This window comes from Aquabacterium sp., from assembly GCF_034003525.1.
GTDB lineage: Bacteria > Pseudomonadota > Gammaproteobacteria > Burkholderiales > Burkholderiaceae_C > Aquabacterium.
In genome coordinates, this window is record NZ_JAVEYN010000002.1 from 112,101 (window position 1) to 165,979 (window position 53,879).

Below are 53,879 nucleotides of genomic sequence, written 5' to 3' on the forward strand. Positions count from 1 at the left end.
GATGGTGGACGCCAAGTTCGTCGAAGGCGGCACCGACATCCACTATCTCGAAAACTGGATGGCAGCGCGCAAGCGTTGAGGTCTGCACACGATGGCATTGTTTGAACTGACCCTGCTGGCCAAAGAGGCCGAAGTCGAAACCCTGAGCGATGCGCTCATGGAGATCGACGCCCTGTCGGTTTCGGTGGAAGACGCCGACGCCGACACCGAGCACGAAGAGGCCCTGTGGGGCGAACCCGGCATGCCGGTGGCCCGCGAGGCCTGGCAGCGCTCGACCCTGAAGTGCCTCTTCCCGAGCGAGGCCGAGGCCCTGGAGGCCGCCACCCTGATCCTGGCGCAGGACTGGGCCACGGACATCCACGTCCAGGGCATCCAGCCGGTGGACGAGCAGGACTGGGTGCGCCTGACGCAGTCCCAGTTCAAGCCCGTGCCCATCACCGACGACTTCTGGATCGTGCCGACCTGGCACGAGATCCCCCCTGAAGCGAAGACGGTGATGCGACTGGATCCGGGCCTGGCCTTCGGCACCGGCACCCACCCCACCACCCGCATGTGCCTGAAGTGGATCGCGCAAAACAGCGCGGCCTACCAGGGCCAGCGTGTGCTGGACTATGGCTGTGGCTCGGGCATCCTGGCCATCGGTGCGGCCTTGCACGGCTCCGGCATCGTCGACGCGGTCGACATCGACCCGGCTGCGGTGGAGTCGACCGTGGCCAATGCCGAAGCCAACCTGGCGCACCTCAAGGGCGCCGACGGCAGCCTGCCCATCGTGGCCGGCCTGCCCGATGTGGTGGGCGAGGCCCAGGCCACCTACCCGGTGGTGCTGGCCAACATCCTGGCCACGCCGCTGAAGATGCTGTCGCCGCTGCTGGCCGGTCATGTGGCGCCGGGAGGGTATCTGGTGCTCGCCGGCATCCTGGCGCGCCAGGAGCAAGAGCTCAAAGATGCCTACGCGGAAGTGGGCCTGCAGTTGCAGGTCGCCAACGCCGAAGAGGGGTGGATCCTCATGACGGCGCAAAAACCAGCCAAATCAATGGCATAAACGGGCCTTATGAGCCTGGCGACCCGATGCATCCACTGTGGCACGATCTTCAAGATCGTCGAAGACCAACTGAAGGTCTCTGAAGGCTGGGTGCGTTGTGGCCGCTGTCATGAGGTCTTCAATGCCCTGCCGACCCTGTTCGACATGGACAGCGAGGCCCCCCCGCCTCGCCGCACGCCGGCCCCGCCGCCTCCCGAACCGGAGGTGAGTGCGCCGCGCGCCGCGCCCCTTGCCCCGACGCCCGCGCCAACGCCGCCCACGTTCGGTCGCCTGACCGAAGACGAGTTGCCGCCCGAGCCGCCCCGGCCCGTGCACGCCACCACCGACTTCGAGCTCGACACCCGCGTGCCGGCGCAAGAGATGAGCTGGACGCGGCGTCAGCCTGAGCCGCCTGCCGAGCCGCCACTGGCCGCGCCCCCCCGTCCGGCCCCCTCCCCGCTGGCGCCCCCGCCCTTGCCCGAGGCCGAGCTGCCCAGCACCGACGAGGCCGATGCGCTCGATTCGCGCTACCTGATGCCCTCGGACCGCGATCGGCCGCCCCCACGGCGCCGCACCCGCGGGCCGGAGTTTGCTGACGCCGAGTTCCCCACCGACGCCTTGCTCGATGCCGAAGCGGATGCGCTCGGCCTGACGCCACAGCCCACCGCCGAAGCCAGCGAGACCCACGCCTCGCCACGCTTCGCGGCGCCCTCGGCCGAGCCGGCACCAATGCCGATGCCCGAGGTCCCACGCGCGGCGGCAACAGCTGACGCTTCCCCGCGTGCGACCCCCGCCAAAAAGCCGGCCAAGAAGCCCCCCGCAACCCCCACGCCCGAGTTCATCCGTCGTGCGCAGCGCCAGGCCTTCTGGCGCCAGCCCTCGGTGCGTGGCGTGCTCACGGGCCTGTCGCTGGCCTTGCTGCTCTCGCTAGGGGTGCAGGCCATGCACCAGTTCCGTGACACACTGGCCGCCCAGCACCCCAGCTGGCGTGACGCCCTGACCACATGGTGCGAGTGGGCGCATTGCACGCTGCAGCCACCCTTGCGCATCGACGACCTGCAGGTCGACAGCGCGACCTTGCTACGGGCCGACTCGGCCGGTCCCGACCGCTACCGCCTCACCGTGGTCGTGCGCAACCGCGCTGCCGTAGCCTTGGCCTGGCCGCACGTGGACCTGACACTGACCGACACCGCCGGTGCCGTGGTGGCCCGACGCAGCTTCTCACCCGCCGATGCCCAGTGGCTCGATGGCAGCGAGCCCGACGCACGCGCCCTGCCTCGCCCGGCCGCAGTGCCCCCCAAGCGCAGCACCACCCTGGTCTGGCAGCTGCGCACCCCGACCCTGCAGCCCGCCGGTTACACGGCCGAGCTGTTCTACCCCTGATTCCCTTATCCGAGACCCCTCCATGTCTGTCCTGATCTGCGGCTCCCTGGCCTTTGACACCATCACGACCTTTCCCGGCCGTTTCGCGCAGCAGATCCTGCCCGATCAGGTGCACATCCTGAACGTGTCCTTCCTCGTGCCGTCCATGCGCAAGGAGTTCGGGGGCTGCGCCGGCAACATCGCCTACAGCCTCAAGCAACTCGGCGGCGAGCCGCTGGTCATGGCGACGCTGGGCAAGGATGGCGTGCTCTACCGCAACCACCTGGAAAACCTCGGTATCAGCCTGCAGCACGTCCACACCGTGGAGAACGACTACACGGCCCAGGCCATCATCATCACAGACCAGGACAACAACCAGATCACGGCCTTTCACCCGGGCGCCATGGGCCAGGCCCACATCCAGCGCATCGAGGCCAATCCGGCGATCAAGCTGGCCATCGTCGCCCCGGATGGCCGCGATGCCATGATCGAGCACGCCGAGCAGTTGCAGGCCGCTGGCATCCCCTTCGTGTTCGATCCGGGCCAGGGTCTGCCGATGTTCAACGGTGAAGAATTGCTGCGCTTCGTCAAGCAGGCCAGCTGGGTGGCCGTCAACGACTACGAAGGCAAGATGCTGGCCGAGCGCACCGGCCAGAGCCTGGCCGACCTGTCGCGTGGCCACCTGCGTGGCCTGATCGAGACGCTGGGTGCCGAGGGCTGCAATGTGTACGTGCAGGGTGAAGTCACCCATGTGCCCGGCGTGAAGGCCGAGGCCGTGGTGGACCCGACCGGCTGTGGCGACGCCTTCCGAGGCGGTCTGCTGTTCGGCCTGTCGCAAGGCTGGGATCTGGTCAAGTCGGTGGCCCTGGCCAACCGCATCGGCGCCATCAAGATCGCCGTGGCCGGTCCGCAGAACTACACGCTCGACCGCACCGCCCTGGGTGTCTGAGCCCGAGCGCCGAACGTGCGTCGCACACGCGGGGCTCGCCCCCGCCGCTGGATGGCTGCGCTATGCCTGGCAGCGGTGGCTGCCTGGTCAGCCCATGCGGGCTGGTTTGAGGGCAGCCGCAAGGCCGCGTCGGGCGACGGCCTGAGCCTGGCCACCTGGAACCTAGAGTGGCTGATGACCCCGGCCACCCAGGCGGAACTGAGCGCGCGCTGCCAGCGCCAGCAACCGCGCAGCCATGAACGCGCCCTGCCCTGCACACCGGGCCGCACGCCGCCGCCCGGCCGTACCCAGGCCGACCTGGATGCGCTGGCCCGCACCGCACAAGCCCTGCACACCTCGCAGCGGGTGGATGTGGTGGCCCTGCAAGAAGTCGATGGACCGGACGCCGCACGTCAGGTGTTCCGCCAAGGCTGGAAGCTGGACTGTTTCGAGCGTCGCGCGCACCCTCAGAAAGTGGGTTTTGCCATCCGCGAGGGTGTGCCCTACCGCTGCAACGGCGAGCTGAGCGAGCTGGATGTGGACGGCGGCTCACGCGCTGGCGGCGATGTGACGCTCTACCCTGGCACCGCACGCGAAGTGCGCCTGCTCAATGTGCATTTGAAGAGCGGCTGTTTCCGGGGCGATCTGGACCGAGATTTCAGCCCCTGCCGTGGCCTGCAGCGCCAGGCCCCTGTGGTGGAAGCCTGGATCGACCAGCGCGTGCGCGAAGGCGCAGCCTTTGCCGTGCTGGGTGACTTCAACCGGCATCTGGAGTACGACGAACGCCGCGCTGCCGGTCCCGACGAGCGCGCGCCGCTCAACCTCTTGCCCGCCTGGAGCGATGACCAGCCCCGCGGTGCCGTGCTTCACCGCGCCACCGCCGGCCAGCCTTACCTGCCCTGCGATGCCGACGACCGGCACAGCCGCTACATCGACGACATCTTGCTCAGCGACAGCCTGATGGCCCGATATGACAGCAGGCGCGCCTCCTTGCGGATGACGCGCCTGCCGTATGACCCTCAGGACCGTGGGCGGCAACTCTCCGACCACTGTCCCTTGATCTGGTCAGCCCGCTGAGGCTGACCTGACAGCCTGATCAGGCCTTGCCTTGCGTGGCCACGGCCGCTGCGGCCTTGGCAGCGGCTTCGGCGTCGCCCAGGTAGTAGCGCTTGATGGGCTTGAGGTCGGCGTCCAGCTCGTACACCAGCGGGATGCCGTTGGGGATGTTCAGGCCCACGATGTCGTCATCGCTGATGTTGTCCAGGTACTTGACCAGGGCACGGATGGAGTTGCCGTGGGCCGCGATCACGACGCGCTTGCCAGCCTTGATGGTCGGGGCGATCTCTTCGTTCCAGTACGGCAGCACGCGGGCCACGGTGTCCTTGAGGCACTCGGTCAGCGGGATCTGATCGGGCTGCAGGCCGGCGTAACGCAGGTCCTGACGCTGGCCCATCGGGTCGTTGGCGTCCAGCGCGGGCGGCGGGGTGTCATAGCTGCGGCGCCACACCAGCACCTGCGCGTCGCCGTGCTTCTGGGCGGTCTCGGCCTTGTTCAGACCTTGCAGGCCACCGTAGTGGCGCTCGTTGAGGCGCCAGCTCTTGACCACCGGCAACCAGATGCGGTCCATCTCGTCGAGGCAGTAGTTCAGCGTGTGGATGGCGCGCTTGAGCACCGAGGTGTAGGCGATGTCGAACTCGTAGCCCTCGGCCTTGAGCAGCTGACCAGCCGACATGGCCTGCGACACGCCGGTGGGCGTCAGATCGACGTCGACCCAGCCAGTGAAGCGGTTTTCCAGGTTCCAGGTGGATTCGCCGTGGCGAATCAGGACGAGTTTGTACATGACGTGCGATCCCATCGAGGTGAAAGTGGGCCGGTGCAGAACAGCCGGGCAACCGGCGATTTTATAATCCCGCTCGACCCGTGGCTTCCTGCTCGCGGGCTTACAAGAGAGCACTTGCATGAATTCTTCGAGCTTCATCGCGGCCAACTGGTATTGGATCGTGGCTGCTGCCGCATCGGGCGGCATGCTGCTGTGGCAGCAAATCCAGGCCGGCGGCGCAGGCGGCGGCCTGACCCCGTCCCAGGCTGTCCAGCTCATCAACAAGCAAAAGGCCCAGGTGATCGACGTGTGCGAGCCGGCCGAGTTCGCCGCCGCCCACGTGACCGGCGCCAAGAACATCCCGCTGGGTCAGTTGGCCGAAGGCAAGGGTCTGCCGTCGAACAAGGCCATCCCGCTGGTGGTGGTGTGCGCCGCCGGCACGCGTTCGGCCCGTGCGGTCGCCCAGCTCAAGAAGATGGGCTACGAGAACGCCCAGTCGCTGTCGGGCGGCCTCAAGGCCTGGCGCGAAGCGCACCTGCCCACCGAAAAGGCCTGACCGGTCGGCCTGCGCCGTCAGGCTGCGACGGGCCGTACACCACGCGCCGATCTCCACACAGATCAGGCGGACTTGGGACCGCGGAGACAATGTCTGCGCTGTCCCATTTTATTTGCCCTTATTTTTCGCACGCCGCGAACCCCGACACCATGCAAGCCGTCAAGATGTACACCACCCAGGTCTGCCCGTACTGCCAGCGTGCCAAGATGCTGCTCAAGCAGCGTGGCGTCGAGGCCATCGAAGAGATCCGCATCGACCTGGACCCGGCGCAGCGCGAGCACATGATGGCCACCACCGGCCGCCGTACCGTGCCGCAGATCTTCATTGGCGAGACCCATGTGGGTGGCTGCGACGACCTGATTGCGCTGGACCAGCAAGGCGGCCTGCTGCCGCTGCTCAACGGCGCCTGACACGATGCCGGAGATCGCGCGCCACGCGGAATCCGCGGTGGCGTGCATATCCTTGACCGGGAGCAAACCGCAGGGCCTTCCCACCCGCCTGTTCGTGGGGCTCTGCGGCCGCTTGCCTGGCTGCCGTGCGATGGGCGACGCCGAGGCGTCATCGGGCTGGTTCATAATCCCCAGCGACTGATCACCCGCACCCTCACGTGCACACCAAGGATTTCTCATGAGCGACCAAGCCAACCAACCTTCGTTCAGCATTCAGCGCATCTATTTGAAGGATCTGTCGCTGGAGCTGCCGAACGCGCCCCAGATCCTGCTGGAACAAGGCCAGCCCCAGGTGGACGTGCAGCTGAACCTGCACGCCGAGCCGGTGCAGGAAGGCCTGTACGAAGTGTCGGTGACCGCCACCGTGACCACCAAGGTCAATGACAAGACCCTGTTCCTGGTCGAGGCCAAGCAAGCCGGCCTGTTCGAGATCCGCAACGTGCCGGAAGAGCAGATGCAGCCGATCATCGCCATCGCCTGCCCGCAAATCGTCTACCCCTACCTGCGCGCCACCGTGGCCGACGTGATCAACCGCACCGGCTTCCCGCCCGTGCACCTGACCGAAGTCAACTTCCAGGCCATGTACGAATCGCAGCTGCAGCAAGCCGCTGCCGCCGGCCACGCCTGAGCGGATGGGCACCCGGCTCGCCATTCTGGGAGCGGGCGCGTGGGGCACGGCGCTGGCCATCAGCGCCGCGCGGCACCACCGCGAGGTGCTGCTGTGGGCCCGCGACGCCGCGCAGGTCGCCGACATGCAGGCGACACGCTGCAACGCACGCTACCTGCCCGACGTACCCTTTCCTGAGGCGCTGCGCGTCACCCATGACCTGAACGAAGCCGTGGCGTACGCGCGCGGCCCCGAGGGCCTGGTCATCATCGGCACGCCGATGGCGGCACTGGCCAGCATGCTGCAAAGTCTGCCTGACGATGCAGCGGCCTTGTGGCTGTGCAAGGGCTTCGAAAAAGGCACGGGCCGCCTGGGTCACGAGATCGCCCATGCGCTGCGTCCGCACGCCCGCAACGGCGTGTTGTCGGGCCCGAGCTTTGCCCATGAGGTGGCGCTGAGCCAGCCGACCGCCCTGGTGGCGGCCAGCACCGACACCGCCTTGGCTGAGCAGGCCGTGGCCGCCTTCCACTGCGACAGCCTGCGTGTCTACACCTCGACCGACCCGATCGGTGTGGAGGTGGGCGGCGCCGTCAAGAACGTGCTCGCCATTGCCACCGGCATCGCCGATGGGCTGAATCTGGGTCTGAATGCCCGCGCCGCGCTGATCACGCGTGGCCTGGCCGAGATGACCCGCCTGGGCGTGGCCCTGGGCGCCCGCGCCGACACCTTCATGGGGCTGTCGGGCCTGGGCGATCTGGTGCTGACGGCCACCGGCAACCTGTCGCGCAATCGGACGGTGGGGCTGCAACTGGCTTCGGGCAAGAAGCTGCCTCAGATCCTGCAGGACCTGGGCCATGTGGCCGAAGGGGTCTACAGCGCCGCCACCGTGTGGCAGCGTGCGCAGAGCCTGGGGGTGTCCATGCCCATCACCGAAGCGGTGGTGGCCGTGCTGGACGACCGCCTCAGCCCGGCCCAGGCTGTGGGCGCCTTGATGGGCCGTGAGGCCAAGGCCGAAGGCAGCGCTTTCTAAGCGTCTGTCAGTGCAACGCGGGCCAGCTCAGACGCTGCCCGCGTAGCCGTTTTGCCGCCAGGCCTCGAACACGGCCACGGCCACCGCATTGCTCAGGTTCAGGCTGCGCTGCTCCGGACGCATCGGCAGGCGCACGCGTTGCGCCAATGGGAAGCCGTCGCGCAGCGTGGGATCGAGCCCACGCGTTTCACAGCCGAACACGAACCAGTCACCGGCTTGCCAGGCGACCTCGCCAAAGGGGCGGCTGCCCCGTGTGGTGAACGCGAACAAGCGGCTCGGGTCCGGTTGCATGGTGTCGATGAACGCCTGCCAGCTGGCGTGGCGGCGCACCGGCGCGTACTCGTGATAGTCGAGCCCGGCGCGGCGCAGCAGCTTGTCGTCCATCGAAAAACCCAGGGGCTCGATCAGGTGCAGCTCGCAGCCGGTGTTGGCCGCCAGGCGGATGACGTTGCCTGTGTTGGGCGGGATTTCGGGTTCGACGAGGACGATGCGGAACATGACCGCATTATCCCCGCACGTGCTGCGCGAAAGCGTCTGCCGGCATGGGGCGCCCAAAGAGGTAGCCCTGATAGCAACGGCAGCCGTGCCCGTGCAGGAAGTCGCGCTGCGCCTCGGTCTCGACCCCTTCTGCGATCACGGCCAGGCCCATGGCCTCGGCCAGGGCCACGATGGTGCGGGCGATGGAGGCGTCGTGCGGATCGGTCAGCACGTGACGCACGAAGGACTGGTCGATCTTGAGCTGGTCCAGCGGTAGGCGCTTGAGGTAGGCCAGCGAGGAGTAGCCGGTACCGAAGTCATCGAGCGAGAAGCCCACGCCATGGCCCTTCAAGGTGTCCATGCGTTCGATGACGGCCTCCATGTCATCGATCAGGACGCTCTCGGTCAGCTCCAGCTTGAGGCGTTGCGGGTTGGCGCCGGTGCGCGCCAGGATGCCCAGCACCAGGTCCACGAAGTCGGGCAGGCGAAACTGGCGCACGCTGACGTTGACCGACACGGTGAGGTGGGCCAGCGCGGGCTGGCGGGACCAGGCCACCAGTTGCCGGCAGGCGGTCTCGAGCACCCAGGCGCCCAGTGGCAGGATCAGGCCGGCATGCTCGGCCACCGGGATGAACTCGGCGGGCGAGACCATGCCGCGTTCCGGGTGCTGCCAGCGTACCAGGGCCTCGGCACCGAACACGTGGCCGGCGGCGTCCACCTGAGGCTGGTAGCAGAGCTGGAACTCGTCGCGCTGCAGGCCGCGGCGCATGTCGGCCTCCTGGGCCGAGCGGCGGCGCACGGCCGCCTCCATCTCGGGGTCGAAGAAGCGCAGGTTGTGGCGGCCTGCGGCCTTCGCCTCGGACATGGCCAGGTCGGCCTGGCGCATCAGCTCGTCCAGGCTCACGGGCGGCGGCGTGCCAAACAGGGTGACGCCGATGCTGCAGCTGATGTGGTACTCCTGTCCGGCCAGGTCACACGATTGGGACAGCAGGCTCAGGCAACGCGCTGCGAGCGAACGCGCTTGCGCCGCCGCCTCGTCCGGCACGCGGCTCAGGCCCTGCATGACCACGACGAACTCGTCGCCCCCCCAGCGGGCCAGCGTGTCTTGCTCGCCCAGGCAGGTCTGCAGGCGGGCACTCATGTGCTGTAGCAGCAGGTCGCCCATGTCATGGCCCAGGGTGTCGTTGAGCGTCTTGAAGTCGTCCAGATCGATCAGGAGCACGGCACCGGCCTGACCCTGGCGATGGCAGCCGGCAAGCACCTGCTGGAGCTGGTCTTGCAGCTGGCGCCGGTTGGGCAGGCCCGTGAGGGTGTCAAAGAAGGCGAGGTGCTCAATGCGGGCCTCCGCGGCCTTGTGCTCGGTGACATCGGTGAAGCTGCCCACGCACAAGGTGGGCTCCTGACCGCGGCCGCGCACCAGGGTGAGGCTCAGGCGCAGGTCGTACAGTTCGCCGTTGTGGCGCTGGCTGCGCACGTCGCCCAGCCAGTGGCCATGCTGGCGCAGTTGCTGCTGGATGTGGGCGGTGAGCGGCGCGGGGCAGTCGGGTGCGCGCAAGATGTCGCTGCGCTTGTCTTGCACCTCGTCGAAGGTGTAGCCGGTGATGTCGGTGAAGGCCTGGTTGACGCGCAGGATGGCGCCGCGCTCGTCGAGCACCATGATGCCTTCCTGTGACTCGAACGCGGTGGCGGCCAGGCGCAGGGCGGCGTCCGAACGGCGGACCCAGTCTTCGGCGGCGCGCACGCGCAGAAAGAGCACGCACATGAGCAGGGCCACGACGGCGGTCCCGGCCGCCGCGAGGTTGAGACGTTGGCGGGCTTCGTCGGCCCGCTCGGCGGCCACGTCGCGCAGCACGGCCAGCGATGCCATCACGCGCCCGCTGTGGTCGCTGATCGGACGGATGGCCACCGACCAGGCCTGGCTGGCGTCGCTGAGGTCCATTACCCCACTGCCTGCCCCCAGAGCGACATCGCGCCAGGCCGGCAGCAGGCCGCCCGGCAGGTGCGGCAGGGTCTGGCCCAGCACCACCACCTGGGCATCGTCGCTCCAGTGGCCAGGCAGGCGGAACACGCGCTGGCCGCCCTGGTAGCGGGACTGGCTGGTGTGCCGCTTGTCGATGAGCAGCGCCATGTCCTGCTGGAGCAGGCGCTTGAGTTCGTGGATGAACCAGTCGGCGTCCGAGCCGAGTTCGAGGTAGCCGATCAACTGTCCGTCGAGGTACCAGGGCTGGACGTGGCGCAGGGTGAAGGTGGACAAGGCGCCCAGCTCCATGCCACTGACGGGCTTGCCGGTAGAAATGGCGTCGAGCAGGGTGCGGCGTTCGATGAGGTCGCCCCGTTGCGCGGGATCGTGCACGCGCAGCAGCACCTGGCGCTGCGGGTCGATGAAGTAGCCGTGCGAGACACCATGGGTCTGGCGCAACTGCGAGAAGCGTTCACGGCTGAGGGCCTGCAGGCGGGCGGCATCGCCTTGCAGCATGGCCTGTGCCAGGACACGGTCTTCGGCCAGCGCGCTGGTCAGCAGTTGCAGCTGCCCGAGCTGCTGCTCGCGCAGGTGCTGCCACAGGGCGACCGCGCGCAGGGCCAAGGCCTCGGTGCGACGCACCTCGACGCTGTGCAGATGGCGTGAGACGCCGAACAGGAACAGCAGGAGCACGACCATGAGGGCCAGCGCCGCCGGGCGCAGCACCTGCAGGATCAGACGCACCGGCTGGTCGCGCTCGGCGGCGGGCGTCGCCGGTGAGGCCTCGACCGTGCGCCGCGCGGCGGTCACGCGGGCCGTTCGCGGCCAACGCCAGACGGCATCACCCATGGTGCGCCCCCACGCCGCTCCGGCACCGACACTCAAACCCAGCGAACTGCAAGATCAACCCCGTGGATGTTCCCAAGACTGTCCCGGGACCCCCCCCCCAGAAGAGGGGTCAGATCGTAACGGAACGTAGCCAGTCGGACTTGATCTGGCACAAGAAAAACGGGGGAAACGAGCGCTGCGCTCAGCCGCTGGCCGCTTGGCGGAAAGCCATGACGGCCTGGTTGCGCAGGGTGCGCAGCAAGGACAGCTCTTTCTCGCTGATCTGCAGGCTGTCGGCCTGGCCCTTGTCGGCGTAGATCAGGCCCAGGACCATGTCGGTCTGACCGGCCCGCTTCATCACCAGGGGCAGCACGAGGAAGGTAGGCGCCTGCACCCGGTCGCGGAACCAGGTGGGTAGGCGGTTGACGATGTTGGGGGCGCTGGCGTCGGCGATCAGGGTGTCGACCTGCTTGAGGCAGACGGCCGTGAACAGCTCCGGCTGTTCACCGGGCCGCAAGACGAGCGGCACCTTGAAGAGGTCGCGGACGACGTCGGCGCCCTCACCCAGGCCGAGGCGGCCGGTGAGCTGACCGGTCCGGGCATCGCGCAGGCAGAACACCACGCGGCGGCAGTTGAGCGCCCGCAGCATGGTCTCCAGGATCATCTGCAGCACGTCGTTGAGACGGAAGGACTCGACCAGGGAGTTGGTGATGTCCTGGATGCCGTTGGTGAGGATGCTGGTGGCATCGACGGCGGGCGGCGGCAGCTCGGGCGCGAGGGTGCCGGTGTCATCGCCCAGACCCAAGGCGTCGGGCGTGGGCCCATCGGTCTGGCCGCTGTTGGGCGCGTCCACGTAGTAGGTGTCGAGCAGGCGCTCGCCAGGTGACTGGGCCGGCAGGTGCAGGTTGAGCGCCTGGGTCAGCTCGGTGAGGCGCTTGCGGGCGCGCGCAGCGGCCTGGCTGACGTCGTCCGAGCGAAGGTCGAGCGAGGTGGCATAGGTGCGCGCCAGCTTGGTCAGGGCATCGCCCAGTTTGACGGGCTCGGTGTCGAGCATGGTCTGCGCCATCTGGTTGGCCATGCTCGCCAGCCACCACAGGCGCTCCGGTCGCGCGGCCAGGGAGCGGGTGGGCACCCGCCCCTCGGGGCTGCGCATGCAGGCCAGCAGGGCCTCGGGCAGGCCCCAGCTCTGGCCAATGTGTCCTGCCAGCTGTTCGTGGCTGACGCCGAGCACCTTCACCGAGGCCTGGGCATCGCTCAGGGGCTCGGGCTGCTCCTCACTGACCGTGGTCAGCGCACGGATCTGCTCGGCGTCTTCCGGCAGGTAAAAGGCGACCAGCAGGCGGCCGAGGTTGCGGAACAAGGCGCCCAGGAAGGCCTCTTCAGACTCGCGCGACTGGTGCGACAGTTCGCTGGCCAGGGTGCCGGCCATCACGGTGCGCAGGAACTCGACCTTGAGCTGCTGCGCATGGACCTTGTCCTCCATGTGCTCGAGCAGCATCAGCGACAGGGCCAGGTTGCGCACACCGGCCAGACCGATGAGGCTGACCGCCCGCGAGACGGTGCTGATGGGGTCGGTGCCCGCACGGCGGTAGTGCGCGGTGTTGACCACGCGCAGGAGCTTTTGCGTGAGGGCAACGTCCTTGAGGATCTCGTCGCACAGGGTGTGCAGACTCTCGCTTTCGGAGCCAGACAGGGACTGGATGCGCGTGATGGACGTGCCCAGTGCCGGAAAGTCGCTCTTGAAACGCATGCGCCGCAGGAGGTAGTCCAGCGTCAGATGGGCTTCGTCGGCTGCGGCAGGAGATGGGGTGGGCGGGCTGACCGGCATGGTGGGGCGTGTCCTCGATCCCCAATTAGACCTCAATCACGCGGCCTCGCGGCCGGCAGATGGCGCGTCGCCAACCAAGACCCGCAGCATCTGCAAAAACTGCACTTGGGCCGACGCAGACAAGGGGGCCAGGATGCGCACCTGCGAGCGCGCCACGCCGGGCAGGAGCCGCCGCCGCAGGGCCTGCCCTTCGCGCGTCAAGGTCAAGAGGCGAACACGCCGGTCGGTGGGCTTGCTGTGCCGCGCGACCAGACCGCGTTCGGCCAGGCGCTCCACGACCCCGCCCAGGGTCGAGGCGTCCAGACCGATGCGCGCGGCCAGCGTGCGTTGGTCGAGCAAGGGCTCGCGCGCCAGGGCCGTCAAGGCCGCGAACTGCAAGGGCGTGATGCCGACGTCCTGCGTCTCCATCAGGAAGCTCGCCACCGCGATCTGCTGCAGGCGACGTAACTGGTGCCCCGGCATCGACACCAGGTCTGCCGGCACGTGCATGGCAGGCCCGCTCACCTCATTCACCCCAGACCATACGGCGCGGGGGTCTGGTCCACGATGCCGCGGAAGAGCCCGGCGAAGTGCTCACTGGCTTCGCGACCGATCAAGGGGTCGGCATTGTCGTGGAAGGCTCGGGCGATCTCTTCCCAGTCTTCGGTCGTGAGGTGCTGCTCGGCCAGCGGCATGAAATCGTTTTCTTCCATGCGCATGTGCTTCCAGGTGAACTCGGCATAGTCCTTCACGACCCGCTCGAGTTGCTCCAGGCCGCGGGCCACGCCCGCTTCGCAGTTGCCCAGCCAGCGACGGATCTGCCCCAGGGCGTGCGCCTCGTTGTGATGTTGGGACATCAGCTCGGCGATCAGGGCGTCGGCCTCGTGGGTGCGCTGCTTGACGCGCGCAAACAGGTAGTCGTCCTCTTTGGGATGGTGCAGCCGATCCGGGAAGGCATCGATGTAGTAGACCATGGACCAGAACAGACGGTAGTCCAGGCTCATCTTGCCCGCGCGGACGTCGGCCAGGATGGCCTTCATGTTGTTGATGACCGCGGCCAGAGCACGGTGCTCGGCGCGGATCGTGCCAATGGCACGGGCTTTGGGATCACTCATGACATCACCTCAAGGATGGGTCTCAAACGCCGAGATACTCGTGCACGATCTTCGGATCGGCACGCAGGTCGGCCGAACTGCCGGACCAGACCACCTTGCCCTTTTCCATCACGAAGTGGCGATCAGCCAGGTCCAGCAAGGGGCCCAGGTTCTTGTCGATGACGATCAGCGACAGACCTTCCTCGCGCAGGCCACCCAGGGCCTGCCAGATTTCGGCGCGGATCAGCGGCGCCAAACCTTCGGTGGCTTCATCCAGCACCATCAGGCGCGGGTTGGTCATGAGCGCACGGCCAATGGCCAGCATCTGCTGCTCGCCGCCCGAGAGCTGCGAGCCCAGGTTGCTGCGACGCTCCTTCAGACGCGGGAAGAAGCCATAGACACGCTCAAGTGTCCAGGGCTTGAGGCCGTTGTCCGTGTTCTGGCGGGCGGTGGCGATCAGGTTCTCTTCCACCGTGAGGTTGGGAAAGACCTGACGGCCCTCGGGCACCAGGCCCAGGCCCAGGCGGGCGATCTGGTGCGAGGGCCAGGTCTCGGTACGCTTGCCATTGAACTCGATGCTGCCGCCCGTGGGCTGCAGCAAACCGAACAGGCACTTGATCGTGGTCGAGCGGCCCATGCCATTGCGGCCCAGCAAGGTCACGACCTCGCCTTCGCTCATATCGAAGTCGACCCCGAAGAGCACCTGGGCCTGACCATAGCCGGCCTTCAAGCCGGCAACTTTCAACAGCGAACCCATCTCAGTGCACCTCTTCTTCGCCCAGGTAGATGGCGCGAACTTCTTCATTGCCGCGGATCTCGTCCGGGGTTCCCGTCACCATCAGCTTGCCGTAGACCAGCACGCTGATGCGATCGGCCAGGGCGAACACGGCATTCATGTCGTGCTCGACCAGCAAGATCGTGTACTGGCGCTTGAGCGACTGCAACAGGGCCACCACCGCGGCCGACTCCTGCACGCTCATGCCCGCCATCGGCTCGTCCAGCAGCAGGAACTTGGGGCGGGCGGCCAGCGCCATCGCCATCTCCAGCTGACGGCGCTCGCCATAGCCCAGGTCGGACGCCTTGACGTCGGCCCGCGCGGCCAGGCCCGCGGCCTCGATCGCTTCGTGTGCGGCCTCGACACTCCGGGCATCACCCAGCAGACGCCTCCAGAACGAGAAGGCGTGACCATTGGCGCCCATGGCGGCCAGCGTGGCGTTCTCGCGCACCGTGAACTCGTCGAACACCGAGGTGATCTGGTACGAGCGCAGCAGGCCCTGGCGGGCACGGGCATGGATGCCCTGCTCGGTGACGTCCCGTCCCTGGAAGCGGATGCGGCCACTGTTGGGCTGCAGCTCGCCCGAGAGCTGGTTGATCAGCGTCGTCTTGCCCGCCCCGTTGGGGCCGATGATGGCGTGCAACTCGCCCTCACGCACGTCCAGCGACACGTTGTCGGTCACCAGCAGCGCACCGTAGCGCTTGGTGATCTGTTCGGTTTGCAGCAGCATGCTCATTGCGCCCCTCCTTGGGCCACCGCCTCAGCTTGAACCGGCGCCGCATCCGAGCGACGGCGCCATTTGCCCAGCACACCGATGACACCGGCCTTGCCCAGCATGGCCACGGCCAGGATCAGCAGGCCAAAGACCGCCATCCAGTGCTCTGTCACGGCCTTGAGCAGCTCTTCGACCCCGAGGAAGGCAAAGGCCCCCAGCACCGGGCCGAACACCGTGCCCATGCCACCGAGCACCACCATCACGATCAGCTCACCGGAAATCATCCAGGACATGCTGCTCGGCGAAGCGTAGGCATTGAGGTTGACCAGCAGCATGCCCGAGACGCCACACAGCACGGCCGACAGCACGTAGGCGGTCAACTGGTAGCGCGGCAGCGCCAGGCCGATGGAGGCGACGCGGCGGGCGTTCTGCCGGCCGGCCCGCAAGGTCATGCCAAAGGGCGACTCGCGCAGACGCGACACCCACAGGGTCAGCAAGGCCAGGATCACCAGCGCACAGCCGTACACGGCCGTGGGCGAGGACAGGCCAAAGCCGAAGAACTCGCTGGAGGCAGCGAGTGCCATGCCATCGTCCCCACCAAACTGCTTGAGGCTGACGAACACGAAGTAGCCCATCTGCGCAAAAGCCAGCGTGATCATGATGAAGGCGATGCCCGAGGTGCGCAGACTGACGAACCCGGTCACAGCCCCGATCACGGCGCAACTCAGCACGGTCAGCCCTAGGTGCACGAAGCCATCGCTGATGCCGAAGTGCGCCGGCAAAGCCACGCTGTACATGCCCAGGCCGATGAACAGGGCATGGCCCAGGCTCACCAGGCCACCAAAGCCCAGCGCGATGTTCAGGGCACTGGCCGCGATGGCATAGATCAGCACCCGTGCCACGAACGAGATCAGGAAGTTGTCATCCATGGCCACGGCCACGGTGGGCAGCACGGCCAGGATGGCGAAGAACAGGACCGGCCAGAGCACGGCCGTTGGGCGAAACTTTTGCATCATTGACCTTTGTGTGCCGGGAACAGGCCTTGCGGACGCACCGCGAGCACCACCGCCATCAGCAGATAGACCAGCATCGACGCCAGCGCGGGGCCCGCTGCATTGGCCACCTCGCGGTCGGCAAACTCACGGATCAGCATGGGCAGGAAGGTTCGGCCCAGCGTGTCGGCCATGCCCACGATGATGGCCGCGTACAGCGCCCCGTGAACCGAACCGATGCCGCCGATCACGATCACCACCAGGGTGGTGATGAGCACCGGCTCGCCCATGCCGCTTTGCACCGACATGATCGGACCCGCCATGGCGCCGGCCAGCGCCGCCAGCGCAGCCCCCAGGGCAAACAACATCGCATTGAGCAGGCGAATGTTGACGCCCAGCGCACCCACCATCTGCGGGTTGACCGAGCCGGCACGGATCAGCATGCCGACGCGCGTCTTGTGGATCAGCCACTGGCTGCCCACGGCCACGATCAGCCCGACGACGATGATGAGGAAGCGGTAAGCCGGGTAGTTGAAGCCGAACAGCTCGACCGTGCCGGACAGCGCTTCCGACAGCGGCACGAACACGGGCTGCGGGCCCCAGATCATGCGCACCACTTCGTTGAAGAAGAGGATCAGGCCAAACGTGGCCAGCACATGATCCAGGTGATCGCGGCGGTACAGCTTCGACACCGCCACCATCTCCAGGATCAGCCCCACAACGCCCCCCGTGGCCAGCGCCGCCAGTACCCCGAGGGCGAACGAATCGGTCTGCACGCTCACCACGGCGGCCGCATACGCGCCCAGCATGTAGAGCGAGCCATGAGCCAGGTTCACAAAGCTCATGATCCCGAAAACGAGGGTCAGGCCTGCCGCCAACAGGAACAGCAGCACACCGTACTGCAGCCCGTTGAGCAGCTGCGCCAGCAAGAGGGAGGTCGTCATGGCTGGATCACTTCTGCTTGCACTGGGCCGCGTACACGTCCTTGTGGTTGGCCAACGGCGTGGCCAGCAGCTTCATCTCGACGTTGCTGCCTGCCCCCTTGACCACCTGGAAGGCGTAGTAGTTCTGCACCGGCATGTTGTTGTTGTTGAAGCTGAAGGGACCACGCACCGACTTGAACTCGGCACCGGCGGCCTTCACAGCCGCCGCAAAGGCAGCCTTGTCCGTGGTGTTGCCCTTGACCTTGCGCACGGCCACATCGAGCATGCGCGCCGTGTCGTAGCCCACCGCGGCGTAGTGGCTGGGCACGCGGCCATGCTTCTTGGTGAAGGCGGCGACGAACTCGGCATTGCCCGGGGCCTTGACCGGCACATCCCACATGGCGGCCGAGATGGCACCGATGGCGGACGTGCGCAGCGACGGCAAGGTGGTGCCGTCGACCGTGAAGGCCGACAACAAAGGCACCTGGCGGCTCAGGCCAGCCTGGCTGTACTGCTTGACGAAGTTCACGCCCATGCCACCCGGGTAGAAGACGAAGACGGCGTCGGGCGCGGCGGCCTGCAGCTGCGCGATCTCGGCCGAGTAGTCCGGCTGGTTGACCTGGGTGTAGACCTCATCGAGGATCTCGCCCTTGAAGAAGCGCTTGAAGCCGGCGAGGTAGTCCTTGCCCGCCTGGTAGTTGGGCGCCATCAGGTAGACGCGCTTGTAGCCTGCATCGTTGGCGTACTTGCCCATGGCTTCGGCCGTGCCATCGTTTTGCCAGGCCATCGAGAACACGTGCGGCAGGCAGCCCGCACCGGCGATCGGCGAGGGGCCGGCATTGGTCGCAATGGCCACCGTGCGCGATTCCTTGATGCGCGGCAGGCTGGCCATCATCACGTTCGAAAAGCCCAGCCCCACGATGGCATCGACCTTGTCGCGATCGATCAGCTTGCGCGCAATCTGGTTGCCCAGCTCGGGCTTGAGCTGGTCGTCTTCACGCAGCACCTTCACTGCCTGACCGCCGAGCTTGCCACCCAGGCTGTCCACCCCCAGCATGAAGCCATCGTACTGGTCCTGACCCACGGCCGCGACCGGGCCGGACAGGGCACCGATGAACCCGACCTTGATGTCGGCGTGTGCCTGCATGGTCGCAAAAGTGGCCGCACTGATGGCCAGCAGCTTGAAGCATGTTGTGGTGTTCATCTCTGTCTCTCTCGGTAGGTAGCGGCACGGTTCAGCCCGCGCCTGGGGTGGTGGGGAGGATCAGCGGGTCTTCACGTGGGCTGGGTCAGCCCAGGTTCAGCAGCACCCGGCGATCGACGATGCGAACCGGGTAGGTGCGGATGTTCTCGGTCAGTGGCGCGCACAGCGCCTGGCCGGTGCACACATCGAACTTGCCCTGGTGCAGCGGGCACTCGATCTCACGGCCTTCCAGGAAGCCATCGCTCATGCGGGCATGGCCGTGGGTGCAGATGTTGTCGGTGGCGAAGATCTCGCCCTCGACTTCGTACAGCGCGATGTCCTTGCCGGCCACATTCACGCCGACCACATCGCCTTCGGGCACCGCGTCCACGGCAGCGGCATCGATCCAGTTTTCAGACATGACGGGGCTTCTCAGATGGGGTAGATGATGGAGTTGGCGATCATTTCGCTGTCGTACACACACAGGCGCGACAGCAGCTTGAGCCCCTCGGGCTTGCGCACGATCACGTCGCGGTAGAAGCCGGCGCTGAACACGGTGGACTCGCCATCGAGCTTGGTGCGGATCACCGTGTAGTTGGCTTCGGACAGGATGCGCTCACCCTGGTGGTCGCGCTGCACGGAGATGATGCGCGGCGTGCCCACGATGTGACGCTGGTAGTAGGGGTCGTGGTACATGGTCTCTTTGACGCCGTACACACGGTCCTTGATCATGGCCTTGCTCTCCAGCGCCAGCAGGCACAGCGGCAGGCCTTCCTCGTAGTTCTCGCGCGGCTGCAGGCGGTAGGTACCCTCTTCCACAAAAAACTCGGGCCAGTTCTCCCAGTCGGCCGAGTCGCAGGCCATGGCGTAGTCGCTGTACAGGTTCAGCAACTCGAAGTACGTCTTGAAATCAACCATCTCTTATTCCCCCATCACCTTGCGCCAGTAGGCGTACATGCCGCGGATCAGTGTTTCGGTGACCATGTGGTCCGTGTCGCCGATGTCGTGCCCACCCATTTCCAGCACCGTACGGTGCGCGGGCTTTTGCTCGAAGCCTTCCTGCGACCACTCGATGACCTCACCGTCGTCGGCCGACACGAAGCCGGCGGGGCCGAACAAGTTGGCCTGGATCAGGCGGCGTTGGGTCATCTCCTCGCTGTCATCCTCGAAGCCGAAGTGGGTCCACACGAAGTCGAAGGAGCCATGGCCGTTGGGCTGGATGTGGCGGGTCGAGACGCTGTTGACCTGCTGCTGGATGATCACGCTCGGGAAGATCGTGGTCATCACGGCGGTCGGGCCTTCCCACCAGGGCTCGGGCACGATGTCCAGCAGACGCGGATCGTTGACCTTCATCTGGTCCTTGAAGCTGTCCACACCGCTGACCACTTCCTCGTTCTTGCCGCCTTGGCCGCGGGTCGAGATCATCGCGGCGTGACGGAACTGCGCGTCCATCTTCAGCTCGGACTTGTTGTCGGCGCGCCAGAGGCCGAAAGTCGAGAACCAGGTGTGCAGCAGACCGGGGTGGTACGGGTCCTTGATGTTCTCTTGCATCAGCTTCCAGTTGCCTGGAATGCGCTGACGACGGTAGCCCAGCACCTTGAGCTTGCGGCCGTTGAAGACGCGGTCGAAGTAATGCAGGATGGTGGGGCCGAGGAACTCTTCCAGCGGCTCGACGTCGTGGTCGAACGAGGCGAACACCACGCCACCGCGCACGGCCACCTTCAGCTTGGTCAGGCCATGGTCTTCGAGCTTGAAGTCCTTGGGCATGCCGCCATTGACCTTGCCGTCTTGCTTGACACCGCGGCGGAAGGGCACGCCCTGCAGGTCACCCTTGAGGCTGTAGTTCCACTGGTGGTAGGGGCAGAAGAAGTCCTTGGCCGCCTTGCCGCTGCGCTCGCGACAAAAGCGCATGCCACGGTGGGCACAGACGTTCTCGACCACGTTGATGCTGCCATCGGGGTCGCGCACCATGATGACCGAGCGCTCGCCGATCACCGTGCGGCGGTAGTCACCCGGGTTGGGGATCTCGGCCTCCAGGCCCACATAGCACCAGTGGCCCGAATAGAACAGGCGCGCGAGTTCCTTCTTGTACAGGTCTTCGCGCGTGTAGGCCCAGAACGGCACACGGCTGGTGCCCTCACCTTCCCAGGTCGGGTCCTGGGGAAACACGTTGCTCTGCTCATTCATCGGTGGGGCTCCTCAAACAGGTTGTAGGGGTCTTGTGGGGTTCAAGCGCAGCCGGCATCAGATGCCGCTGGGGTAGAAGGCATCGGCGTGCACGTGGTTCGGGTCCAGGCCCAGCCGGTTCACCAACAGGCTCAGGGCCTCGACCATCGCGGGGGCGCCACACAGGTAGGCGCGCCAGCCTTGCAGATTCGCCAGGTCGGCTTCGATCGCATCGGTGACCAGGCCCGAGCGCATGCCCGCCGGCGCCTCGCCCACGGCGACCACGATGTGCACGCGCACATTGGGATGACGGGCGGCCAGCTCCTGCAGGCGCTCGACGTCGTACAGGTCCTGCGCGCTGCGCACGCCGAAGTACAGGTGGATGGGGTTGTCCATGCCCGACGCCAGCGCGCCACGCACGATGGACAGCACCGGCGCCAGGCCCGTGCCCCCGCCCACACACAGCATCGGGCCGGTGTGTTTGCGGCGCAGGTAGGCCGTGCCCAGGGGGCCGCTGATGCGGATGGCCGAGCCCACGGCCAGCTGGTCGAACACGTATTCGGTGACGCGACCACCGGGCACCTTGCGGATCTGGAACTCCATCTCGGCGTCGTCCGGCAGACCGGCCATCGAGTAGGGGCGGATGTGCTCGGGCGTGAACTGCAAGGTGGCGTATTGCCCTGGCGAGAACGACAGCGGCTTGGCCAGCTTGACGCGGATCTTGCGGATGTCGTGCGTGGCCTCTTCAATCGACACCACAGTGCCCTTGACGATGCGCGCCGGGTGCACAACCACCTCGTCCATCTCGGGAATCTCGATGGTGCAGGACTCGCTCAGCACCGACTGACAGGCCAGCACATAGCGCTCGCCATTGACGGGCGGACGGCCTGTTTCCGGACCGCTGTCGCGCACATCGCCCTCGATCACCTTGCAGCGGCAGGTGCCGCAACGGCCCGACATACAGCTGTAGGACACCGGCACACCGTTGGCGTTCAGAACCTCCAGCAGGTTTTGGCCACTCTCGAAAGAGAGGTGGAGGTTGTTCGGTTGTACGACGAGTTCCATGGGTGCCAGTTCATGACAAAGCTGTGACTGAGCGCGATTCTGTGGATCTCGGAGATATCAGTAAATGAACTGAACCTGATAGGTAAAATCACCACGGTGAATACACAGGGATAACCATGAACCTGCGCGACATCGACATGAACCTGCTGGTGATCTTTCACCAGCTGCTGCTCGATCGCAGCGTGTCCGCCGCGGCTGACAAACTCGACCTGACCCAACCGGCCGTCAGCAATGCGCTCAAGCGCCTGCGCACGCTGCTGAAAGACGAGCTCTTCACCCGCACCTCGCGCGGCATGGAGCCCACGCCCTTTGCCATGCAGTTGTCCGAACCGGTGGGCTATGCGCTCAATGCGATCCAGAGCGCGCTCAGCCAGCGCAGCGACTTCGACCCGCTGACCAGCACACGCACCTTCACCCTGGCCATCTCCGATATCGGCGAGGTCTACTTCATGCCGCCGCTGATGGAGACGCTGGCGCGACTGGCGCCCCACATCCGCATCAGCACCCTGCGTCCGCACAGCGCCAACCTGAAGGAAGACATGGAGGCCGGCAGCGTGGACCTGGCCCTGGGCCTGCTGCCCAATCTGCAAGCCGGCTTCTTCCAGCGCCGCCTGTTTCGCCACCCCTATGTGTGCCTGTTCCGCCAGGGCCACCCGATGGCCGGCAAAAAGAAGATGAGCATCAAGGACTTCTGTGCCTGCCAGCACGTGGGCATCGCCTCGCCCAACACCGGACACAGCGAGGTGGACCTGTGGCTGGAGCGGCTGGGCATCCAGCGGGACATCCGCCTGGTGGTGCCGCACTTCATTGCGGTGGGCCACGTGCTGCAGACCACCGACCTCGTGGCCACCGTGCCCGAGCGCTTCGCCGCCCGACAGCACAAGCCCCTGGGCCTGATGTCCAGCCCGCATCCGGCCGCCCTGCCCGAGATCGCGATCAACCTGTTCTGGCACGCACGCTTCAACCGCGACCCGGCCATCATGTGGATGCGTCAGCTCATCTTCGACATGTTTGCCGACGCCTGATCGGCGCGGGTCTCAGCCCTGCGCGCGCAGATAGGCCAGCACGTCCGACGCGCCGCCCGCGAACACGATGCGCGCCGCATGCTTTTGTCGCTGAAAGGCGTACATCGGATCGTAATAGCCCTGCAGCAGCGCCTCGATCCACTCGCGGTGCAGGTCCACATCGCCTGCACCCGGTGCGGCCAAGGCAGATTGCATGATGGCTTGCAGACGCTGGTAGCGCTCACCGCCCAGCCGCTGCGCGATCTTGGCCAGACTGCCCAGCAGGTGCTCACGGAAGGCCGACTCCCCCTGCCCCTCCCCGTACACCGCCACGAAGTCGGCCTGCTGCGCCACCACATAGTCGCTGAGGATGCGCTCGACGCGCTCGGCAAACGGCACCTCCAGCCACACCAGCGGGGCCTGCGCCATGGTCTGCCGCAACGCCAGCGGCACCGAACAGCGGCCGATGTGGGTGCCCTCGTCCTCAACCACAAAACAGGCATGGCCTTGCGCACGCTTCTTGAGCACGTCAATCGCCAGCGCGTCCTCGAAATCGATCTGTGCCGGCTGTCCGGTGGGACGGCTGCCAAAGCCCGAGCCCCGGTGGTTGGCGTGCCCCTCCAGATCCAGGCTGTGCGGCAACTGGTTCAGCAACTCGGTCTTGCCCGAGCCCGTCAAGCCTCCCAGCACCACAAAACGAGACTGCGCGACATCGTGCTGCAGCGTCTCGATCAGGAAGCCGCGCATCGCCTTGTAGCCGCCGATCACCCGCGGGTAGACGATGCCTGCCTCGCTCTCCAGCCACTGCTGCACGATCTGCGAACGCAGGCCGCCACGGAAGCAGTACAGCAAGCCATCGGGATGCGCCCGCGCAAAGCGCGCCCAGGCCGCGATGCGCTCGGCCTTGAGTGCGCCCGACACCAAGCGGTGTCCCAGCTCGATGGCCGCCTGCTGGCCTTGCTGTTTGTAGCAGGTGCCCACGGCCTGGCGCTCGGCGTCGTTCATCAGCGGCAGGTTGACCACGCCGGGGAACGCCCCCTTGGCGAACTCCACCGGCGCGCGCACGTCCATCATTGGGACGTCGTTGAGGAAGATGGCGCGGTAGTCGTCCCGGTTGAGCGCCGTACTGGCAGCCATCAACGCACCTCGACCGCGAAGGTCTGTCGCTCGGTCAACTGCCCGATCGACTGCAGATTCATGCCCAGCTCGGTCGCCACCGCGAGAAACTCGGCCTCCCCGTCTGGCGTGACGGCCACCAGCAGCCCGCCACTGGTCTGCGGATCGCACAGCAGCTGCTTTTGCGCCTCGGTGATCGGGGCCACCTTCTCGCCATAGCTGTCGAAATTACGACCGGTGCCGCCCGGCACACAGCCCTCGGCCAGATAGTGTTCGACGCCCGGCAGACGCGGCACCGCCGCATCCTCAACCCAGGCGCTGAGCCCACTGCCATCGGCCATCTCCACCAGATGCCCCAGCAGACCAAAGCCCGTCACATCGGTCATGGCCTTCACACCCGCCAGCTTGCCAAAACGGCTGCCCGCGCGGTTGAGCGTGCACATCCAGTCGCGCGCCAGGCCCACATCCTGCGGGCGCAGCTTGGCCTTCTTCTCGGCCGTGGTCAGGATGCCGATGCCCAGCGGTTTGGTCAGATACAGACGGCAGCCTGCCGTGGCCGTGTCGTTGCGCTTGAGGTGGCGCTTCTCGACCACGCCGGTCACGGCCAGCCCAAAAATCGGCTCGGGCGCGTCGATGGAGTGGCCGCCGGCCAGCGGGATGCCCGCCTCGTCACAGATGGACCGCCCGCCGCGCACCACCTCGCGCGCCACCTCAGGCGGCAGCACATTGACCGGCCAACCCAGGATGGCGATCGCCATCAAAGGGTCGCCGCCCATGGCGTAGATGTCGCTGATCGCGTTGGTGGCGGCGATGCGGCCAAAGTCGAACGGATCATCGACGATGGGCATGAAGAAGTCGGTGGTGGAGACCACGCCGCGCTCGTCATCGAGCGCATACACCGCGGCGTCGTCGCGCGAGGCGTTGCCCACCCACAGTTTGGGGTCGAGATGCTGGGCCCCGCTGCCCGCCAGGATCACGTCCAGCACCTTGGGGCTGATCTTGCAGCCGCAACCGGCTCCGTGGCTGTACTGGGTCAGGCGAATGGGCTCGGACATCGGGGGCTTTCTCAAGAAGGACAACGGTCGTGTACTGTAGCAATGGGCGCTCTGGACGGGGCTCGCCCGAGACAGCCACCTCCCCGGCAGTGTGGCCTGCTGCGGGCCCGCCAGACGCAAAAAAGCCACCCGGAAGGTGGCTGACATGCTGACACGGTTGGCGCGCCCGGCTGGGATCGAACCAGCAACCCCTGCCTTCGGAGGGCAGTACTCTATCCATTGAGCTACGGGCGCAACATGTCGGATTCTAGCAGGGGTCTGTGTGGGTGCGTTTCGTACAAGCCGGTGCTCGACCTATAATGTCCCTTTCAGATGGCCGGTCTTGCCGGTCTGACGTCACCCCCTCACTAACCAGCGCCTCCTGAACACCCCATGAGCCAAGCGCCCCAAACCCAAGAGTCCGGTCATCAAGGCCCGATCAGCACCCCCCAGCAACTGATGGTTGCCGTGGCGGCTGCGTTCATCATCCCGGTGGCCATCATTGCGCTGCTGGTCATGTACGTGTCGTCGCACAGCCAGAAGGCCGCTGGCACCGACGCCCTGAGCGCCCAAGCCACGGCCGACCGTATCATGCCCGTGGGCACCGTGCAGATCAAACTGGCCTCGGCCAACGCCGGCCCGCGCTCGGGTGAAGAGGCCTACAAGGCACAGTGCGCCGCCTGCCACGACGCCGGCATGCTGGGCGCCCCCAAGTTCGGCGATGCCGCCGCCTGGGGTGGTCGCATCGGTCAAGGCCTGGCCACGCTGGCCACCCACGCCATCAAGGGCTTCAACGCCATGCCTGCGCAAGGCGGCGGCGACATGAGCGACCTGGAAATCACCCGCGCTGCCGCCTTCATGGCCAACGCCGGTGGCGCCAAGTTCGAAGAGCCTGCAGCCCCCGCTGCCGAGGCCGCATCGGCCCCCTGAGCGTCTTCACGCTGATCGATCAAGCCGGCTCTTGCAGCCGGCTTTTTTCATGGTGTGTTCGCTGAAACCCGCCCATCAGGACGATCACACCGGTGCCGGCTCGCGCACAAAGCCAAACCGGGCTGGCATGTCGGCGAACGCGATCTCCTGAGGCTCGCCCCACACACCAGCGGCCACCGCATCGGCGGCCGTCGCCATGTCCATGGAACGCACCACGCCGAGCCCGGTGTCGGTCAGCAGGTACAGGCGACCGTGCTCGTCCAGCCAGCACGACTGCACCTTGCCCACGTCCTGCCCGGTGTGGGCCTGCACCTCAAAACCACTACCGTGCGGGTCGGGCTCACCGGCCGACAGGCGCCGCACGCCCAGTACCAGGGGTGCCAGCTCCAGCTGCAGGTACACCCGCTGGGGGCCGTTCTGGAAGAACCAGGCCCCGCGTTCATCAGCCAGATAGTTGCGGTGGATGAAGGCCTTGAACTTCTCGTGCTCGATCAGGCTGCCCTTGATCTGCGGAAACGGTCCGGCCGCCTGGGTAGGGGCGTCGCGCAGATACCAGTCGCCGCGCGCGTCCAGCGCCAGCCAGCCGTAGCAGTTCGGCACATTAGGCCACTTCAACATGGCGGCTTTGACGATGTCGTCCATGACGTCCTCACAAATGTTGGGCCAGCCAGCGGCCCACCGCGCGCGGCAGGTCGGCCACATGGCCGGGAAAGCGCCCCTGCGGAAAGCCCACGTGCCCGCCTTCGTCCGGCTGCCACAGCGTCACCGCCGGCCCCACCTCATGCGGGCACGGCAGGCTCGCTGCCGGCACAAACGGGTCATTGCGGGCATTGAGCACCAGGGCCGGCACATCGCGCATCGCACGCAGGCCCGGTTTGGCCGAGGCACGCTGCCAGTAGTCCTCGGTGTTGGCAAAGCCATGCACCGGGGCCGTGTAGGCATTGTCGTATTCGTACAGATCCCGCGCCGCCAGCAGGGCGTCCAGCTTCACCACGCCCGGGTGGGCGCGCGCCTTCAGCAGCGCCTTGGGCTTGAGCGTGCGCATGAACATGCGGGTGTAGACGTGGCGGTTGAAGCCCCGCCCCAGCGCCTGCCCGGCCGCAGTCAGGTCCACGGGCGACGAGATCGCCACCACCGCCTTCACCACCGACCCCGCCTGGCTGCCCGCCTCCTGCGCCCAGCGCAACAGGGCATTGCCCCCCAGGGACACACCCACGGCCAGCATCGGCCCGGTGTGGCGCAAGGCCAGGCGGCGCAGGACCCAGTCCAGCTCCTCGTGGTCCCCCGAGTGGTAGGCCCGCACGGTGCGGTTCATCTCGCCTGAGCAGCCCCGGAAGTGCGGCACCACATAGTCCCAGCCCTGCACCTGTGCCCAGTGGGCAAAGGCACGTGCGTAATGGCTTTGCGACGAGCCCTCCAGGCCATGGAACAGCACCAGCAAGGGCCGCAGGGGGGGCGCACCCGAGGGCGCCACCAGCCAGTCCACATCGATGAAGTCCTCATCGGGCGTGTCCCAGCGCTCGCGCCGATAGCGCACCGCCTCGCTCACCTGATCGGCACGCGGGTGGCTGTAGAGCGCCGGCCAGATGGTCTGGACATTGCCACCCAACGCCCCGGCGCCCTTGAGCCAGCGCGGTGCCTGGTAGTGCAGCATGGCCGGCTCAGTGCAGGGTCGAGCGCGGCTCGGAGATGTCCGGCAGGTCCTGCGGCATGCCGGCGCTCGCGTGGTGGGCCACCATGCGCCAGCCCTGCGGTGTGCGCAGGTACACATTGGTGGCGATGACGAACGCCGTCTGCAGGCCCTCGGTGCTCATCACCTGCACCTTCTCGGTCACATGGTGCACCGCGCACACGGCGCTCTCCATGCTGCGCACATGCTCGATGGTGATGTGCACCGGCCCGGTCGCCAGCGTGGCCGCAAAGGCCGCCCGCACCGCCACCGTGCCCACCGTGCGCGGACCACCCGGCGACACGCAGGCGATCTCCTCGTCGTCGGCCCAGCAGGCCATCACCTTGTCCACGTCACCGTGGCGCATGGCGTCGTAGAACGAGGCCTCGGTTTCGTCGGCCGTGGTCATCAGGGCCTGGGTTGCCTTCAGCGCACGCGGGTCTTTCATGGCAAGCGTCCTTACTTGAACACCACGGTCTTGTGACCGTTCATCAGCACACGGTGCTCGGCGTGCCACTTCACGGCCCGCGCCAGCACGACACACTCCACATCCCGCCCCACGGCGGTGAAATCTTCCGGGGTCAGGGTGTGGTCCACCCGCTCCACGTCCTGCTCGATGATCGGGCCTTCGTCCAGGTCGGCGGTCACGTAGTGGGCCGTCGCACCAATCAGCTTCACGCCGCGGTCATGCGCCTGATAGTAAGGCTTGGCGCCCTTGAAGCTGGGCAAAAAGCTGTGGTGGATGTTGATGGCGCGGCCCTTGAGGAAGCCACAGAACTCGGCGCTGAGGATCTGCATGTAGCGCGCCAGCACGACCAAGTCGATGCCTTCCTGGCTGACCAGGGCTTCGACCTGCTGCTCCTGCGCGCGCTTGACCTCGACGCTCGAGCCCGTGGGCAGCGGCAGGTGGTGGAAGGGGATGCCATAGCTGGCGGCCAGCTCGGCGTAGTCCGGGTGGTTGGAAACGATGGCCGGGATGTCGATGGGCAACCAGCCCGAACGCCAGCGGAACAGCAGGTCGTTGAGGCAATGGCCATGCTTGCTGACCATGATCAGCACACGCGGCTTGCGCGCCAGCGCATGGATGGACGCCGTCATCTGGAACTGCTCGCGCACGTGCGAGAACAGGCTCTCGAGCGTGCGGGCATCGGCCAGGTGGTCGGGCGCGGCAAAGTGCACGCGCATGAAGAACAGCCCGGTGCCGTCCTCGCTTTGCACGTCGCCAAACTGCTGCGAGTCGATGATGTTGCAGCCGGCCTGATACAGCAGGCCCGACACCGCGTGAACGATGCCGGTGGTGTCCCGGCAGGACAGGGTCAGAACGAATTCGTGCGTGGTCTTCATGATGGAGAACGATTGTAGGCGGGGCGCATGACGGTTGCGGCGCGCGCACCCGATGCACTCGACGTGCGATCAACGCGCATACAGGCCCTCGATCTCGGCGGCGAAGCGGGTCATCAGGTTGTTGCGCTTGAGCTTGAGCGTGGGGGTCATCATGGTGTTCTCGACGGTCCAGGGCTCCAGTGTCAGGCACACCTTGCGGGGCACCGCATAGTGCGGAAAGCTGGCCGCGGCCTGCTGGATGCGCGCGAGGGCCGCCTTCACCGCGGCGGGCGCTTGCAGGCTGAGTGGGTCTTTCGGGTCCAGCTGCAGACTCTGCGCCAACTGCGCCCACACCTGTGGGTTCATCACCACCACGGCGGCGATGAAGGGGCGCTGCTCACCCAGCACGAAGGCCTGCTCGAACAGCGGATCGCCCGTCAGCGCCTGCTCCAGGTCACCCGGCGGCACCTTCTCACCGGTCGAGGTGACGATGATCTCCTTGATCCGACCCAGGATGCGGATGCGGCCGTCTTCGATGGCGGCCTGGTCGCCCGTGCCCAGCCAACCCTCGTACGACAGGACCTTGGCGGTGTCTTCCGGGCGGTTCAGGTAGCCCTTCATCACGCTGGGGCCGCGCACCTGCAGTTCACGGTTCTCACCAATGCGCACTTCCACGCCGGGCAAGGCACGTCCCACGGAGGACGGGTCGTTGTCGGTCGGCAGGTTGCAGGCCACCACCGGCGAGGTCTCGGTCATGCCATAGCCCTGCACCAGGGGCATGCCCACGCCCAGGAAGCAGCGCGCCACCGCCGGGGACAAGGGCGCGCCGCCGCTGACGGCCACGCGCAGGCGGCCGCCAAATTGCGCCAGCAAGGGTTGCGCGGCCAGCTTGTCCAGCAGCGGCCACACCAGGCCATCGAACACTGCCCACGGAGAAGCGGGCACTGGCAGGCCCTGCTGGCGGCAGAAGCGTCGCCAGCCCACCGCCTCGGTCCAGCCAAACAGGCGGGCTTTCAACGGCGAGGTGGCCAGTACCTCTTGCAGGCGCGCCTGCACCCGCTCATAGATGCGGGGCACCGACACCAGCACCGTGGGGCGCACGTTGCGCAGGTCTTCGCTCAGCTGCGCCACCGAGCGCGCGTACACCACACAGGCCCCGGCCGCCATCGGCAGGTAGTAGCCCGCCGTGCGCTCGAAGGTGTGCGACAGCGGCAGGAAGGACAGGAACACGTCATCGGGACGCGGCTGGATCACCGCCATCACCGCCTTGACGTTGCTCATCACATTGCGGTGCGTCAGCATCACGCCCTTGGGCTTGCCGGTGGTGCCCGAGGTGTAGACGATGGCGGCCAGGTCATCGGCCTTCGGGCTCAGGGCACTGCGGATGGGCATCGCCGCCACCGCTTGCCCCGCCACCAGCCAGTCGCGCAGGCTCAGCACCTGCGGACCCGACGCGACCGGTGCAGCCGGCACGGCGTTGTCGCACACCACCACCGCTCGCAACGCGGGCAGGTCGGCGCCGACGCCGGCAATCGCCTGCCACTGGCTCACGCTCTGCACCACCAGCAGCGACACGGCACTGTCCGACAGGATGTAGGCAATGCTGGCTGGGTTGTCGATGGCATGCAGGGGCACGGGCGCCCCGCCCTGCGCCAAGGTGGCCAGGTCGATGCTGACGGCATCCAGGCCGTTGGGCAGCAGGATGGACACGCGCGCGCCCTGCGGCAGGTCCATCGCCTGCAGCGCGGCCGACCACTGGCTCACCCGCTGCGCCACCTGCGCCCAGTCCAGCGCCACCCAGGCCTGGCTGTCGGTGTCGAAATGGCGGTAGGCCACCGTTTGCGGCGTGAGCCTCACCCGCCAGGCCAGCAGATCGGGCAGGGTTTGCAAGGCATACAGATCGGAGAGCACCTCGGACATGGTCGGTTCCTGGCAGGATCGGAAAGGGTCAGAAAAGACAAAGCCCGGGCGAACCCGGGCTTGCAGCAGCGCAGTCAGCGGCCAGGCACCTCAGTGCCCGTGCACGTGCTCGCCGTCCTTGAGCTTGTAGACGGTGCCGCAGTAAGGGCACTTGCCTTCGCCGGTGGCCACCACGTCAATGTAGACGCGCGGGTGGTTGCTCCACAAGGCTTGCTTGGGATTGGGGCAAAACACCACGCCCGGCCCTTGCAGGTCGGCCGCGCCCACTTCCACGACGGCTTTGGGAGACTGAGTGTTTGTGCTCATGTTCAGCGTCCTTGGCAATCAGACCAGGGTCAGCCAGTCGGCGTACTTGGCGTTGCGGCCATAGACCACGTCGAAATAGGCCGACTGGATCTTCTCGGTGATGGGGCCACGCGAGCCCGAACCGATCTGCACGCGGTCGAGTTCGCGGATCGGGGTCACTTCAGCGGCGGTGCCAGTGAAGAAGGCCTCGTCGGCGATGTAGATCTCGTCGCGGGTGATGCGCTTTTCCTTGAGCTCCAGGCCCAGGTCCTTGCAGATCGCGGTCACGGTCTTGCGGGTGATGCCGTTGAGGGCACCGGCCGACAAGTCGGGGGTGTAGACCACGCCGTCCTTGACCACGAACACGTTCTCGCCCGAGCCTTCGGAGACGAAACCGGCGGTGTCCAGCAGCAGGGCTTCGTCGTAGCCGTCTTCGGTGGCTTCGAGGTTGGCCAGGATGGAGTTGGTGTAGTTGCTCACCGACTTGGCCTGCGTCATCGTGATGTTGACGTGGTGGCGGGTGAAGCTCGAAGTCTTGACGCGAATGCCGCGGTTCATGCCGTCTTCGCCCAGGTAGGCGCCCCAGGGCCAAGCGGCGACCATCACGTGCACCTTGGCACCCTTGGGGCTCACGCCCATCTTCTCGGAGCCCAGCCAGATCAGCGGACGCAGGTAGCCGCTTTCCAGGTTGTTGGCCTTGATGATGTCGATCTGGGCCTGCATCACCTCGTCGAGGGTGAAGGGCATGGGCATGCGCAGGATCTTGGCGCTGTTGAACAGGCGCTCGGTGTGCTCACGCAGACGGAAGATCGCGGTGCCCTTGTCGGTCTTGTAGGCGCGCACGCCTTCGAAAGCGCCGCAGCCATAGTGCAGCGTGTGGGTCAGCACGTGGATCTTGGCGTCGCGCCACTCCACCATCTTGCCGTCCATCCAGATCTTGCCGTCGCGATCGTCCATCGACATGGGGGGAATCCTTCTCAAAGGTGTCGCCACCCGTGTGGCGCTCATCGAACTTTTGATTGTAGCGCCCAGCAGCCCTCAGGCCGATGCCTCAGAGGCCGCTGCAGCCGCCTTCACCAGGCGTTCGCTGCCCCGCTGGCGGAAGTCGGGCACGCGGTGACGGGTGTGGCGCGCGATCATCAGCTCTTCGTTGGTCGGGATCACCCAGACGGTGACCGGGCTGCCCTCCCGGCTGATGCGATGAGGTTGCCCCGGCTCGGCGGGCCCGGCCGTGTTGGACGCCTCGTCCAGTTGAACACCCAACCAGGCGGCATCGTGGCAGATGCGCGCCCGGATGGCCGCCGCATGCTCGCCGATGCCGGCCGTGAAGACCAAGCTGTCCACCCCGCCCAGGGCCGCGGCCAGCGAGCCCAGTTCGCGCCGGATGCGGTAGACGTACAAATCGATGGCCTCACGGGCGGCGGGGTGCGTGCTGGCCAGCAAGGTGCGCATGTCCGACGACAGGCCCGAGACGCCCAGCAGGCCCGACTCCTTGTAGAGCAGGGTTTCGATCTGACGGGCGTCCATGCCGCGCTCGTCCATCAGCCAAAGCAGCACGCCCGGGTCGATGTTGCCGCAGCGGGTGCCCATGGGCAGGCCGTCCAGCGCGGTGAAACCCATGGTGCTGGCCACGCTGCGGCCCTGCTGCAGGGCGCACATGCTGGCGCCATTGCCCAGGTGCATCACCACCGTGCGCCCCTTGGCGGCGTGGCGGTCCACCTGCGGCAGGCGCGAGGCAATGTATTCATACGACAGGCCATGGAAGCCATAACGCTGCACGCCGGCGTGGTGAAACTCGCGCGGCAGGGCAAAGCGTTGCGAGACCTCGGGCGCGTGGGTGTGGAAGGCCGTGTCAAAGCAGCCCACCTGCGGCACGCGGGGCGCCAGCTTCATCAGGGCGCGCACCGGGGCGAGGTTGTGCGGCTGGTGCAGCGGTGCCAAGGGCACCAGCTCGGCCAGCTGCTCGACCACCGCGGGGGTCAGCGCCACCGGCTCCTGAAAGGCCACGCCCCCATGGACGATGCGGTGCCCCACCGCCACCACCTCGATGCGGTGCAAAAACTGCGGCATGATTTTGAGCAGGTGCGCCAGGGCCGCTTCGTGGTCGAAGCCTTCCTCGCCCGACCAGCGCTGGTCAAGCAGCACCTCCCCACGCACATTGGCCACCTTCAGGCGTGGCGCGGTGCCCAGGCCTTCGATCTGCCCGTGGAAGAGGTGGCGAAAGATCCGCGCGGTGAACACCTAGAACTTCAAGCTCGACGAGCCCGCGTTGAGCACGGCAATGGCGTCGGTGGTCATGCTGAGTGCCCTCCCCTCACGCCGCCACAATGGCCTTGGACTGGGTGCGCGCGTGCGCCAGCAGCTTGAGCACTGCGGTGGACGCCAGGCGCATGCGCACCGAGTCGGCCCGGCTGGTCAGCACGATGGGCACCCGCGTGCCCAGCACGATGCCGGCGCTGTCGGCCCCAGCCAGGTACTGCAGCTGCTTGGCCAGCATGTTGCCAGCCTCGATGTCGGGCACGACCAGGATGTCGGCCTGCCCCGCCACCGGCGAGACGATGTGCTTGGTGCGGGCCGCCTCCAGGTTCACGGCATTGTCAAAGGCCAGCGGCCCGTCGATCAGCCCGCCGGTGATCTGACCGCGATCGGCCATCTTGCACAGCATGGCCGCGTCCACCGTGGCCTGCATGTCCGGGTTGACGGTTTCCACCGCCGCCAGGATGGCCACCTTGGGCTCGGGCACCCCCAGCACATGCGCCAACTCGATCGCGTTTTGCACGATGTCGGCCTTCTCGCGCACCGTGGGCGCGATGTTGACCGCCGCATCGGTGACCAGCAGCATGCGCGGGTAGGCCGGCACGTCCATCACGAAGACGTGGCTGACGCGGCGCGCCGTGCGCAGCCCGGTGGCCGAGGCCACCACCGCCCCCATCAGCTCGTCGGTGTGCAGGCTGCCCTTCATCAGGGCCTGCACCTCGCCCGCACGCGCCAGCGCCACGGCGGTGTCGGCGGCGGCATGGCTGTGCTCCGTGTCCACGATGCGCCAGGGCGACAGATCCCAGCCGCCCTCTTGAGCCACCGCCCGGATTTTGGCCTGCGGGCCCACCAGCACCGGCTCGATCAGGCCGCGTTGCGCCGCCGCCATGGCCCCGCCCAGCGAATCGGCATCGCAAGGGTGGACCACCGCACAGCGCACGGCCGGCAGGCCCTCGCAGGCACGGAACAGGCGACCGAACACGTCGTTGGGATGCTGAGCATCCGCGCCCGATGGACACGCGGCCCCAGCGGGCGCGATGGGAGGCTGAGAAAGGTTCGTCATCACAGAGAGCATGGGGTCAGAAGCCAAGGGCCACAGAAGCGTCGGATCTTCCAGGGTCATGATGACAAGCATAGGACGGAAAACATCAGAAACCTTCCACGCCCACGGTCTTGTACCCCTCATTTGCGTTTTAAGACGACTGGTCATATTATTTAACCCATGGCCCGCACCGCTGACAAAACCGACATTCCCCGCCGCCTCACCGCAGAGGCCACGAGCTGTTCACGCGCTGCGGCTACCACGCCACCGGCATCCAGCAGATCACCGACCAGGCAGGCGTGCCCAAAGGCTCGTTCTACAACCACTTCGAGAGCAAGGAAGCCTTTGCCGCATCCATCATCGAACACTACGCGCAGTGGGTGGACGAGGCCTGGGAGCGCTGCCTGAGCGACGCGCCCCCGGGCGCACACGATGCCGTGCGCCATGTGTTCACGCGCTTCATCGCGCACCACGAACAGCAGGGCTGCCAGGGCTGCCTGGTGGGCAATTTCGCCGCCGAGGTGGCCGAGACCAGCGCCCTGTGCTGCACCGTGCTCAACGCGGCCCTGTCGGGCTGGCGCGCGCGCCTGGCCGAGTTGCTGCGCCGCGCCCAGACCGAAGGCAGCGTGCGCACCGACGTCGATGCCGACACCCTGGCCACCTTCTTCTGGGACGCCTGGGAAGGGGCCCTGCTGCGCATGAAGATCGAACACCACACCCAAGCCCTCAAGGACACGGTCGCGCTGATGCTCGACCACCTCCTGCGTCCTTGATTTTTTCTTTCCACGGAGACCTTTGCATGAGCGACCTGTTCCAGCCCTTCCAACTGGGGCCCATCACCCTGGCCAACCGCGTGGTCATGGCCCCCCTGACCCGCAGCCGCGCCGAAGCCGGCAACGTGCCCGGCCCGCTGACGGTCGAGTACTACACCCAGCGCGCCACCATGGGCCTGATCATTGCCGAAGCCACCCAGGTGTCGGCCACGGCCCAGGGCTACCCCAACACCCCCGGTCTGCACACCGCCGAACAGGTGGCCGGCTGGCGCAAGGTGACCGATGCCGTGCACGCCAAGGGCGGCAAGATCTATGTGCAACTGTGGCACGTGGGCCGCATGTCGCACACCGCCTACCAGCCCAACGGCCAGGCCCCGGTGGCCCCCTCGGCCATCGCCCCCAAGGCCAAGACCTTCGTTCCTGGCCAGGGCATGGTGGACTGCTCCACCCCGCGCGCCCTGGAAACCGCCGAGATCCCGGGCGTGGTCAACGACTTCCGCACCGCCGCGCGCAACGCCATCGAAGCCGGCTTTGACGGCGTGGAAATCCACGGTGCCCACGGCTACCTGCTCGACGCCTTCCTGCGTGATGGCTCGAACCAGCGCACCGACCAGTACGGCGGCAGCATCGAAAACCGCGCCCGCCTGCTGCTGGAAGTGATGGCCGCCGTCACCGCCGAGATCGGCGCCGACCGTGTGGGCGTGCGCCTGTCGCCTGTCTCGCCGGTCAACGACTCCAGCGAAAGCAACCCGCAGCCGCTGTTCGAGTACGTGGTGCGCGAACTGGAGAAGCTGCACCCCGTGTACCTGCACATCGTCGAAGGCCACACGGGCGGCCCGCGTGACAACGCCCCGTTTGACTACGACGCGCTGCGCAAACTCTACAGCGGCGTCTGGATGGTCAACAACGGCTACTCCAACACGATGGCGCAAGACGCGGTGGCCAGCGGCCACGGCGACCTGGTGTCCTTCGGTCGCCCCGCCCTGTGCAACCCGGACCTGGTGCGCCGCCTGAAGGAAAACGCGCCGCTCAACGAGCCGTTTGCCGATGCGGGCTTCTACGGTGGCAGCGGTGCCCACGGCTACACCGACTACCCCTTCCTGCCAGCCTGACGCCAGCGGGCACCGAGACAAGCCCAGGGGGTTTCGGTGTCAGGAACCCGGACAGCACCGTTCCATCTTCTATAATGAAACGCGCGCTGTCATCGCCCTTCGCCCGCACGCTGCCCTTCAACGAGGAGGCAGCGTGCCCGCGGCCCGGGGCGGCATCCAGCGGTTGAGCGCCAGCTTGAGGGTGTAAAACACCGCGACCGACCCGAGGAAATCACCGGTCGCCATGACCCAGAAGCCCGACCAGTCATGCCCCGCCGGATCACGCAAATGAAACCAGACGTGATGCATCAAGGGACTGGCCAGGGAATACACGACAATGCAGATCAGCAGTTTGCCTGCCGTCAGGTTGACCAGACTGCCTTGCAGGCCAAAAAAACGTCGCGCCATGACGTACACGATGTAAGGCGCCACGGCCGCGATGATCCCGCCCACGAAAGAGCGGGGAAAATCATCCGGGAAGAAAAGCCAGAAATTGACGCACCAGGCAGACAACAACAGGCCGATGGCCCCCGAGAATCCAAACAGCAAGGTCGCCAGCAGGCGCACCCCGGCCGGCAGGTAAACCCAGTTGATGCCGGGGATGAATTCGAGCGTCTTGAAAAGGGCATGGTTCGCCCCCACCATCGTCAAGAAGGCGACAAAGGTAACCATGATCATGCTCAGGTGAAGACCGAGCCGTGACAGGATTGTCATAAAATATATACGCTCTAGGGTATTCATCATAAATCAGGCCCTTCAGACCCCTCCTACAAGGAAGTCCCCGCTGTGACCCGCCCTGCCGACATTTACCTGCGCTTTCTGAAGCTGGCCGAAGCCGTGCGGGGTCTGCCGACCCTGGCACCCCTCGACCCGCTGGAAGAGCGCATTCTGGAACTGGTGGCCCGCACCAACCAGGCGCAGCAGCGTTTGTGCGTGCGAGACCTGATCGGCACCAGTGAACTCGGCTCGCCCGCCACCTTGCATTCGCGCCTGAAGTCCATGCGCGCCAAGGGCTGGATCGCCTTGGCCGACACCGAGGACGCTCGCCGCAAGCAGGTGGAGCTTACCTCCGCCGCCCTGACGCATTTTGACAAGCTGTCAGAGTGCCTGGTGCAGGCCACCCGCCCGTGACGGGCGCGGCGCCACGCAGCGCCACCACCTTGACGGTCACCGACACCCTGCGCCAGCGCCTGCGTCTGGCGCTGCCTTTGCTGCTGCTGTCCGGGCTGATCGCGGTCATGGGGGTGTTCGCCTACCTCTCGCTGGCCGAAGAAATCCGCCGCGAAACCCACCGCACCCTCACCGTCATCGCCGAGCAGAAGACCCAGCAGATCGAAGAGCTGCTCGACGAGATCCGCACCGATGCGCGCGTGAACTTCTCGGGCCACTCGCAGCTCGAAGCCCTCTTTGCACAATGGCTGTCCAGCCAGCGCCACAACGAACAGCTGCTGGCCCAGATGCAGAACGTGGCCCGTGAGGGCGTGCGCGTCAAAGGCTGGCAGGGCCTGGCCGCCGTCGACGCTCAAGGGCGACCGGCCTTCGTCGCGGGCCAGGCCGACCTCGGCCCGCACACCGCCCTGATCGCCGACATCCTGCGCCGCCCACGCATCGAGCTGGTCGACCTGCACCGCACCGCTCAAGGCCAGGTGCATTTCGGGGTGCTCGCCCCCATCGGCTCGGGTCCGCAAGGCCCCCTGGGCGTGGCCTACCTGAGCTGGCGAGCCGACGAAACCCTCTACCCCCTGGTCAGCACCTGGCCCGTGCCCACCCGCACGGCCGAAACCTATCTGGTGCGGCGCGACGCCGCCCAGGTGCGCTTCGTCTCGCCTTTGCGCCACCGCCCGCAGGCCGAGCTGGCCCTGACCGAGCCCCTGGACACGCCGAACCTGCCTGCGGGCCGGGCTGCCAAGGGCGAGCGCGGCATCCTGTCAGGCGGGCGGGACTACCGCGATGTGCCCGTGCTGGCCTACGCCTCGGCCGTGCAGGGCACCCCCTGGCTGATGCTGGCCGAAATGGACGAGCGCGAGGCCTACGCCGGCATCCGCAACATGGCCTGGGCCACCGGCATCGTGATGGGTCTGGGCCTGCTGCTGGTCGGCTCGGTGGCCTTCCACGCCTGGCGGCGCTCCCACCAACGGCAGGAGTTGCATGCCCTGCGGGCGCGCCAGCTCGCCGAGTCGCGCTTTCGCGTCATCTTCGAGCAAGCCCCGCTGGGCGTCGCCCTGGTCGACTCCCAGACCGGCTTGCTGCTCGAAGCCAACCAGCACCTGACCAAGATCATCGGCGTGTCCCCCGACGACCTGATCGGCGTCGACCCGCAGCGCTATACCCACCCCGACGACCATGCCCTCTCACAGGAGCACATCGCGAGCTTGAAGGCGGGCCGGCTGGCCAGCCACACCTTCACCAAGCGCTATGTCCGCCCCGACGGCACGGTGGTGTGGGCCAGCGTGATCGGCGCCCCGATCCAGGTCGATGCCGCGGATGCGCCGCGCCACCTCTTTATCGTCGAGGACATCAGCGAGCGCAAACGCCACGAGCGTGAGCTGCGCGAAGCGATCGAGGCCGCCGAGGCCGCCAACGCCGCCAAGAGCGAGTTCCTGGCCCACATGAGCCACGAGATCCGCACGCCCATGAACGCGGTGCTGGGCCTGGCCCAGGTGCTAGAGCGCGAACCCCTGCCCGAGCACCAGCGCGACATGGTGGTGCGCATCCGCACGGCCGGCCAGTCGCTGCTGGCCCTCCTCAATGATGTGCTCGACCTCTCCAAGATCGAGGCCGGTCAGCTGCGCCTGGAGCCACGTCCTTTTGACCTGTCCAGCCTGCTGGCCAGCCTGGACAGCCTGATGGGCCAGCTCGCCCGGGCCAAGGGCCTGACGCTGCACCTGATCGCGCCGCCGACACCCCTGGGCCCCCTGCTGGGCGATGGCCTGCGCCTAGAGCAGGTCCTGCTCAACCTCACAGGCAATGCCATCAAGTTCACCGAGCGCGGTGAGGTCAGCGTCACCGTGCGCGTCTGCGACCAGACCGAGCAACACTTGCGCCTGCGCTTCGAAGTGAGCGACACCGGCATCGGCATCCCCCCTCAGGCCATCGACCGGCTGTTTGCGCCCTTCACCCAGGCCGATGGCGGCATCGGCCGGCGCTTTGGCGGCACCGGCCTGGGTCTGTCCATCTGCAAACGCCTGGTCGAGCTGATGGACGGCGAGATCGGCGTGCACAGCGAGGCCGGCCACGGCAGCACCTTCTGGTTCGAGTTGCCGCTGCCGCGTGCCAGCGCCGACGCGATCGCCGCGCAGCGCACCCCGCCCACCGTGGCGGCCTCCGGGCCACGGTTGGTCGGCGCCCAGGTGCTGGTGGTCGACGACAGCGCCATGAACCGCGACCTGGTCGAACGCGCCCTGCGCCTGGAAGGCGCCACCGCCACCCTCGCGGCCGATGGCCAGCAGGCCGTGCAGATCCTGCGCACACGCCCGCAAGGCTTCGACGCCGTGCTCATGGACGTGCAGATGCCCGTGATGGATGGCCTGACCGCCACGCGCGTGATCCGCGATGAGCTGGGCCTGCGCACCTTGCCCATCATCGCCTTCACCGCGGGCGTGCGCGACGACCAGCAGGCAGCCGCGCGCACAGCCGGCGCCAACGACGTGCTGCCCAAACCCATGGACCTGGACCAGATGGCCCTCGTGCTCGCCACCTGGATCACCCCGACACCCGTACCCGCCGCTGAGCCGGCCCTCGCTGCGACGCCCCCAGAAGCCCCTGCTGACATGGATCACGAGTTCCCCGACATCGAAGGCATCGACCACAAGCGCGCCTCGCAACGCCTGGGCGGAGACCGCGAGATGTTCCTGGACCTGCTCAAGATGTTCGTGGCCGAGTACGCCGAGGCCGTGGCACGCACCCGCGCCGACCTGGACGCCGGCGACCGCGTGCAGGCCGCCCGGCGCATGCACACCCTGCGCAGCAGCGCGGGTTTTCTGTGTGCCCTGGAGGTGATGGACGCGGCCGGTGACGTCGAAGACGCCATCGGCACCGACGATGGCAGCCTGGCACCAGCCCTGGGCCACTTGGAGCGGGCCCTGAGTTCGCTGCTGGACGCCAGCGCCCCCTGGTGCTGACATCCCCTCACCGCTCCGCGCCTGGGCTGGGGCTTGCAGCCCAGCATTTGGCCCATACTTGAGCTGTTGCAGACGCTGCGGCGCACGCAACCCCAGGCCCTCGGGCCCGGCTTCCTTTTTCTTGAACCAGTGAGTCCGATCATGCAAGTTTTGCTGCACACCGACAAGAACATCGACGGCGGCGTCCGTACCGCCGAGTACCTCGAATCCCTGGCCAAGGACGAACTGCACCGCTTCGGCGAACACATCACCCGCCTGGAAGCCCACCTGGCCGACGCCAACAGCCACGCCAAGGCCAACAAGGACGACATCCACTGCACGCTGGAAGCCCACGTCAAGGGCCTGCAGCCCGTGGTCGTGAAGGACCATGCCGCCAACGCCCACCAGGCCATCCACGGCGCCATGGACAAGCTCAAGCGCGCCGTGGGCACCGCCCTGGAAAAGCACGCCCCCCGTCGTGACGCCACCCTGGCCGTGCCGGAAGCCGACGACGCCGCCAACGCATGAGCGACCACTACGCCGCCCTCGGGGTGGCACCCAGCGCCACGCTGGCCGAGATCAAGAAGGCCTTTCGCCAGCAGGCGGCGCTGCACCACCCCGACCGCAATCCCTCGCCCGACGCACCCGCCCGCTTCCGGGCGGTGCAACAGGCCTACGACGTGCTGTCCGACCCGGACAAGCGCCAGGCCTACGACGACAATCGCCGTCGCAACCTGCTTGATGACCCGCTCGCAACCGCGCAGGACATCTGGCAAGCCTATTTCCGCCCCCTGATCTGATCCCGACGTGAGCCTTTCTCCCTTTTTCCGCCAACTGCGCTCGGCCTACGAGGCCGAACTTGATGACCTGACCTCCGACTCGGAAGGCCGCGGCGTGCTCCGCCAGCGCCTGGCCGAAAAGCGCAAGGAGTTGGGCTTCCTCGTCAAGATGATCGAGATCAGCCCTGAGATGGTGGCCGTGGTCTTCCACCAGGCTTTCCGTTTCGTGCAACCGGCGGTGCTCAACCACCTCCTCAGCTGCGATGCCGACGACCTGCCCGACTGGGACGCCGTGTCCGACGCCGTGGAGTTGGCCCCCTGGGCGCAAGACCTGGTTGACACCATCCTGGCCGAGCCCGCTGGCCCCTGGTTCATGACCCTGGCCGTGGCCCTCGAGTACATGCACAGCCGCCCTGGCCCCGTCGCGCGCGCCACTGCCGACGACGAGGACACCGACGGTGAAGACAGCGATGACCGCGAAGACCGTGATGACGACGATCGCTACGACGATGACGGCGAGGCCGACCCGCACGACCGCGATGCCGCCGGCGCCTACTGGCTGGCCGACCAAGGCTTCGACCGCAAAGACTGACCCCGAGCCGAGCGCCCTGCGATGACCCAACACCTTGCCCTCATCACCAAGACCCAGAGCCTGATCGCCGCCGGTGACATCGTCGGAGCCGAATCGGCGCTGGCCGAACTGGCCGACACCGAAGGCGACCGCGCCCTGGTCGTCGTGCTCGACCAGCTGCCCGCCAAAGACGTGCTGGCCGTGATCCGCGAGTTCGACACCTCGAAGGAATCGGTGGTCAACCTCGTCATCACGCCGGAGCAGTTCGCCCGCGCCGTCGTGATCGAAAAGCGCTACAAGGATCTCAGCCACACCCACCTGCGTGGCATGGTCAACTCGGTGATCTTCCGGGAAGACGCCGACCCGATCGAGTTCCTCCACGCGCTGGCCGCCATCGAAGGCGGGGCCGAAGCCCTGGCCAACTACTTCTCTGAAAAGTGGAGCCGCGTCGAGGCCTTTGCCCGCACCGGCCGCTTCGATGCGGTCGATGACGACGGCGAGATCCTCAGCGAAAGCGAGCTGATGGCCTCGGCCTACGCCCGCCCCGTGCTCGACCACGACGAGGTCGCCGACCAGGACTGGATGGAGCTGGCCTGGCTGATGCGCTACGAGTGCCCCGACCTGTTCACCGAGATGCTGCTGGTTCTGCGCGCCAAGGTACGTGCCTTTGAAGCCGGTCGCCCCGAGTTTGAAGACGACGAGGAAGAAGACCGCAGCAAGGTGGAGACCAGCGAGACCGATTTCGGCCGCGTCACCACCGTGGTGCTGGACTCGGACGAAGAATCGGCCATCTGATGTCGGACACGCCCGCCTCCCCCTCCTCCGCTGGCGTCTCGCTCTACGACGCGCGGCCCTTCTTCGAGAAGGCCCTGCAGTACGGCCTCCAGCACGGCCTGATCCCACAGACGAAGCTCGACGAGATCGCCCGCAGCGCGCCCAAGGGCATGGTGCAGATCGCCGCCTACTTCGGCAGCGAGTTCCTGCGCCCCGAGCTGGAGCGCGCCCGTGACCGCATCGTCAACCTGGTGAGCCTGTACCTGGAAGACAGCTGCGACGGTGACCTGCGCCGCGCCGCCGAATCGCTGCGCGACCACAGCTTTTTGTCGCGCTCCAAAGGCGGCTCGGACATGCTCAAGCGGCTCATCGTGATGCCGCAGACCAGCCACTTCGGCATGAACGAACGCCAGGAGTTCTCCGACGTTCACATCCCGCAACTGGCCAAGTGGACGCTGCGCCCGCTGGCCGAGTACCGCGCCGAACTGGCCCGCCGCACCCACGCCGCGCAGCTGATGGCCGCCGCTGAATGGCTGGCTGAAGACCTGGGCCTGGACGAAGACGAGCTGAGCGACGCCGGCCCCGAGGCCGAAGCGGTGATCCGCACCGCCCTGCTGGTGCTGAGCACCGGCCACACCGAAATGCCCGACTGGCGCGCTCTGGGCCACATCGTGCTCAAGCTGCGCCAGCGCCATGGTGAAGACGCCAGCGGCATCCGCATCACCGTGCCTGCCGAGTTGCCCGTTGAACTGCACCCGGTGGTGGCAAACGTGCGCCGCAGCGTCATGCGCGACCTGCCCAAGATGCTGGATGCGGCCACGCCCATCCGCAAGCTGTTCCAGCAGACCCCGGCCTTCATGGGCCGCTACTTCTGGCTCGACAGCGGCTTGGCCGAAGTCGATGCCCACGAGCGCACCGCCTCGGCCACCTGGAAGAAGATCACGGCCGGCAACGACGACGAGCCCTCGCTGCTCACGCTCTTCCTGTGTGTGGCTGCCGAGAGCCCGCCCAAGACCCTGCTGACCGAGCGCATGGCCGGCACGCTGATCCGCAAGATTCGCAAGAGCGGCTGGCAGCCCGAGCTGGCCGAACAGTACATCCAGACGCATGCGCCGGCCGCCTACCAGGCGGACTACCTCAAGCTCTGGCACAGTTTCATGGATGAAGCCCGTGCGCCCCTGCTCCGTGACGTGGACGACGGCATCCAGAACGCCTTGGCACTGTTGCGTCGGGAATGTCACGTCAAGGCCAGCTGACAGGCTGAGGTTGTCCACCTGGCGCTCATGATCCGCGTTGAAGATCCTGTCTGCCACTTTGCTCATCGACCTGCCATGCGACTTGCGAGCCTCCTCCCCCACCCTTCCCCCAGCGCGTCGCCGCTGGCGCGCGCGCATGGGCGAGTGCCGGCTCGCCTGACTGTTCGCGTGAGGCTCGCCTTGCTCGGGCTGCTGGCGAGCCTGAGCGGTGTGGGTTCTGCGACGGCCGCGCTGCCATCGGCCGATGCCGTGTTTTTCCAGGAAGCCTCGGAGTGCACGGCCGGCTTCAAGGCCCGCGTGGTGCAGCACCTCAAACAGCCGCCCTCCGAAGCACGCAACCAGGCCATCCTGAAAGACACCGAGCATGGCTTCGTCTTCATCGGCGTGGCCTACAAGAAGGGCTTGCGCAACCCCGAGGCCGACCAGATGCTCAAGGTTGCCGAAGCCCGCTGGAGCCAGCTGAGCGCAGCCCAACAGGCCACCCGCCTGAGCCGCTGCACCCAGCAGGCCGACCAACTGATGGCCGACGTGTCCGGCCTGGAGCGCTTCCTGGTGCGCAACCGGGCTCAGGCCCGCGTGGACAAGCTGCTCGCCAAGGAACAGCGCCCTGCCAAGCCCTGACGAGCACACTCCTGTCGTCCTCTCTGACGCTTTTCTGATTTGGCGCAATACGCCTTATGCACCCACCGCATAAGGACATTGCGATTTCGTCGTTCGTGGCATGAAGGTTTGTCGGTACAGTCGCACCCCAGACACCCCAGACACCCCAACCCGTACCCGTACAAGCCTTCAGAGGATGACGTTCATGTCCCAGCTCTTTCCCGCCTCGCCCCTCCGCGCTGCCGCCCTGGCTGCCCTGTGCGTGGCTGCCCTGCCCCAATCGGCCCTGGCCACCAACGGCTACTTCTCGCATGGCTACGGCGTGAAATCCCAGGCGATCGCTGGCGTGGGCATCGCCCTGCCGCAAGATGGTCTGACGGCAGCGACCAACCCGGCCGGTACGGCCTTCACGGGCAACCGTCTGGACGTGGGGGTGAACCTGTTCAATCCGAGCCGCAGCTCTGAAATCACAGGCAACGGCGCAGGACTGAATGGCAAATACAGCGCCGACGGCCGCGATCTCTTCCTCATCCCTGAGTTTGGCTACACCCGCCAGATCGACCCGCAGCTGAGCTTCGGCTTGGCTGTGTATGGCAACGGTGGCATGAACACCAGTTACGACACTAGCCCGTTCAGCGCCCTTGGTGAGGCAGGCCCAACCAAGATGAATCTGGAGCAGCTGTTCATCTCTCCCTCGGTGGCCTGGAAGGCGACGCCAAACCATGTGTTCGGTGCGGCACTGAACCTCGCCCACCAGCGCTTCTCGATCCGCGGCCTCACACCCTTTGCTCAAGCGGGCTTCAGTTCAGCTCCAGACAATGTGCACAACCAGGGCACCGACACCTCCAACGGCGCAGGTGTGCGCCTGGGCTGGATCGGCCAGATCACGCCTGAACTGCGTCTTGGCGCTACCTGGGCCTCCAAGATCCAGGGTCGCTTCGACAAGTACAAGGGCCTGTTCGCCGAGCAAGGCGGCTTTGACATCCCCGCCAACTACGGCGTGGGCCTGTCTTGGCAGCCCGCACAGAACTGGACCCTCGGCCTCGACTACCAAGTGATCGAACTCAGCGACGTCAAGTCGGTGGGCAATCCCTTGAGCAAGCTGGTGCCGGGCGTCAATCAACTGGGAGACTCTGACGGCCCCGGCTTCGGCTGGAAAGACGTCAAGGTGGTCAAGCTCGGCGTGATCCACCAGCTCAACGATGCCTGGACCCTGCGCGCCGGCTACAGCCACGCCACCCAGCCCATCCCCAAGAGTGAAACCTTCTTCAACGTGCTCGCCCCCGGCGTGGTGCAAGACCACCTGACAGCCGGCTTCACCTGGAAGGCCAGCGCCAACAGCGAGTGGAGCGCCCACTACAGCCACGCCTTGGAAAAGACTGTCAAGGGCTCCAACTCGATGACGGCCTTCGGTAACGGTGAGACCAACATCCGCCTCAAGGAAGACATCATCGGCGTGTCTTATGGCTGGAAGTTCTGACGCTCACTTTCTGAGCCTCAATCTCTGACACACCGGCAGGCCGCCACAAGGCCTGCCGGTTTCCTGCTTTTCTGGAGTCTTTTGACATGAGCAACTTCACCCCTGTGTCCGGGTTGATCGGCGGCCTGCTGATCGGCTTGTCCGCCGTGGTGCTGCTGGCGGGCACCGGCCGCATCGCCGGCATCAGCAACATCGCGCACGGTCTGGTCGATGCCTGGCGCACCCATCAGGCCCGCAGCGTCTGGCTGTGGCGCCTGCTGTTCGTGCTCGGCATGGTCGGCGGCAGCTGGGCCTGGTTTGCCTTCACCGGCCGCACGGCCAACCCTCGCACCGACATCTCCCCCGTGCTGCTGATCGTGGCCGGCCTGCTGGTCGGCTATGGCACCTCGCTGGGCAACGGCTGCACCAGCGGCCATGGTGTCTGCGGCCTGGGCCGCCTGTCGCTGCGCTCGCTGGCCGCAACCGGTGTCTTCATGGCCACCGGCATCGCCACCGTTTTCGTCACCCGCCACCTGCTTGGCCTGTGAGCCCCCGGAGAACCCCATCATGATGCAACCCCTTGTGAGCCTGGTGGCCGGTGTCGTGTTCGGCCTGGGCCTGGCCATCGCCGAGATGACCAACCCCTTGAAGGTGCTTGACTTCCTCGATCTGGCCGGCGCCTGGGACCCCAGCCTGGCCTTTGTCATGGGTGGCGCGGTGCTCGTGACACTGCTCGCCTTCCGCTTCATCCTGCGTCGCGCGGTGCCGTTCTACGGTGAGCGCTTTCACCTGCCCACGCTGACCCAGGTCGACCGCAAACTGCTCGTCGGCGCCGCGTTGTTCGGCATCGGCTGGGGACTGGTCGGCTACTGCCCCGGCCCTGCCCTGGCCACCGTCCTGTCCGGCAACACCGAGTCCTGGCTGTTCGTGCCCGCCATGCTGGTGGGCGGTGCCCTGCAGCGTTGGCAACGCCGCCGCACCCAGCCCTGATGCGGCGTGACGCCCCATGCCGGGCGACATCCTGATTGCGCAGTCCTTGCCGGCCTGCCATAGTGACCGACATCGTCATCGACAGGCGCCCTCCGGGGCGCCTCGTCACGTCACTGCTCCCAGGACTCCCGGATGCCCGCCACCCTCACCCCCACCGCCGATCCCATTGTCATCGTCAGCGCGGCCCGCACGCCCTTGGGCGCGTTTCAAGGCAGCCTCGCCAGCCTGAGCGCACCGCAGCTCGGCGCCCAGGCCATTGCGGCCGCCCTCGCACGCAGCGGCCTGCCGCCTGAAGCCATCGACGAGGTCCTGCTGGGTTGCGTCCTGCCCGCCGGCCTCGGCCAGGCCCCGGTACGTCAGGCCGCTCTCGGGGGCGGTCTGCCCCTGTCCACCGGCTGCACCACCATCAGCAAGGTCTGCGGCTCCGGCATGAAGGCCACCATGCTCGGTCACGACCTGCTATTGGCCGGCAGCGCCCAGGCGGTCGTGGTCGGCGGCATGGAGTCCATGAGCAACGCCCCCTACCTGCTCCCGAAAGCGCGTGGCGGCCAGCGCCTGGGCCACGGCCAGATGATCGACCACATGTTCTTCGACGGCCTGGAAGACCACTACAGCGCCGCCACCCAGGGCCGCCTGATGGGCACCTTCGCCGAAGACTGCGCGCGCCACTACGGCTTCACCCGTGAAGCCCAGGACGCGTACGCCATCGCCTCGACCACCCGAGCACAAACCGCCCTGCGTGACGGTCATTTCGACTGGGAGACCGCAACCGTCACCGTGACCGGACGCCACGGCGACACGGTGGTGCAGCAAGATGAACAACCGCCGAAGGCCCAGATCGACAAGATCGCCCAGCTCAAGCCGGCCTTCGCCAAGGACGGCACAGTCACTGCCGCGAATTCCAGCTCAATCTCCGACGGTGCCGCGGCCCTCGTCCTGATGCGCCAGTCGGCGGCGCAAGCCCAGGGCCTCACGCCTCTGGCGGTGATCCGCGGCCACGCCGCCCACGCCCAGGAGCCCGCTTGGTTCACCACCGCCCCCGTGGGGGCCATGCGCGCGCTGCTCAACCGCCTCGACTGGACCACCGCGGACGTGGACCTGTGGGAGATCAATGAAGCCTTCGCCGTGGTCACCATGGCCGCCATGCATGAGCTGCAACTGCCCCACGAGCGCGTCAACATCCACGGCGGCGCCTGCGCCCTCGGCCACCCCATCGGCGCCTCCGGCGCCCGCATCCTGGTGACCCTCCTGGGTGCGCTGCGCCAGCGTGGCCTGCAACGCGGCATGGCCAGCCTGTGCATTGGTGGCGGCGAAGCCACGGCCATCGCCATCGAGTGCCTGTGAAAGGCATCACACCATGATCCTCAACCACGAACAGACGCTGCTGCGTGACACCCTGCGCGCCTTCGCCCAGGAGCGCCTGGCCCCCCACGCCGCCGAGTGGGACCGCCATCACACCTTCCCGGCCGACGCCTTGAAAGAATTGGGCGCTCTCGGCGTCATGGGCATGACGGTGCCCGAGGCCTATGGCGGCGCCGGCCTGGACTACATGAGCCTCGTACTGGCCATCGAAGAGATCGCCGCCGGCGATGGCGCCACCTCCACCATCGTCAGCGTCCAGAACTCGCTGCCCTGCGGCATCACCGCCAAGTACGGCAGCGAAGCGCAAAAGCAGCGCTGGCTGGTGCCGCTGGCCAAGGGCGAGGCGCTGGGCTGCTTCTGCCTGACCGAGCCCCACGTCGGCTCCGACGCCTCGGCCATCCGCACCACCGCCACCCTCGACGGCGACCACTGGGTGCTCAACGGCGTCAAACAGTTCATTACCACCGGCAAGCACGCCGATGTCGCCATCGTGCTGGCCGTCACCGACAAAAGTGCCGGCAAGAAAGGCATCTCCTGCTTTCTGGTGCCGACGGCCACGCCCGGCTACATCGTCGCCCGCGTCGAAGACAAGTTGGGCCAACACGCCAGTGACACGGCCCAGATCATTTTCGAGAACTGCCGCGTGCCCCGCGATGCCCTCATCGGCGCCCCCGGCGAGGGCTATCGCATCGCCTTGTCGCAACTGGAGGCCGGGCGCATCGGGATCGCCGCCCAGTGCATCGGCATGGCGCGCGCCGCCCTGGAAGCAGCTGTCGCCTACGCCCGCCAACGCGAATCCTTCGGCAAACCGCTGATCAAGCACCAGGCCGTCAGCTTCCGCCTCGCCGACATGGCCACCCAGGTCGATGCCGCGCGCCTGATGGTCTGGCGCGCCGCGCAACTGAAAGACGCCGGCCAGCCCTGCCTGACCGAGGCTTCCATGGCCAAGCTATTTGCCTCTGAGATGGCGGAGAAGGTCGCCTCCGACGCCATCCAGATCCACGGTGGCTATGGCTACGTGAGTGACTTCCCGGTTGAGCGCATCTACCGCGACGTCCGGGTCTGCCAGATCTACGAAGGCGCCAGCGACATCCAGCGCATTGTCATCGCCCGGGCCATGGCCCAATCGACTTGAGCGCGGGCTGAGTCGGGCCGCAACGTCGCGACGTCACGCACCCAGCAAACCAACAACACCAAGGAAAAAGGCCCTCTTGCGAGGGCCTTTGAACTTGGTTGCGGGGGCCGGATTTGAACCGACGACCTTTGGGTTATGAGCCCAACGAGCTACCAGACTGCTCCACCCCGCGACAGAGGTGACGCGCCAGAAGCAACTTCTGACTTCACGATGCCGACCACAAGGGGCGCACCGTGCACTGGTTTGAGAAAGCTGCTGATAGAGCCACTTTCTCAAGGCTTTCGCCAAATTTTTTGGTTGCGGGGGCCGGATTTGAACCAACGACCTTTGGGTTATGAGCCCAACGAGCTACCAGACTGCTCCACCCCGCGACAGAGAAAGTTATTATGACACAACTTGTGCCACTTGACCAGTGGCGTCCAAAAAAAGGCCGAAATGGCCCCAGATGCCCCGCCACCGCACTGGCGGATCCGGAGGCACGTCGCGAAGGACGCCAACCGTTCAGCCAAGAAAAAACCCGCCACGCTTGCACGTGACGGGCTTCAGGCGGTCAAACGCCAGTGTGCTTATTCAGCAGCGGCTTCAACAGCAGCTTCTTCGGTGCGCTCAACCAGCTCCATGTAGGCCATCGGAGCGTTGTCGCCCACGCGGAAGCCCATCTTCAAGATACGGGTGTAGCCGCCCGGACGCTTGGCAAAGCGGGGGCCCAGCACGTTGAACAGCTTGACGACGTTGTCGCGGTTACGCAGACGGTCGAAAGCCAGACGCTTGTTGGCCACGGTCGGCTCCTTGGCCAGGGTGATCAGCGGCTCGACAACGCGACGCAGTTCCTTGGCCTTGGGGACGGTGGTCTTGATGGCTTCGTGCTCGATGAGCGAGTTGGCCATGTTGCGCAGCATCGCCAGACGGTGCGACGAAGTGCGGTTCAGTTTACGGAGTCCGTGTCCGTGACGCATGGTGCTAGTCCTTTCTTACTTATAAAAACCGACGGCCGTTTCAAGGTACCGCCGGGTGCACCGCGTGATCCGGTGTGGATCACGCTCTTTCAAAAATCAACGCTTGTCGAGCCCTTGGGGCGGCCAGGCTTCCAGGCGCGAGCCCAAAGCCAGACCACGAGAAGCCAGAACTTCCTTGATCTCGTTGAGCGACTTGCGACCCAGGTTCGGGGTCTTGAGCAGCTCGGTCTCGGTACGCTGGATCAGGTCGCCGATGTAGTAGATGTTCTCGGCCTTCAGGCAGTTCGCCGAACGCACGGTCAGTTCCAGCTCGTCCACCGGACGCAGCAAGATCGGATCGAACACGGCGCTGGACTTCGGCGCATCGATCAGCGTCTGCAGATCGTTGCCTTCCAGGTGCGCGAACGCAGCCAGCTGTTCCACCAGGATCTTGGCGGAAGCGCGGATCGACTCCTCAGGCGTGATGGCGCCGTTGGTTTCGATTTCCATGACCAGCTTGTCCAGGTCAGTACGCTGTTCCACACGGGCGCTCTCGACCGTGTAGCTCACGCGGCGAACCGGCGAGAACGAGGCGTCCAGCACGATGCGGCCAATGGCCTTGCTGCTTTCCTCGCCATAGCGACGGACGTTGCCCGGCACATAACCACGGCCCTTTTCGACCTTGATCTGCATGTCCAGCTTGCCACCTTGCGACAGGTGGGCAATCACATGACCGGGGTTGATGATCTCGACGTCGTGCGGCGTCTGGATGTCAGCGGCCGTGACCGGGCCTTCACCATCCTTGCGCAGCACCAGCGTGACTTCGTCACGGTTGTGCAGGCGGAACACCACGCCCTTGAGGTTCAGCATGATGTGAACCACATCTTCCTGAACGCCATCGATGGCGGAGTACTCGTGCAGGACGCCAGCAATGGTGACTTCCGTGGGCGCGAAACCGACCATCGACGACAGCAGCACGCGACGCAGCGCGTTGCCCAGGGTGTGACCATAGCCGCGCTCGAACGGTTCGAGCGTGACCTTGGCGCGGTTACCGCCCAGCGGTTCCACCTGGATGGCTTTGGGTTTCAGCAAATTGGTTTGCATGAGGTCTTCCTGTCAATACCCTCGGCTCGTTACACCGATAAGGCCGCTGGACCAACCGGAGCACCTGCTCCGGCCCTGAAATACAAATGCACAAGGCCGCACGACACGACGCAACGCCGTGCAGTGCAGCCTGTGGGGTGCATCAACGAGAATACAGTTCGACGATCAACGATTCGTTGATGTCGGAGCCGAACTCGTCGCGGTCCGGGCTCTTCTTGAACACGCCTTCGAGCTTGGTGCCGTCGACCTGGACCCAGCCAGGGATGCCGATCGACTCGGCCAGCTTGTAAGCTTCCTGAACGCGCACTTGCTTCTTGGCCTTTTCACGCACAGCGACCACGTCGCCGGTTTTGACCAGGAAGGACGGGATGTTCACGACTTGACCGTTCACGACCACACCCTTGTGGCCCACCAGCTGGCGAGCTTCGGCGCGGGTAGAGGCAAAGCCCATGCGGTAGACGACGTTGTCGAGACGCGATTCCAGCAGGGTCAGCAGGTTGGCACCGGTGTTGCCCTTGCGACGCTCGGCTTCAGCGAAGTAGCGGCGAAATTGCTTCTCCAGCACGCCGTACATGCGCTTGACCTTCTGCTTTTCACGCAGTTGCAGACCGTAGTCCGAAGTGCGCGAGCCCGAAGTGCGGCCGTGCTGGCCAGGCTTCGTGTCAAACTTGGCCTTGTCGCTGATGGGGCGACGGGCGCTCTTCAAAAACAGGTCGGTGCCTTCACGGCGGGCCAGCTTGGCCTTGGGTCCGAGGTAACGTGCCACTTTTCGTGTCCTTGTAATCTGTCTGACGTCAGCCATGGGCCGACGCGAGTCTGGCGGCGATGAACACCTGCGCAGACGGTGGGCTTATCGGTCACGGCCCGGACGACAAATCGCCACAGCCGCGCAACCGCAAAGAGCCTGCCATTATAGCAAGCGAGTTGCACTCTCCGAGCACCCGCAAAGGCGCGTCAGAAATACACAACGAAACAACCTCGCTGGCCATGTCACCATGACCTGCGAGGTGTGGAGCGACCCGCCGGGAAGGCGGGCCTGCAAATCACATCAGATGCGACGACGCTTCTGAGGACGGCAGCCGTTGTGCGGCACGGGCGTCACGTCAGAGATCGAAGCGATGCGGATGCCCAGCGAAGCCAGAGCGCGCACCGACGACTCGCGACCAGGACCGGGGCCCTTGATCTCGACATCGAGGTTCTTGATGCCTTGCTCCTGAGCTGCGCGACCTGCCACTTCAGCAGCCACCTGGGCAGCGAACGGCGTGGACTTACGCGAGCCCTTGAAGCCTTGACCACCAGACGAAGCCCAAGACAGGGAGTTGCCCTGACGGTCCGTGATGGTGATGATGGTGTTGTTGAAGGATGCGTGCACGTGGGCAATACCGTCAGCAATGTTCTTGCGGACCTTCTTGCTCACACGACGTGCAGCGCTGTTCGCAGGTGCTTTAGCCATGATTTATCTCTCTTGAACTCAGTCGCTTAGCCTGATCACTTCTTGCCAGCGATCGCCTTACGCGGACCCTTGCGAGTGCGAGCGTTGGTGCGAGTGCGTTGGCCACGAAGGGGCAGACCACGACGGTGACGGAAGCCGCGGTAGCAGCCCAGGTCCATCAGTCGCTTGATGTTCATCGAGAGCTCGCGGCGCAGGTCACCTTCAATGGTGAGCTTGCCCACTTCTTCCCGAATCTTTTCCAGGTCGCCGTCGGTCAATTCCTTGATCTTCTTGTTGAAGGGAATGCCGGCCGCCGAGCAGATCTTCTGCGCGGTGGTGCGACCAATGCCGTAGATCGAAGTCAGACCGATTTCGGTATGCTTGTGCGGCGGAATGTTGATGCCAGCAATACGTGCCATAACTGTCCTCTGAACGCTTGTGTCGTCGCCAGGTCAGGCGGTTAGCCTTGACGCTGCTTGTGACGCGGGTCGGTGCAAATCACGCGAACCACGCCCTTGCGGCGGATGATTTTGCAATTACGGCACATCTTCTTGACGGATGCCGAGACTTTCATGGTCTTCTCCTGAACCGTTGATCTCTCAACGGAAATTCGCCCACGTTTCCGGGGTCAACTAATTCAAGCTCACTTCGCCCGGAACACGATGCGAGCACGACTCAAATCGTACGGCAAGCAGTCAACGTCACTTTTGGCCAGAGCAATCCGCGATTGTAATGCAAAAGCGGAACGCTTGGAAGTGATGCAGCCAGCTGGCCCTCATCCAAACTGTGGTGAAGAAGCACGTGACACCCATTCGAGGAGATCAGTGCCCTGACTCAACCAAGCGAACAACTCGCCTGGTCCTTCATGACACCAGCTGAGCTGGTGCGTTTCAGTTTGACTTGAAACTTGCCTTCTTCAGCAGCGAGTCGTACTGCTGAGACATGACGTAAGACTGAACCTGAGCCCAAAAATCCATGGTGACAACCACGATGATGAGCAAGGACGTCCCACCGAAATAGAACGGAACGTTGTACTTGAGCACGAGGAACTCGGGCAGCAGGCACACGGCCGTGATGTACACCGCACCCACCAGGGTCAGACGGCCGAGAATCTTGTCGATGTAACGGGCAGTCTGGTCGCCGGGGCGAATGCCAGGAATGAAGGCGCCGCTCTTCTTCAGG

At 66.2% G+C, this 53,879-nt stretch carries 59 protein-coding genes, 3 tRNA genes and 1 pseudogene (2 of these 63 cut by a window edge); 26 read left to right on the forward strand and 37 right to left on the reverse strand.

The window, feature by feature from the left end; translation table 11 throughout:
- The 5 genes in view from accC to RBT42_RS02005 are tightly spaced (at most 22 nt apart) and all read left to right on the forward strand, a layout consistent with a single transcriptional unit that may run on beyond the window.
- A protein-coding gene (gene accC, locus RBT42_RS01985; protein WP_320362102.1) for an acetyl-CoA carboxylase biotin carboxylase subunit crosses the window boundary here: on the forward strand, nucleotides 1–79 show its 3' portion. Its footprint begins 1,271 nt before the window's first position; the window shows 79 of its 1,350 coding nt (coding positions 1,272–1,350); the start codon falls outside the window, past its left edge; its stop codon occupies nucleotides 77–79.
- An 18-nt stretch (nucleotides 80–97) separates the two neighbouring features.
- Nucleotides 98–1,042: a 50S ribosomal protein L11 methyltransferase gene (gene prmA / locus RBT42_RS01990; RefSeq protein ID WP_320362324.1), complete on the forward strand. Its 945-nt coding sequence runs from the start codon at nucleotides 98–100 to the stop codon at nucleotides 1,040–1,042.
- A 9-nt stretch (nucleotides 1,043–1,051) separates the two neighbouring features.
- Nucleotides 1,052–2,404: a zinc-ribbon and DUF3426 domain-containing protein gene (locus RBT42_RS01995; protein ID WP_320362104.1), complete on the forward strand. Its 1,353-nt coding sequence runs from the start codon at nucleotides 1,052–1,054 to the stop codon at nucleotides 2,402–2,404.
- Between the two features lie 22 nt (nucleotides 2,405–2,426).
- Nucleotides 2,427–3,332 carry a carbohydrate kinase family protein gene (locus RBT42_RS02000; RefSeq protein WP_320362106.1) on the forward strand — a complete coding sequence of 302 codons (906 nt, stop codon included), beginning with the start codon at nucleotides 2,427–2,429 and terminating at the stop codon, nucleotides 3,330–3,332.
- Between the two features lie 15 nt (nucleotides 3,333–3,347).
- Nucleotides 3,348–4,388, forward strand: a complete 1,041-nt coding sequence (locus RBT42_RS02005; RefSeq protein WP_320362108.1) for an endonuclease/exonuclease/phosphatase family protein — start codon at nucleotides 3,348–3,350, stop codon at nucleotides 4,386–4,388.
- Nucleotides 4,389–4,407: 19 nt separating this feature from the next.
- Here the strand turns inward: RBT42_RS02005 and gpmA are convergent, their stop codons facing one another.
- Nucleotides 4,408–5,151 (reverse strand): 2,3-diphosphoglycerate-dependent phosphoglycerate mutase, encoded by a 744-nt coding sequence (gpmA, locus tag RBT42_RS02010; RefSeq protein WP_320362110.1) that lies wholly within the window; start codon nucleotides 5,149–5,151, stop codon nucleotides 4,408–4,410.
- A gap of 118 nt (nucleotides 5,152–5,269) precedes the next feature.
- On the opposite strand from gpmA, the gene RBT42_RS02015 reads away from it, so the two are divergent.
- The 4 genes from RBT42_RS02015 to RBT42_RS02030 all read left to right on the forward strand — a co-directional run bounded on the left by RBT42_RS02015 (nucleotide 5,270) and on the right by RBT42_RS02030 (nucleotide 7,772).
- Nucleotides 5,270–5,686, forward strand: a complete 417-nt coding sequence (locus tag RBT42_RS02015; protein WP_320362112.1) for a rhodanese-like domain-containing protein — start codon at nucleotides 5,270–5,272, stop codon at nucleotides 5,684–5,686.
- A 149-nt stretch (nucleotides 5,687–5,835) separates the two neighbouring features.
- Nucleotides 5,836–6,096, forward strand: a complete 261-nt coding sequence (gene grxC / locus RBT42_RS02020) for a glutaredoxin 3 (RefSeq protein WP_320362114.1) — start codon at nucleotides 5,836–5,838, stop codon at nucleotides 6,094–6,096.
- A 217-nt stretch (nucleotides 6,097–6,313) separates the two neighbouring features.
- A complete protein-coding gene (secB, locus tag RBT42_RS02025; protein ID WP_320362116.1) occupies nucleotides 6,314–6,763 on the forward strand; it encodes a protein-export chaperone SecB in 450 nt (149 codons plus the stop codon).
- A gap of 4 nt (nucleotides 6,764–6,767) precedes the next feature.
- Nucleotides 6,768–7,772 carry an NAD(P)H-dependent glycerol-3-phosphate dehydrogenase gene (locus RBT42_RS02030; protein ID WP_320362118.1) on the forward strand — a complete coding sequence of 335 codons (1,005 nt, stop codon included), beginning with the start codon at nucleotides 6,768–6,770 and terminating at the stop codon, nucleotides 7,770–7,772.
- Between the two features lie 27 nt (nucleotides 7,773–7,799).
- On the opposite strand, the gene trmL is transcribed toward RBT42_RS02030, so the two are convergent.
- The 14 genes from trmL to RBT42_RS02100 form a co-directional block, all read right to left on the reverse strand.
- Nucleotides 7,800–8,270 carry a tRNA (uridine(34)/cytosine(34)/5-carboxymethylaminomethyluridine(34)-2'-O)-methyltransferase TrmL gene (trmL, locus tag RBT42_RS02035; RefSeq protein WP_320362120.1) on the reverse strand — a complete coding sequence of 157 codons (471 nt, stop codon included), beginning with the start codon at nucleotides 8,268–8,270 and terminating at the stop codon, nucleotides 7,800–7,802.
- Nucleotides 8,271–8,277: 7 nt separating this feature from the next.
- Nucleotides 8,278–11,058, reverse strand: coding sequence for an EAL domain-containing protein (locus RBT42_RS02040; protein WP_320362122.1), 2,781 nt, complete (start codon nucleotides 11,056–11,058; stop codon nucleotides 8,278–8,280).
- A 181-nt stretch (nucleotides 11,059–11,239) separates the two neighbouring features.
- The gene (locus RBT42_RS02045; protein WP_320362124.1) at nucleotides 11,240–12,865 is read right to left on the reverse strand and encodes an HDOD domain-containing protein; all 1,626 of its coding nucleotides are present in this window, start codon (nucleotides 12,863–12,865) and stop codon (nucleotides 11,240–11,242) included.
- Between the two features lie 36 nt (nucleotides 12,866–12,901).
- On the reverse strand, nucleotides 12,902–13,354 hold the full coding sequence (locus tag RBT42_RS02050) for a MarR family transcriptional regulator (RefSeq protein WP_320362126.1): 453 nt from the start codon (nucleotides 13,352–13,354) through the stop codon (nucleotides 12,902–12,904).
- Nucleotides 13,355–13,374: 20 nt separating this feature from the next.
- On the reverse strand, nucleotides 13,375–13,959 hold the full coding sequence (locus RBT42_RS02055) for a hemerythrin domain-containing protein (protein WP_320362127.1): 585 nt from the start codon (nucleotides 13,957–13,959) through the stop codon (nucleotides 13,375–13,377).
- Nucleotides 13,960–13,981: 22 nt separating this feature from the next.
- A complete protein-coding gene (locus tag RBT42_RS02060; protein WP_320362129.1) occupies nucleotides 13,982–14,695 on the reverse strand; it encodes an ABC transporter ATP-binding protein in 714 nt (237 codons plus the stop codon).
- A 1-nt stretch (nucleotide 14,696) separates the two neighbouring features.
- On the reverse strand, nucleotides 14,697–15,449 hold the full coding sequence (locus RBT42_RS02065; RefSeq protein WP_320362132.1) for an ABC transporter ATP-binding protein: 753 nt from the start codon (nucleotides 15,447–15,449) through the stop codon (nucleotides 14,697–14,699).
- Nucleotides 15,446–16,444 (reverse strand): branched-chain amino acid ABC transporter permease, encoded by a 999-nt coding sequence (locus RBT42_RS02070; protein WP_413785830.1) that lies wholly within the window; start codon nucleotides 16,442–16,444, stop codon nucleotides 15,446–15,448. Before RBT42_RS02070 ends, RBT42_RS02065 begins: the two co-directional genes overlap by 4 nt.
- Nucleotides 16,441–17,364 carry a branched-chain amino acid ABC transporter permease gene (locus RBT42_RS02075; RefSeq protein WP_320362135.1) on the reverse strand — a complete coding sequence of 308 codons (924 nt, stop codon included), beginning with the start codon at nucleotides 17,362–17,364 and terminating at the stop codon, nucleotides 16,441–16,443. Before RBT42_RS02075 ends, RBT42_RS02070 begins: the two co-directional genes overlap by 4 nt.
- 7 nt (nucleotides 17,365–17,371) lie before the next feature.
- Nucleotides 17,372–18,547, reverse strand: coding sequence for an ABC transporter substrate-binding protein (locus tag RBT42_RS02080; protein WP_320362138.1), 1,176 nt, complete (start codon nucleotides 18,545–18,547; stop codon nucleotides 17,372–17,374).
- A gap of 85 nt (nucleotides 18,548–18,632) precedes the next feature.
- Nucleotides 18,633–18,947: a non-heme iron oxygenase ferredoxin subunit gene (locus tag RBT42_RS02085; protein WP_320362140.1), complete on the reverse strand. Its 315-nt coding sequence runs from the start codon at nucleotides 18,945–18,947 to the stop codon at nucleotides 18,633–18,635.
- Nucleotides 18,948–18,958: 11 nt separating this feature from the next.
- A complete protein-coding gene (locus RBT42_RS02090; RefSeq protein ID WP_320362142.1) occupies nucleotides 18,959–19,444 on the reverse strand; it encodes an aromatic-ring-hydroxylating dioxygenase subunit beta in 486 nt (161 codons plus the stop codon).
- A 3-nt stretch (nucleotides 19,445–19,447) separates the two neighbouring features.
- Nucleotides 19,448–20,713 (reverse strand): aromatic ring-hydroxylating dioxygenase subunit alpha, encoded by a 1,266-nt coding sequence (locus RBT42_RS02095; RefSeq protein WP_320362144.1) that lies wholly within the window; start codon nucleotides 20,711–20,713, stop codon nucleotides 19,448–19,450.
- Between the two features lie 57 nt (nucleotides 20,714–20,770).
- Nucleotides 20,771–21,757 (reverse strand): 2Fe-2S iron-sulfur cluster-binding protein, encoded by a 987-nt coding sequence (locus tag RBT42_RS02100; RefSeq protein ID WP_320362146.1) that lies wholly within the window; start codon nucleotides 21,755–21,757, stop codon nucleotides 20,771–20,773.
- A 116-nt stretch (nucleotides 21,758–21,873) separates the two neighbouring features.
- On the opposite strand from RBT42_RS02100, the gene RBT42_RS02105 reads away from it, so the two are divergent.
- Nucleotides 21,874–22,782, forward strand: a complete 909-nt coding sequence (locus RBT42_RS02105) for a LysR family transcriptional regulator (protein ID WP_320362147.1) — start codon at nucleotides 21,874–21,876, stop codon at nucleotides 22,780–22,782.
- A gap of 12 nt (nucleotides 22,783–22,794) precedes the next feature.
- Here RBT42_RS02105 and mnmH read toward each other — a convergent pair whose 3' ends face one another.
- From mnmH to RBT42_RS02120, 3 genes are all read right to left on the reverse strand, one after another.
- Nucleotides 22,795–23,898, reverse strand: a complete 1,104-nt coding sequence (gene mnmH, locus RBT42_RS02110) for a tRNA 2-selenouridine(34) synthase MnmH (RefSeq protein WP_320362150.1) — start codon at nucleotides 23,896–23,898, stop codon at nucleotides 22,795–22,797.
- On the reverse strand, nucleotides 23,898–24,932 hold the full coding sequence (gene selD / locus RBT42_RS02115; RefSeq protein WP_320362152.1) for a selenide, water dikinase SelD: 1,035 nt from the start codon (nucleotides 24,930–24,932) through the stop codon (nucleotides 23,898–23,900). Before selD ends, mnmH begins: the two co-directional genes overlap by 1 nt.
- 158 nt (nucleotides 24,933–25,090) lie before the next feature.
- A tRNA-Arg gene (locus RBT42_RS02120) sits at nucleotides 25,091–25,166 on the reverse strand.
- A gap of 138 nt (nucleotides 25,167–25,304) precedes the next feature.
- Here RBT42_RS02120 and RBT42_RS02125 point away from each other — a divergent pair.
- Complete coding sequence (locus RBT42_RS02125; RefSeq protein WP_320362153.1) at nucleotides 25,305–25,841, forward strand: c-type cytochrome; 537 nt, start codon at nucleotides 25,305–25,307, stop codon at nucleotides 25,839–25,841.
- An 84-nt stretch (nucleotides 25,842–25,925) separates the two neighbouring features.
- On the opposite strand, the gene RBT42_RS02130 is transcribed toward RBT42_RS02125, so the two are convergent.
- The 9 genes and pseudogenes from RBT42_RS02130 to RBT42_RS02170 all read right to left on the reverse strand — a co-directional run.
- A complete protein-coding gene (locus RBT42_RS02130) occupies nucleotides 25,926–26,483 on the reverse strand; it encodes a DUF2946 family protein (protein WP_320362154.1) in 558 nt (185 codons plus the stop codon).
- 7 nt (nucleotides 26,484–26,490) lie between these two features.
- Entirely contained in the window at nucleotides 26,491–27,495 is a 1,005-nt protein-coding gene (locus RBT42_RS02135) for a YheT family hydrolase (protein WP_320362155.1), read from the reverse strand.
- A 7-nt stretch (nucleotides 27,496–27,502) separates the two neighbouring features.
- Nucleotides 27,503–27,958, reverse strand: coding sequence for a YybH family protein (locus tag RBT42_RS02140; protein WP_320362157.1), 456 nt, complete (start codon nucleotides 27,956–27,958; stop codon nucleotides 27,503–27,505).
- Between the two features lie 11 nt (nucleotides 27,959–27,969).
- Entirely contained in the window at nucleotides 27,970–28,854 is an 885-nt protein-coding gene (gene purU / locus RBT42_RS02145; RefSeq protein WP_320362159.1) for a formyltetrahydrofolate deformylase, read from the reverse strand.
- A 69-nt stretch (nucleotides 28,855–28,923) separates the two neighbouring features.
- The gene (locus tag RBT42_RS02150) at nucleotides 28,924–30,753 is read right to left on the reverse strand and encodes a long-chain fatty acid--CoA ligase (protein WP_320362161.1); all 1,830 of its coding nucleotides are present in this window, start codon (nucleotides 30,751–30,753) and stop codon (nucleotides 28,924–28,926) included.
- Between the two features lie 90 nt (nucleotides 30,754–30,843).
- Nucleotides 30,844–31,059, reverse strand: coding sequence for a zinc-finger domain-containing protein (locus RBT42_RS02155; protein ID WP_320362163.1), 216 nt, complete (start codon nucleotides 31,057–31,059; stop codon nucleotides 30,844–30,846).
- Nucleotides 31,060–31,077: 18 nt separating this feature from the next.
- Nucleotides 31,078–32,001 (reverse strand): branched-chain amino acid transaminase, encoded by a 924-nt coding sequence (locus tag RBT42_RS02160; protein WP_320362165.1) that lies wholly within the window; start codon nucleotides 31,999–32,001, stop codon nucleotides 31,078–31,080.
- 75 nt (nucleotides 32,002–32,076) lie between these two features.
- Nucleotides 32,077–33,279 carry an acetate/propionate family kinase gene (locus RBT42_RS02165; RefSeq protein WP_320362166.1) on the reverse strand — a complete coding sequence of 401 codons (1,203 nt, stop codon included), beginning with the start codon at nucleotides 33,277–33,279 and terminating at the stop codon, nucleotides 32,077–32,079.
- Nucleotides 33,280–33,352: 73 nt separating this feature from the next.
- Nucleotides 33,353–34,279, reverse strand: a pseudogene (locus RBT42_RS02170) (bifunctional enoyl-CoA hydratase/phosphate acetyltransferase); the annotation flags it as partial.
- 296 nt (nucleotides 34,280–34,575) lie between these two features.
- Here RBT42_RS02170 and RBT42_RS02175 point away from each other — a divergent pair.
- Together RBT42_RS02175 and RBT42_RS02180 are read left to right on the forward strand one after the other, a co-directional pair.
- On the forward strand, nucleotides 34,576–35,109 hold the full coding sequence (locus RBT42_RS02175) for a TetR family transcriptional regulator C-terminal domain-containing protein (RefSeq protein WP_413785832.1): 534 nt from the start codon (nucleotides 34,576–34,578) through the stop codon (nucleotides 35,107–35,109).
- Nucleotides 35,110–35,135: 26 nt separating this feature from the next.
- A complete protein-coding gene (locus RBT42_RS02180; protein ID WP_320362171.1) occupies nucleotides 35,136–36,221 on the forward strand; it encodes an alkene reductase in 1,086 nt (361 codons plus the stop codon).
- A gap of 117 nt (nucleotides 36,222–36,338) precedes the next feature.
- Here the strand turns inward: RBT42_RS02180 and RBT42_RS02185 are convergent, their stop codons facing one another.
- Nucleotides 36,339–36,944, reverse strand: coding sequence for a hypothetical protein (locus RBT42_RS02185; RefSeq protein WP_320362173.1), 606 nt, complete (start codon nucleotides 36,942–36,944; stop codon nucleotides 36,339–36,341).
- A 42-nt stretch (nucleotides 36,945–36,986) separates the two neighbouring features.
- Between RBT42_RS02185 and RBT42_RS02190 the strand changes: the two genes are divergently transcribed.
- From RBT42_RS02190 to RBT42_RS02250, 13 genes are all read left to right on the forward strand, one after another.
- Entirely contained in the window at nucleotides 36,987–37,331 is a 345-nt protein-coding gene (locus tag RBT42_RS02190) for a winged helix-turn-helix domain-containing protein (protein ID WP_320362175.1), read from the forward strand.
- Nucleotides 37,304–40,321, forward strand: coding sequence for an ATP-binding protein (locus RBT42_RS02195; RefSeq protein ID WP_320362177.1), 3,018 nt, complete (start codon nucleotides 37,304–37,306; stop codon nucleotides 40,319–40,321). Before RBT42_RS02190 ends, RBT42_RS02195 begins: the two co-directional genes overlap by 28 nt.
- Nucleotides 40,322–40,462: 141 nt before the next feature.
- The gene (locus RBT42_RS02200; RefSeq protein WP_320362179.1) at nucleotides 40,463–40,828 is read left to right on the forward strand and encodes an HPF/RaiA family ribosome-associated protein; all 366 of its coding nucleotides are present in this window, start codon (nucleotides 40,463–40,465) and stop codon (nucleotides 40,826–40,828) included.
- A complete protein-coding gene (locus RBT42_RS02205; protein WP_320362180.1) occupies nucleotides 40,825–41,100 on the forward strand; it encodes a DnaJ domain-containing protein in 276 nt (91 codons plus the stop codon). Before RBT42_RS02200 ends, RBT42_RS02205 begins: the two co-directional genes overlap by 4 nt.
- Before the next feature lie 7 nt (nucleotides 41,101–41,107).
- Nucleotides 41,108–41,671, forward strand: a complete 564-nt coding sequence (locus RBT42_RS02210) for a hypothetical protein (protein ID WP_320362181.1) — start codon at nucleotides 41,108–41,110, stop codon at nucleotides 41,669–41,671.
- 21 nt (nucleotides 41,672–41,692) lie between these two features.
- Nucleotides 41,693–42,445 (forward strand): hypothetical protein, encoded by a 753-nt coding sequence (locus RBT42_RS02215; RefSeq protein ID WP_320362182.1) that lies wholly within the window; start codon nucleotides 41,693–41,695, stop codon nucleotides 42,443–42,445.
- A complete protein-coding gene (locus RBT42_RS02220; RefSeq protein ID WP_320362183.1) occupies nucleotides 42,445–43,680 on the forward strand; it encodes a hypothetical protein in 1,236 nt (411 codons plus the stop codon). Before RBT42_RS02215 ends, RBT42_RS02220 begins: the two co-directional genes overlap by 1 nt.
- A gap of 168 nt (nucleotides 43,681–43,848) precedes the next feature.
- Nucleotides 43,849–44,301, forward strand: a complete 453-nt coding sequence (locus tag RBT42_RS02225; RefSeq protein WP_320362184.1) for a hypothetical protein — start codon at nucleotides 43,849–43,851, stop codon at nucleotides 44,299–44,301.
- 184 nt (nucleotides 44,302–44,485) lie between these two features.
- On the forward strand, nucleotides 44,486–45,760 hold the full coding sequence (locus tag RBT42_RS02230) for an OmpP1/FadL family transporter (RefSeq protein ID WP_320362185.1): 1,275 nt from the start codon (nucleotides 44,486–44,488) through the stop codon (nucleotides 45,758–45,760).
- 86 nt (nucleotides 45,761–45,846) lie between these two features.
- Nucleotides 45,847–46,287 carry a YeeE/YedE family protein gene (locus RBT42_RS02235; RefSeq protein ID WP_320362186.1) on the forward strand — a complete coding sequence of 147 codons (441 nt, stop codon included), beginning with the start codon at nucleotides 45,847–45,849 and terminating at the stop codon, nucleotides 46,285–46,287.
- Nucleotides 46,288–46,306: 19 nt separating this feature from the next.
- The gene (locus tag RBT42_RS02240) at nucleotides 46,307–46,729 is read left to right on the forward strand and encodes a YeeE/YedE family protein (RefSeq protein ID WP_320362187.1); all 423 of its coding nucleotides are present in this window, start codon (nucleotides 46,307–46,309) and stop codon (nucleotides 46,727–46,729) included.
- Nucleotides 46,730–46,861: 132 nt separating this feature from the next.
- A complete protein-coding gene (locus RBT42_RS02245) occupies nucleotides 46,862–48,073 on the forward strand; it encodes an acetyl-CoA C-acyltransferase (protein WP_320362188.1) in 1,212 nt (403 codons plus the stop codon).
- A gap of 13 nt (nucleotides 48,074–48,086) precedes the next feature.
- Complete coding sequence (locus RBT42_RS02250) at nucleotides 48,087–49,226, forward strand: acyl-CoA dehydrogenase family protein (RefSeq protein WP_320362189.1); 1,140 nt, start codon at nucleotides 48,087–48,089, stop codon at nucleotides 49,224–49,226.
- Nucleotides 49,227–49,321: 95 nt separating this feature from the next.
- Here RBT42_RS02250 and RBT42_RS02255 read toward each other — a convergent pair.
- From RBT42_RS02255 to secY, 9 genes are all read right to left on the reverse strand, one after another.
- Nucleotides 49,322–49,398 (reverse strand) — tRNA-Met (locus tag RBT42_RS02255).
- A gap of 122 nt (nucleotides 49,399–49,520) precedes the next feature.
- A tRNA-Met gene (locus tag RBT42_RS02260) sits at nucleotides 49,521–49,597 on the reverse strand.
- A 195-nt stretch (nucleotides 49,598–49,792) separates the two neighbouring features.
- The gene (gene rplQ, locus RBT42_RS02265; protein WP_320362190.1) at nucleotides 49,793–50,182 is read right to left on the reverse strand and encodes a 50S ribosomal protein L17; all 390 of its coding nucleotides are present in this window, start codon (nucleotides 50,180–50,182) and stop codon (nucleotides 49,793–49,795) included.
- Between the two features lie 96 nt (nucleotides 50,183–50,278).
- Nucleotides 50,279–51,265 carry a DNA-directed RNA polymerase subunit alpha gene (locus RBT42_RS02270; protein WP_320362191.1) on the reverse strand — a complete coding sequence of 329 codons (987 nt, stop codon included), beginning with the start codon at nucleotides 51,263–51,265 and terminating at the stop codon, nucleotides 50,279–50,281.
- A 142-nt stretch (nucleotides 51,266–51,407) separates the two neighbouring features.
- Nucleotides 51,408–52,031, reverse strand: a complete 624-nt coding sequence (gene rpsD / locus RBT42_RS02275; RefSeq protein WP_320362192.1) for a 30S ribosomal protein S4 — start codon at nucleotides 52,029–52,031, stop codon at nucleotides 51,408–51,410.
- A 282-nt stretch (nucleotides 52,032–52,313) separates the two neighbouring features.
- Nucleotides 52,314–52,718: a 30S ribosomal protein S11 gene (gene rpsK, locus RBT42_RS02280; RefSeq protein WP_320362193.1), complete on the reverse strand. Its 405-nt coding sequence runs from the start codon at nucleotides 52,716–52,718 to the stop codon at nucleotides 52,314–52,316.
- Between the two features lie 35 nt (nucleotides 52,719–52,753).
- Entirely contained in the window at nucleotides 52,754–53,116 is a 363-nt protein-coding gene (gene rpsM, locus RBT42_RS02285) for a 30S ribosomal protein S13 (RefSeq protein ID WP_300157544.1), read from the reverse strand.
- 41 nt (nucleotides 53,117–53,157) lie between these two features.
- Nucleotides 53,158–53,271: a 50S ribosomal protein L36 gene (gene rpmJ, locus RBT42_RS02290; RefSeq protein WP_035036301.1), complete on the reverse strand. Its 114-nt coding sequence runs from the start codon at nucleotides 53,269–53,271 to the stop codon at nucleotides 53,158–53,160.
- Nucleotides 53,272–53,587: 316 nt separating this feature from the next.
- Nucleotides 53,588–53,879: the final stretch of a preprotein translocase subunit SecY gene (secY, locus tag RBT42_RS02295; RefSeq protein WP_320362196.1), read on the reverse strand. Its footprint extends 1,019 nt past the window's final position; the window shows 292 of its 1,311 coding nt (coding positions 1,020–1,311); its start codon lies beyond the right edge, outside the window; its stop codon occupies nucleotides 53,588–53,590.

What these genes read in the sequence shown, in the direction of transcription:
- RBT42_RS02140 (WP_320362157.1), bottom strand. Translation starts at nt 27,958, where the DNA reads ATGAAAGACCCGCGTGCGCTGAAGGCAACCCAGGCCCTGATGACCACG.
- RBT42_RS02185 (WP_320362173.1), bottom strand. Translation starts at nt 36,944, where the DNA reads ATGATGAATACCCTAGAGCGTATATATTTTATGACAATCCTGTCACGG.
- RBT42_RS02095 (WP_320362144.1), bottom strand. Translation starts at nt 20,713, where the DNA reads ATGAATGAGCAGAGCAACGTGTTTCCCCAGGACCCGACCTGGGAAGGT.
- RBT42_RS02085 (WP_320362140.1), bottom strand. Translation starts at nt 18,947, where the DNA reads ATGTCTGAAAACTGGATCGATGCCGCTGCCGTGGACGCGGTGCCCGAA.
- gpmA (WP_320362110.1), bottom strand. Translation starts at nt 5,151, where the DNA reads ATGTACAAACTCGTCCTGATTCGCCACGGCGAATCCACCTGGAACCTG.
- RBT42_RS02030 (WP_320362118.1), top strand. Translation starts at nt 6,768, where the DNA reads ATGGGCACCCGGCTCGCCATTCTGGGAGCGGGCGCGTGGGGCACGGCG.
- trmL (WP_320362120.1), bottom strand. Translation starts at nt 8,270, where the DNA reads ATGTTCCGCATCGTCCTCGTCGAACCCGAAATCCCGCCCAACACAGGC.
- purU (WP_320362159.1), bottom strand. Translation starts at nt 28,854, where the DNA reads ATGAAGACCACGCACGAATTCGTTCTGACCCTGTCCTGCCGGGACACC.
- RBT42_RS02200 (WP_320362179.1), top strand. Translation starts at nt 40,463, where the DNA reads ATGCAAGTTTTGCTGCACACCGACAAGAACATCGACGGCGGCGTCCGT.
- RBT42_RS02075 (WP_320362135.1), bottom strand. Translation starts at nt 17,364, where the DNA reads ATGACGACCTCCCTCTTGCTGGCGCAGCTGCTCAACGGGCTGCAGTAC.
- RBT42_RS02250 (WP_320362189.1), top strand. Translation starts at nt 48,087, where the DNA reads ATGATCCTCAACCACGAACAGACGCTGCTGCGTGACACCCTGCGCGCC.
- selD (WP_320362152.1), bottom strand. Translation starts at nt 24,932, where the DNA reads ATGTCCGAGCCCATTCGCCTGACCCAGTACAGCCACGGAGCCGGTTGC.
- RBT42_RS02205 (WP_320362180.1), top strand. Translation starts at nt 40,825, where the DNA reads ATGAGCGACCACTACGCCGCCCTCGGGGTGGCACCCAGCGCCACGCTG.
- RBT42_RS02050 (WP_320362126.1), bottom strand. Translation starts at nt 13,354, where the DNA reads ATGCACGTGCCGGCAGACCTGGTGTCGATGCCGGGGCACCAGTTACGT.
- grxC (WP_320362114.1), top strand. Translation starts at nt 5,836, where the DNA reads ATGCAAGCCGTCAAGATGTACACCACCCAGGTCTGCCCGTACTGCCAG.
- RBT42_RS02235 (WP_320362186.1), top strand. Translation starts at nt 45,847, where the DNA reads ATGAGCAACTTCACCCCTGTGTCCGGGTTGATCGGCGGCCTGCTGATC.
- RBT42_RS02135 (WP_320362155.1), bottom strand. Translation starts at nt 27,495, where the DNA reads ATGCTGCACTACCAGGCACCGCGCTGGCTCAAGGGCGCCGGGGCGTTG.
- rplQ (WP_320362190.1), bottom strand. Translation starts at nt 50,182, where the DNA reads ATGCGTCACGGACACGGACTCCGTAAACTGAACCGCACTTCGTCGCAC.
- RBT42_RS02065 (WP_320362132.1), bottom strand. Translation starts at nt 15,449, where the DNA reads ATGAGCATGCTGCTGCAAACCGAACAGATCACCAAGCGCTACGGTGCG.
- RBT42_RS02270 (WP_320362191.1), bottom strand. Translation starts at nt 51,265, where the DNA reads ATGCAAACCAATTTGCTGAAACCCAAAGCCATCCAGGTGGAACCGCTG.
- rpsM (WP_300157544.1), bottom strand. Translation starts at nt 53,116, where the DNA reads ATGGCACGTATTGCTGGCATCAACATTCCGCCGCACAAGCATACCGAA.
- RBT42_RS02080 (WP_320362138.1), bottom strand. Translation starts at nt 18,547, where the DNA reads ATGAACACCACAACATGCTTCAAGCTGCTGGCCATCAGTGCGGCCACT.
- RBT42_RS02155 (WP_320362163.1), bottom strand. Translation starts at nt 31,059, where the DNA reads ATGAGCACAAACACTCAGTCTCCCAAAGCCGTCGTGGAAGTGGGCGCG.
- rpsK (WP_320362193.1), bottom strand. Translation starts at nt 52,718, where the DNA reads ATGGCTAAAGCACCTGCGAACAGCGCTGCACGTCGTGTGAGCAAGAAG.
- RBT42_RS02055 (WP_320362127.1), bottom strand. Translation starts at nt 13,959, where the DNA reads ATGAGTGATCCCAAAGCCCGTGCCATTGGCACGATCCGCGCCGAGCAC.
- RBT42_RS02045 (WP_320362124.1), bottom strand. Translation starts at nt 12,865, where the DNA reads ATGCCGGTCAGCCCGCCCACCCCATCTCCTGCCGCAGCCGACGAAGCC.
- RBT42_RS02180 (WP_320362171.1), top strand. Translation starts at nt 35,136, where the DNA reads ATGAGCGACCTGTTCCAGCCCTTCCAACTGGGGCCCATCACCCTGGCC.
- RBT42_RS02215 (WP_320362182.1), top strand. Translation starts at nt 41,693, where the DNA reads ATGACCCAACACCTTGCCCTCATCACCAAGACCCAGAGCCTGATCGCC.
- RBT42_RS01995 (WP_320362104.1), top strand. Translation starts at nt 1,052, where the DNA reads ATGAGCCTGGCGACCCGATGCATCCACTGTGGCACGATCTTCAAGATC.
- RBT42_RS02230 (WP_320362185.1), top strand. Translation starts at nt 44,486, where the DNA reads ATGTCCCAGCTCTTTCCCGCCTCGCCCCTCCGCGCTGCCGCCCTGGCT.
- RBT42_RS02240 (WP_320362187.1), top strand. Translation starts at nt 46,307, where the DNA reads ATGATGCAACCCCTTGTGAGCCTGGTGGCCGGTGTCGTGTTCGGCCTG.
- RBT42_RS02105 (WP_320362147.1), top strand. Translation starts at nt 21,874, where the DNA reads ATGAACCTGCGCGACATCGACATGAACCTGCTGGTGATCTTTCACCAG.
- RBT42_RS02100 (WP_320362146.1), bottom strand. Translation starts at nt 21,757, where the DNA reads ATGGAACTCGTCGTACAACCGAACAACCTCCACCTCTCTTTCGAGAGT.
- RBT42_RS02245 (WP_320362188.1), top strand. Translation starts at nt 46,862, where the DNA reads ATGCCCGCCACCCTCACCCCCACCGCCGATCCCATTGTCATCGTCAGC.
- secB (WP_320362116.1), top strand. Translation starts at nt 6,314, where the DNA reads ATGAGCGACCAAGCCAACCAACCTTCGTTCAGCATTCAGCGCATCTAT.
- RBT42_RS02060 (WP_320362129.1), bottom strand. Translation starts at nt 14,695, where the DNA reads ATGGGTTCGCTGTTGAAAGTTGCCGGCTTGAAGGCCGGCTATGGTCAG.
- RBT42_RS02150 (WP_320362161.1), bottom strand. Translation starts at nt 30,753, where the DNA reads ATGTCCGAGGTGCTCTCCGATCTGTATGCCTTGCAAACCCTGCCCGAT.
- RBT42_RS02000 (WP_320362106.1), top strand. Translation starts at nt 2,427, where the DNA reads ATGTCTGTCCTGATCTGCGGCTCCCTGGCCTTTGACACCATCACGACC.
- mnmH (WP_320362150.1), bottom strand. Translation starts at nt 23,898, where the DNA reads ATGGCTGCCAGTACGGCGCTCAACCGGGACGACTACCGCGCCATCTTC.
- RBT42_RS02040 (WP_320362122.1), bottom strand. Translation starts at nt 11,058, where the DNA reads ATGGGTGATGCCGTCTGGCGTTGGCCGCGAACGGCCCGCGTGACCGCC.
- RBT42_RS02220 (WP_320362183.1), top strand. Translation starts at nt 42,445, where the DNA reads ATGTCGGACACGCCCGCCTCCCCCTCCTCCGCTGGCGTCTCGCTCTAC.
- RBT42_RS02090 (WP_320362142.1), bottom strand. Translation starts at nt 19,444, where the DNA reads ATGGTTGATTTCAAGACGTACTTCGAGTTGCTGAACCTGTACAGCGAC.
- RBT42_RS02130 (WP_320362154.1), bottom strand. Translation starts at nt 26,483, where the DNA reads ATGGACGACATCGTCAAAGCCGCCATGTTGAAGTGGCCTAATGTGCCG.
- RBT42_RS02160 (WP_320362165.1), bottom strand. Translation starts at nt 32,001, where the DNA reads ATGTCGATGGACGATCGCGACGGCAAGATCTGGATGGACGGCAAGATG.
- RBT42_RS02015 (WP_320362112.1), top strand. Translation starts at nt 5,270, where the DNA reads ATGAATTCTTCGAGCTTCATCGCGGCCAACTGGTATTGGATCGTGGCT.
- RBT42_RS02125 (WP_320362153.1), top strand. Translation starts at nt 25,305, where the DNA reads ATGAGCCAAGCGCCCCAAACCCAAGAGTCCGGTCATCAAGGCCCGATC.
- RBT42_RS02070 (WP_413785830.1), bottom strand. Translation starts at nt 16,444, where the DNA reads ATGATGCAAAAGTTTCGCCCAACGGCCGTGCTCTGGCCGGTCCTGTTC.
- rpmJ (WP_035036301.1), bottom strand. Translation starts at nt 53,271, where the DNA reads ATGAAAGTCTCGGCATCCGTCAAGAAGATGTGCCGTAATTGCAAAATC.